This is a genomic window from Nocardia vermiculata NBRC 100427, from assembly GCF_001613265.1.
Lineage (GTDB): Bacteria > Actinomycetota > Actinomycetes > Mycobacteriales > Mycobacteriaceae > Nocardia > Nocardia vermiculata.
This window is the reverse complement of the sequence record NZ_BDCA01000025.1, coordinates 57,672-106,145: the sequence shown is the minus strand read 5'-3', so window position 1 is coordinate 106,145 and position 48,474 is coordinate 57,672. Positions and strand designations below refer to the sequence as shown.

39 protein-coding genes, 1 pseudogene and 1 riboswitch (1 of these 41 cut by a window edge) are annotated in these 48,474 nt (G+C 66.4%); of the genes and pseudogenes, 30 read left to right on the top strand and 10 right to left on the bottom strand.

The window, feature by feature from the left end; all coding sequences use genetic code 11:
- Positions 1–143: 143 nt before the first annotated feature.
- The 3 genes from NV2_RS23380 to NV2_RS23370 are packed head-to-tail and all read left to right on the top strand — an operon-like array spanning position 144 to position 5,118.
- Positions 144–2,606: a transglycosylase domain-containing protein gene (locus NV2_RS23380; RefSeq protein ID WP_067878374.1), complete on the top strand. Its 2,463-nt coding sequence runs from the start codon at positions 144–146 to the stop codon at positions 2,604–2,606.
- A 29-nt stretch (positions 2,607–2,635) separates the two neighbouring features.
- Positions 2,636–4,369, top strand: a complete 1,734-nt coding sequence (locus NV2_RS23375) for a glycosyltransferase family 87 protein (RefSeq protein ID WP_067878425.1) — start codon at positions 2,636–2,638, stop codon at positions 4,367–4,369.
- On the top strand, positions 4,366–5,118 hold the full coding sequence (locus NV2_RS23370) for an isocitrate lyase/PEP mutase family protein (RefSeq protein ID WP_067878372.1): 753 nt from the start codon (positions 4,366–4,368) through the stop codon (positions 5,116–5,118). The genes NV2_RS23375 and NV2_RS23370 overlap by 4 nt, the downstream gene beginning before the upstream one ends.
- A gap of 155 nt (positions 5,119–5,273) precedes the next feature.
- Here the strand turns inward: NV2_RS23370 and NV2_RS23365 are convergent, their stop codons facing one another.
- Positions 5,274–6,590: a glycosyltransferase family protein gene (locus tag NV2_RS23365; RefSeq protein WP_157103039.1), complete on the bottom strand. Its 1,317-nt coding sequence runs from the start codon at positions 6,588–6,590 to the stop codon at positions 5,274–5,276.
- 323 nt (positions 6,591–6,913) lie between these two features.
- On the opposite strand from NV2_RS23365, the gene rpsF reads away from it, so the two are divergent.
- The 5 genes from rpsF (at position 6,914) to dnaB (ending at position 10,901) form a co-directional block, all read left to right on the top strand.
- Positions 6,914–7,204 (top strand): 30S ribosomal protein S6, encoded by a 291-nt coding sequence (gene rpsF, locus NV2_RS23360; protein WP_067878366.1) that lies wholly within the window; start codon positions 6,914–6,916, stop codon positions 7,202–7,204.
- Between the two features lie 147 nt (positions 7,205–7,351).
- Positions 7,352–7,891, top strand: coding sequence for a single-stranded DNA-binding protein (locus tag NV2_RS23355; protein WP_067878363.1), 540 nt, complete (start codon positions 7,352–7,354; stop codon positions 7,889–7,891).
- A gap of 60 nt (positions 7,892–7,951) precedes the next feature.
- A complete protein-coding gene (gene rpsR, locus NV2_RS23350; RefSeq protein ID WP_067878361.1) occupies positions 7,952–8,227 on the top strand; it encodes a 30S ribosomal protein S18 in 276 nt (91 codons plus the stop codon).
- Between the two features lie 16 nt (positions 8,228–8,243).
- Entirely contained in the window at positions 8,244–8,699 is a 456-nt protein-coding gene (rplI, locus tag NV2_RS23345) for a 50S ribosomal protein L9 (RefSeq protein ID WP_067878358.1), read from the top strand.
- 822 nt (positions 8,700–9,521) lie between these two features.
- Entirely contained in the window at positions 9,522–10,901 is a 1,380-nt protein-coding gene (gene dnaB / locus NV2_RS23340; RefSeq protein ID WP_067878356.1) for a replicative DNA helicase, read from the top strand.
- On the opposite strand, the pseudogene NV2_RS23335 reads toward dnaB, so the two are convergent.
- Positions 10,859–11,143 (bottom strand): annotated as a pseudogene (locus NV2_RS23335) (cupin domain-containing protein); the annotation flags it as partial. The gene dnaB and the pseudogene NV2_RS23335 overlap by 43 nt on opposite strands.
- A 242-nt stretch (positions 11,144–11,385) precedes the next feature.
- Here NV2_RS23335 and NV2_RS23330 point away from each other — a divergent pair.
- Positions 11,386–13,119 carry a cutinase family protein gene (locus NV2_RS23330; protein ID WP_067878353.1) on the top strand — a complete coding sequence of 578 codons (1,734 nt, stop codon included), beginning with the start codon at positions 11,386–11,388 and terminating at the stop codon, positions 13,117–13,119.
- A 45-nt stretch (positions 13,120–13,164) separates the two neighbouring features.
- Here the strand turns inward: NV2_RS23330 and NV2_RS23325 are convergent, their stop codons facing one another.
- The 3 genes from NV2_RS23325 to NV2_RS23315 all read right to left on the bottom strand — a co-directional run bounded on the left by NV2_RS23325 (position 13,165) and on the right by NV2_RS23315 (position 16,092).
- Positions 13,165–13,626 carry a hypothetical protein gene (locus NV2_RS23325; RefSeq protein WP_157103037.1) on the bottom strand — a complete coding sequence of 154 codons (462 nt, stop codon included), beginning with the start codon at positions 13,624–13,626 and terminating at the stop codon, positions 13,165–13,167.
- Positions 13,627–13,760: 134 nt separating this feature from the next.
- Positions 13,761–14,774 (bottom strand): LLM class flavin-dependent oxidoreductase, encoded by a 1,014-nt coding sequence (locus NV2_RS23320; protein ID WP_067878348.1) that lies wholly within the window; start codon positions 14,772–14,774, stop codon positions 13,761–13,763.
- An 85-nt stretch (positions 14,775–14,859) separates the two neighbouring features.
- Positions 14,860–16,092 carry an MFS transporter gene (locus tag NV2_RS23315; protein ID WP_067878342.1) on the bottom strand — a complete coding sequence of 411 codons (1,233 nt, stop codon included), beginning with the start codon at positions 16,090–16,092 and terminating at the stop codon, positions 14,860–14,862.
- Positions 16,093–16,293: 201 nt separating this feature from the next.
- Between NV2_RS23315 and NV2_RS23310 the strand changes: the two genes are divergently transcribed.
- Complete coding sequence (locus NV2_RS23310) at positions 16,294–17,829, top strand: FAD-binding protein (RefSeq protein ID WP_067878422.1); 1,536 nt, start codon at positions 16,294–16,296, stop codon at positions 17,827–17,829.
- On the opposite strand, the gene NV2_RS23305 is transcribed toward NV2_RS23310, so the two are convergent.
- Positions 17,826–18,434 carry a helix-turn-helix domain-containing protein gene (locus NV2_RS23305; RefSeq protein WP_067878340.1) on the bottom strand — a complete coding sequence of 203 codons (609 nt, stop codon included), beginning with the start codon at positions 18,432–18,434 and terminating at the stop codon, positions 17,826–17,828. The two genes, NV2_RS23310 and NV2_RS23305, sit on opposite strands and share 4 nt — an antisense overlap.
- Positions 18,435–18,513: 79 nt before the next feature.
- On the opposite strand from NV2_RS23305, the gene NV2_RS23300 reads away from it, so the two are divergent.
- From NV2_RS23300 to NV2_RS23270, 7 genes are all read left to right on the top strand, one after another.
- Positions 18,514–19,533: an NAD(P)/FAD-dependent oxidoreductase gene (locus tag NV2_RS23300; RefSeq protein ID WP_067878419.1), complete on the top strand. Its 1,020-nt coding sequence runs from the start codon at positions 18,514–18,516 to the stop codon at positions 19,531–19,533.
- Positions 19,534–19,556: 23 nt separating this feature from the next.
- Positions 19,557–20,225, top strand: coding sequence for a class I SAM-dependent methyltransferase (locus tag NV2_RS23295; protein ID WP_067878337.1), 669 nt, complete (start codon positions 19,557–19,559; stop codon positions 20,223–20,225).
- Between the two features lie 136 nt (positions 20,226–20,361).
- Positions 20,362–21,000, top strand: a complete 639-nt coding sequence (locus NV2_RS23290; RefSeq protein WP_067878333.1) for a class I SAM-dependent DNA methyltransferase — start codon at positions 20,362–20,364, stop codon at positions 20,998–21,000.
- Between the two features lie 49 nt (positions 21,001–21,049).
- A complete protein-coding gene (locus NV2_RS23285; protein ID WP_067878330.1) occupies positions 21,050–22,594 on the top strand; it encodes a phytoene desaturase family protein in 1,545 nt (514 codons plus the stop codon).
- A gap of 66 nt (positions 22,595–22,660) precedes the next feature.
- A complete protein-coding gene (locus NV2_RS23280; protein WP_067878327.1) occupies positions 22,661–23,434 on the top strand; it encodes a 2OG-Fe(II) oxygenase in 774 nt (257 codons plus the stop codon).
- Positions 23,421–24,203: an SDR family NAD(P)-dependent oxidoreductase gene (locus NV2_RS23275; RefSeq protein ID WP_067878324.1), complete on the top strand. Its 783-nt coding sequence runs from the start codon at positions 23,421–23,423 to the stop codon at positions 24,201–24,203. The genes NV2_RS23280 and NV2_RS23275 overlap by 14 nt, the downstream gene beginning before the upstream one ends.
- Before the next feature lie 177 nt (positions 24,204–24,380).
- Positions 24,381–26,753 (top strand): lysylphosphatidylglycerol synthase transmembrane domain-containing protein, encoded by a 2,373-nt coding sequence (locus tag NV2_RS23270; RefSeq protein ID WP_067878322.1) that lies wholly within the window; start codon positions 24,381–24,383, stop codon positions 26,751–26,753.
- 96 nt (positions 26,754–26,849) lie between these two features.
- On the opposite strand, the gene fadD5 is transcribed toward NV2_RS23270, so the two are convergent.
- Positions 26,850–28,415 (bottom strand): fatty-acid--CoA ligase FadD5, encoded by a 1,566-nt coding sequence (fadD5, locus tag NV2_RS23265; protein ID WP_067878319.1) that lies wholly within the window; start codon positions 28,413–28,415, stop codon positions 26,850–26,852.
- Positions 28,416–28,795: 380 nt separating this feature from the next.
- Between fadD5 and NV2_RS23260 the strand changes: the two genes are divergently transcribed.
- The 4 genes from NV2_RS23260 to NV2_RS23245 all read left to right on the top strand — a co-directional run bounded on the left by NV2_RS23260 (position 28,796) and on the right by NV2_RS23245 (position 36,956).
- On the top strand, positions 28,796–29,767 hold the full coding sequence (locus tag NV2_RS23260) for an NAD(P)H-dependent flavin oxidoreductase (protein WP_174550625.1): 972 nt from the start codon (positions 28,796–28,798) through the stop codon (positions 29,765–29,767).
- 139 nt (positions 29,768–29,906) lie between these two features.
- Positions 29,907–30,152: an acyl carrier protein gene (locus tag NV2_RS23255; RefSeq protein ID WP_067878317.1), complete on the top strand. Its 246-nt coding sequence runs from the start codon at positions 29,907–29,909 to the stop codon at positions 30,150–30,152.
- On the top strand, positions 30,149–35,119 hold the full coding sequence (locus tag NV2_RS23250) for a type I polyketide synthase (protein WP_067878314.1): 4,971 nt from the start codon (positions 30,149–30,151) through the stop codon (positions 35,117–35,119). The genes NV2_RS23255 and NV2_RS23250 overlap by 4 nt, the downstream gene beginning before the upstream one ends.
- Positions 35,120–35,264: 145 nt before the next feature.
- Positions 35,265–36,956 (top strand): fatty acyl-AMP ligase, encoded by a 1,692-nt coding sequence (locus NV2_RS23245; protein ID WP_067878312.1) that lies wholly within the window; start codon positions 35,265–35,267, stop codon positions 36,954–36,956.
- 15 nt (positions 36,957–36,971) lie between these two features.
- Here the strand turns inward: NV2_RS23245 and NV2_RS23240 are convergent, their stop codons facing one another.
- The 3 genes from NV2_RS23240 to NV2_RS23230 form a co-directional block, all read right to left on the bottom strand.
- Entirely contained in the window at positions 36,972–37,358 is a 387-nt protein-coding gene (locus NV2_RS23240; protein ID WP_067878309.1) for an RNA-binding S4 domain-containing protein, read from the bottom strand.
- 63 nt (positions 37,359–37,421) lie between these two features.
- Positions 37,422–38,093: a C40 family peptidase gene (locus NV2_RS23235; protein WP_245662746.1), complete on the bottom strand. Its 672-nt coding sequence runs from the start codon at positions 38,091–38,093 to the stop codon at positions 37,422–37,424.
- Positions 38,094–38,111: 18 nt separating this feature from the next.
- Positions 38,112–38,276, bottom strand: a riboswitch (cyclic di-AMP (ydaO/yuaA leader).
- A 272-nt stretch (positions 38,277–38,548) separates the two neighbouring features.
- Positions 38,549–38,836: a hypothetical protein gene (locus tag NV2_RS23230; RefSeq protein WP_067878303.1), complete on the bottom strand. Its 288-nt coding sequence runs from the start codon at positions 38,834–38,836 to the stop codon at positions 38,549–38,551.
- 153 nt (positions 38,837–38,989) lie between these two features.
- Here NV2_RS23230 and NV2_RS23225 point away from each other — a divergent pair, with 153 nt between their 5' ends.
- The 9 genes from NV2_RS23225 to NV2_RS23180 form a co-directional block, all read left to right on the top strand.
- The gene (locus tag NV2_RS23225) at positions 38,990–40,174 is read left to right on the top strand and encodes an ATP-binding protein (RefSeq protein WP_067878302.1); all 1,185 of its coding nucleotides are present in this window, start codon (positions 38,990–38,992) and stop codon (positions 40,172–40,174) included.
- A 542-nt stretch (positions 40,175–40,716) separates the two neighbouring features.
- A complete protein-coding gene (locus NV2_RS23220) occupies positions 40,717–41,007 on the top strand; it encodes an Rv0250c family protein (protein WP_067878300.1) in 291 nt (96 codons plus the stop codon).
- Between the two features lie 306 nt (positions 41,008–41,313).
- On the top strand, positions 41,314–42,144 hold the full coding sequence (gene sdhC / locus NV2_RS23215) for a succinate dehydrogenase subunit SdhC (RefSeq protein ID WP_067878297.1): 831 nt from the start codon (positions 41,314–41,316) through the stop codon (positions 42,142–42,144).
- A gap of 48 nt (positions 42,145–42,192) precedes the next feature.
- On the top strand, positions 42,193–44,133 hold the full coding sequence (locus tag NV2_RS23210) for a fumarate reductase/succinate dehydrogenase flavoprotein subunit (protein WP_067878294.1): 1,941 nt from the start codon (positions 42,193–42,195) through the stop codon (positions 44,131–44,133).
- A 2-nt stretch (positions 44,134–44,135) separates the two neighbouring features.
- A complete protein-coding gene (locus tag NV2_RS23205) occupies positions 44,136–44,882 on the top strand; it encodes a succinate dehydrogenase/fumarate reductase iron-sulfur subunit (RefSeq protein ID WP_067878290.1) in 747 nt (248 codons plus the stop codon).
- Positions 44,883–45,626: 744 nt separating this feature from the next.
- Positions 45,627–45,830, top strand: coding sequence for a hypothetical protein (locus NV2_RS23200; protein ID WP_067878287.1), 204 nt, complete (start codon positions 45,627–45,629; stop codon positions 45,828–45,830).
- 391 nt (positions 45,831–46,221) lie between these two features.
- Positions 46,222–47,001: a hypothetical protein gene (locus NV2_RS23190; protein WP_067878281.1), complete on the top strand. Its 780-nt coding sequence runs from the start codon at positions 46,222–46,224 to the stop codon at positions 46,999–47,001.
- 18 nt (positions 47,002–47,019) lie between these two features.
- Positions 47,020–47,886 carry a carbohydrate ABC transporter permease gene (locus NV2_RS23185; RefSeq protein ID WP_067878278.1) on the top strand — a complete coding sequence of 289 codons (867 nt, stop codon included), beginning with the start codon at positions 47,020–47,022 and terminating at the stop codon, positions 47,884–47,886.
- On the top strand, positions 47,876–48,474 hold the 5' portion of the coding sequence (locus tag NV2_RS23180; protein WP_067878275.1) for a carbohydrate ABC transporter permease. The gene runs 244 nt beyond the window's last position; only the first 599 of its 843 coding nucleotides appear in the window; the start codon lies at positions 47,876–47,878; its stop codon lies off the right edge, out of view. The genes NV2_RS23185 and NV2_RS23180 overlap by 11 nt, the downstream gene beginning before the upstream one ends.

Sequence of the window (48,474 nt, the reverse complement as noted above, 5' to 3'; positions counted from 1 at the left end):
CGCGTACCGGCGGGCAGCCGACGGTTCGTGGTGGCCGGCCGAATCCGCCCGGTGCCCCGCCGCGTGGCGGCGATCCGACGCAGCGGGCAGGCGGCGCCCAGTCGACGCAGAAAATCTCCAAGCCGGGGTCGCTCGGTGAGGCGATGGCACAGCGCAACCAGCGCTCCAGCGCAGCCACTCGCGCGTCCGGCGGGGCCGGATCCCGGCCGGGATCCGGCCCGAGTACCGGTGCACGACGTGCTGCTGCCAGTGGTAGCGGTAGCGGTAACCCGCCGTCGGGACCGCCGCCACGCAAAGGCAACGGCGGTGGTGACGGACCGAGTGGTCCGGCGGGTAAGGGACCGAAGAAGAAATCCCGGTGGCGCATCGTGCGCCGCGTGCTCTACGTCCTGGTGGCATTGGCCATCGTGGTGCCGAGCGCGGTCTTCCTGGTCGCGTACACGACGGTTTCGATACCCCAACCGGGCGATCTCAAAACCAATCAGGTCGCCACGATCCTCGCGTCGGACAACTCCTCGGTGATCAGCAAGATCGTTCCGCCGCAGGGCAACCGCACCGATGTCACGATCGACCAGATCCCGCCGGATGTGCGCAATGCCGTACTCGCGGCCGAGGACCGCGACTTCTACAGCAACCCCGGCTTCTCCATCTCCGGTTTCGCCCGCGCCGCGCGCGACAACGTCCTCGGCCGAGACAGCGCCGGTGGTGGTTCGACGATCACCCAGCAGTACGTCAAGAACTCGATGGTCGGTAACGAGCATTCACTGAGCCGCAAGATGAAAGAGCTCGTGATCTCGGCCAAGATGGCGCGGCAGTGGAGCAAGAACGACATCCTCACCGCGTATCTGAACACGATCCCGTTCGGACGCGGCACCTTCGGCATCGACGCCGGTGCGCAGGCCTACTTCGGCAAGCCGGTCGAGGAGCTCAGTGTCGAGGAGGGGGCGGTGCTCGCCGCCACCATTCAGCAGCCCTACGGCCTGGACCCGGAGAACAATCCGGAAGGTGCCGAGCAGCGCTGGAACTACGTGCTCGACGGCATGGTGGCCGGTGGCCACCTGGACGCCGCGAAGCGCGCCGGCATGGTGTACCCGAAGGTCCTGTCCTCCGATGACGGCAGCGAAGGCGACCAGCCCCAGGAGCCCGGTGCCAACGGGTTGATCAAACGCCAGGTGCTGCAGGAGCTCGCCGAAGCGGGGATCAGTGATACCCAGCTCAACACCGAGGGCCTGAAGATCACCACGACCATCGATCAGAAGGCACAGCAGGCCGCGGTCGACTCGGTGCACTCGAATATGGAGGGCGAACGCGACGAGACCCGCACCGCGGCCGTCTCCATCGATCCGAAGACCGGCGGGGTGCGCGCGTACTACGGCGGCGACAACGGGGCCGGATACGACCTCGCGAACGCCGGCCTGCAGTCCGGTTCGACGTTCAAGGTGTTCGGCCTGGCCGTGAACCTGGACCGCGGCAAGCCGCTGTCCACGATGTACGACAGCTCCCCGCTCACCGTCAACGGCATCAAGATCACCAATGCCGAGGGTGAAGACTGCGGTACCTGCACCATTGCCGAGGCCCTGAAACGGTCACTGAACACCAGCTTCTACCGGATGGAGCTCGATATTCCGGACGGCCCGAACAAGATCGCCGCAATGGCGCACCGGATGGGTATTCCGGAAAACATTCCGGGTGTCGGTGAGACGCTCACCGAGCCCAACGGCGCCGGCCCCAACAACGGCATCATCCTGGGCCAGTACCAGGTGCGGCCGCTGGACATGGCCTCCGCCTACGCGACCATCGCGGCCTCGGGCATCTATCACAAGCCGCACTTCGTGCAGAAGGTCGTCACCGCCGACGGTCAGGTGCTGCTCGACCGCGGCGAGGTCGCGGGTGAGCGACGCATCTCCGCGGCAGTCGCCGACAACCTCACCGCGGCAATGGAACCGATCGCCGCGAGCTCGCGCAACCACGGCCTCGCGGGCGGCCGCAAATCGGGTGCCAAGACCGGAACCACGCAGCTCGGCGACACCGGTCAGAACCGCGACGCGTGGATGATCGGCTTCACCCCCTCGCTGTCCACCGCGGTATGGGTCGGTACCGAAGAGGGTGGCCCGCTGAAGACGGCCGGCGGATCGATCATGTACGGCTCGGGCCTGCCGTCCGACATCTGGAAGGACATCATGGACGGCGCGCTCGAGGGCACACCGAAGGAAACCTTCCCCAAGCCGACAGCGATCGGCGGGCAGGCCGGTGTGCCGTCCTACTCGGCGCCTTACACCGCACCGTCCACCACCGAACAGGCCTACGAACCGCCCGTGGTCGTGAAGCCCTCGCAGGTCGAGATCCTGCCAGGCATCACCATTCCGGTGCCGGGCCTGCAGCCCAATCCACGGCAACAACAGCCGCAGGGGCAGACCCAACCGCAGTCCGACAACTCCGGGCCGATGCCGGGACAGCCGGTGGCACCGGCCGAGGGCACCGCTCCGAACGCGTCGGAATCACGGCGGGAATCGCAATCGGAGGACTCCAGTGGTAACTCCGGGAACAACCCCGGTGGAACCTACGGTGACGGGACGGACGACAGTTACTCCGACAGCCACCGGTAGCCTCGGGTGGCGTGAGTGATCAACAGCCGGTGGCGGCATCGACGTCCGATAACGACGACGTCGAGACCGCCACCGGTTTCGTTTCCGCGGCACCGGTAGCAGCCGATCGGAGATCGGACGGTCTGCGTGACAGACCCAGCCGCACGGATTCGATGACCGCACACGCGAGCACGGTGATCGGCGGCCCGGTCGGCGACCACGCACTGATCGGGCGCACCCGCTTCTGGACTCCGTTGCGGATCCTGCTGGCCTTCGCCGTGGTGTTCCTCGCCTTCGGCTGGGCGGGTAAGGCCGGCTGCATTCAGCAGACCACCAACTCCGACGGCCGCCTCACCCTCGACTGGAACAACGGCCGCCAGTACGTGGCCATGTGCTACTCGGATACCGTCCCGCTCTACGGCGCCGAACGCCTCGACGAGGGCGCGTTCCCGTACAAGAAGCACTGGGAAGAGACCGGAGCCGACGGCAAGAGCCAAACCAGGTACATGGAGTACCCGGTGCTCTCGGGCCTCTACCAGTACGTCTCCATGGAGGTCGCCAACGTCTGGCGGGCGTTGCCGCTGCCACAGGCGCTGTCGGTCGTGGTGTATTTCAACGTCGTCGCGGTGGGACTGGCGCTGGCCTGGCTGGTGACCGTGTGGGCTTCGGCGATGCTGGCCGGGCGGCGCATCTGGGATTCCGCACTGGTGGCGTTGTCCCCGCTGGTGCTGGTGCACATCTTCACCAATTTCGACGCGCTGGCCACGGCCTGCGCTGCCACCGGCCTGCTGGCGTGGGCGCGCAAGCGACCGGTACTGGCCGGCGTGCTGCTGGGACTGGGTGGCGCGGCCAAGTTGTATCCGCTGCTGCTGCTGGGCCCGATCATTGTGCTGTGCCTGCGTGCCGACAGTCGGCACCAGTTACCGGGCCTGCGAGAACAGCTGCGACGCAACGGTAACGGGCTCGGCGCCGCGCTACGCGACTATCTGGCCGGGGCCCGCATCAGCCCGCTACGTGCGGCGGTGGTCACCACGGTGTCGGCCGTCCTGGCCTGGCTGGCGGCGAATCTGCCGATCGCGGTGCCGTTCACGAAGGGCTGGTGGGAATTCTTCCGCCTCAACAGTGAACGTCACGCCGACCCGGACTCGCTGTACAACGTCATCACCTCGTTCACCGGATGGCAAGGATTCGACGGGCCGCTCGGCGCGACCGAGACACCGTCCACGCTCAACACGGTGTCGCTGCTGCTGTTCGCGACCGCCTGCATCGCGATCGGCTACATCGCGTTGACGGCCGCGCGCCGGCCCCGGGTCGCGCAGCTGGCATTCCTGGTGGTCGCCGCATTCCTGCTGACGAACAAGGTCTGGAGCCCGCAGTACTCGCTGTGGCTGGTTCCGCTCGCCGTCCTCGCCTTACCCCATCGTCGAATTCTGCTGGCCTGGATGACCGTCGACGCACTGGTCTGGTTCCCGCGCATGTACTACTACCTGGGCACCGACGACAAGGGTGTCCCGGAACAGTGGTTCACCGCCACCGTGCTGGTCCGCGATCTCGCGGTGCTGGGCCTGTGTGCACTGGTGATTCGCCAGATCTACCGCCCCGAACTGGATCCGGTGCGGGCCGACGGTACCGACGACCCGGTGGGCGGCATCCTCGACGGCAGCCAGGACCCCGCGCTCCCGTGGCTGCCGAACGTCCTGCAACCGAAAGCTGCCGCGAGAGCACCGGCCGGGGCCCGGCAGTACTGGCGCACGCCGAGATCTCGAGCGAAGATCGATTCATGACCGCACCCAGCGAATCGGCGACCACCCTGCTCGCACTGCATCGTCCCGGTGACCCGGTGATCCTGCCGACGGTGTGGGACGCGTGGTCGGCACATCTGGTGCAGGAGGCCGGATTCGCCGCACTGACGGTAGGCAGTCATCCGCTGGCGGATTCGCTCGGTAAGTCCGATCAGGAGGGGATGACCTATCGCGAATCGATGGCGCGGGTCCGCGAAATCACCGCCGCCGTCGATATTCCCGTCTCGGTGGACATCGAGTCCGGCTATGCCCTGAAGCCCGCCCAGCTGATCGAAGGACTTCTCGAAGCCGGCGCGGTCGGCCTGAATATCGAGGACTCGGTACACAGCGAGGGCGGCCGCCTGCGCGAGCCGCGCGAACATGCCGATTTCGTTGCCGGTCTGCGCCAGGCCGCCGACGCCACCGGTGTACATGTCGTCGTCAACGCACGCACCGATCTTTTCCTGCGCGAAGACCAGAACACCGCGGACCGCGTCGACCGGGTGTTGGAGCGGATGCGGCTGGCCGCCGAATCGGGTGCCGATGTGCTGTATCCGGTGGGCCAACGCGACCCCGATATCCTGCGTCGGCTCTGCACCGAATTGCCGTTGCCCGTCAACGCGATCGGCCTTCCGGATCAGGGCGACCGTGCGTATTTCGCCGAATTGGGTGTGGCCCGAGTCAGTTTCGGCCCATTCCTGCAGCGCGCGTTGAGCATCGAGGCGAATCGGCTGCTGCAACGCTGGCACTGATACGCCCACCTGGCGTCCGCCATTTACCCTCTGTGACAATGGGCCTCGCCGATGCCCGTCGCAACCGCATGCCCTGACGCCCGAGATGAGCGAGCCGAAGGTGTGCGAACGAGACGGTCATCGGCTCTGTTTGCGGTACTGCTCCGGTCGGTGCGTCACCGCGCGGGAACGAGTTCCCGTACGGCGGGTGACAGCACCGGCCGGTATCCGCGGGGGCGCGCACGGATGAATGCGAAGAAGAAGAACACCAGCAGGATCGCCCGGCCCCAGACGCCGAATTCGACCAGCTTCTCGTACAGGTGTGCATCCGAACCGCTGCCCAGTGCATGGAAATAGCGAAATACCCCGATCCCCAATGCCAGATCGGCGAGCAGGTAGGCGCCGACCGCGGACCAGGGCACTTCGAGCAGCACGAAGAACGGCAGCACCCACAGCGTGTATTGCGGCGAATGCACCTTGTGGAACAACAGGAATCCACACAGCATCGCGCCACTCACACCCACCCAGGGGAGATATCCGAGTATCGGAAAACGGCGCCATCCCAACCAGATCGCCAGCGCGAACGCGGCGATCACCAGAACCGGGGACGCCGTCGACACCACATCCTGGAATCGGTGTTCCCCACTGTCGCCCGAATCGAACAACGGGCGCAGGCCCCAGTACCAGATCGAATTGGTGGTGATATCGGCCTGGCGCAACTGCTGGAAGGTGAACGACGCGCGCCAGCCCTCGTATCCGGCGACGGCGAACGGCAGATTGACGGCCACCACCGTCGCGACGGCGGCGCCGGCGACCGCGAGCGCACCCCGCGGGTCGTATCCGCGCGGCGGCGAGGCGGCATCGGCATCCTGGTCGCCGCCGAGATCCGGTTCGCCGAGGAATACGTAGAGCATCAGTGGGAGGACGAAAATCCCCGGATACAACTTCAGGCAGAAGCCGATACCCAGCAGCACCGCGGCGATGATCGCCCGGGTGCGCAGCGAATATCGGGTCAGCACGGTAACGACGTAGACCGCTCCGACGGCGGCGCACACCACCGGAAGTTCCCAGTTGTGAAATGCGTACAGCACCAGCGGTGGGCCCACCGACCAGAGCAGCGCCACCGCCCCCGACATCCGGCCCAGCAGCCATGCCGTCAACAGCGCGAACGGTGCCAGTAACAGCGCCGAGTGGAGTAGGAACGCGGCGTCGTCGTGCGCCCCGGCGGCGCCGAGCCACATCAGCAGGCCGCTGAGTACCGGATATTCCACCGCGCCGCCGGTCAGCGTGCCGTCGGGTGTGATCCCGCCGCTCACGTACGGAAACAGATGTTCGTTGATCCCGCGGCCGAGCCACAGGAACTGAATATCGGAGTAGCAGACCTCGCTGTCCTTGATGCGGTCGAACATCTCGCTGCGGCCGTCGGCGTCGAACGGCGCTCCCGCGCACCGGGCCTTGTTGAGATAGGCGAAGATCAGGGTGACGGCGCACATCAGCACCGCGGATATCGCCGCGACCCGGCCGCCGATGCGTGCCCGGGTTACCGCACCCGCCACGCGGCCCCCTCCGCAGCGATTTCGTCAGGACCGCCGCGGCCGAAACAATCGGCGGGTCGGCTCGGCATGTGCACCACGATAGGTGGACTACCCGGCGGACGCCGATATTCACCGCGAAGGAGACTCTTTTCGCACCCCGTGGCCCGGATTCGGGTGATCGGGGGCCGCTCATGTAGCCTTGTCGGGTTGCTGACGCAACGACCCCTCCTGCCACGGAAAGTCCGTGGCCGTTTCCAGTCCACAGGAGGTGATGGGTTCCCGTGCGTCATTACGAATTGATGGTCATCCTCGATCCGAACCTGGACGAGCGCACTGTCGGTCCGAACCTGGACAAGATGCTCAGTGTGGTCTCGCAGCAGGGCGGCAAGATCGACAAGGTCGACCTCTGGGGCCGCCGTCGGCTGGCCTACGAAATCGAGAAGCGCGCCGAGGGCATCTACGCCGTCGTCGATCTGACCGCCGAGCCGGCCACGGTCAGCGAGCTCGACCGTCAGCTGGGGCTGAACGAGTCGGTTCTGCGCACCAAAGTGCTGCGCAACGACAAGAAGTAATCCCTCCGCTGGCATACAGCTAGCTGTCGAACAGCAAACTGCGCCTGCATTCGGGGGCGTCTCGGGCCGTATCGGCCCGAATTAGTCGGGGCCTGACTCTAGGCTCTACCCCAACAGGCGCAATTGCACCGGAGACCAGGAGGAACCATGGCAGGCGACACCGTAATCACCGTCATCGGCAATTTGACGGCAGATCCGGAACTTCGTTTCACACCCTCGGGCGCGGCGGTGGCCAATTTCACCGTCGCATCCACACCGCGGGTATTCGACCGTAACGCCAACGAATGGAAAGACGGCGAGGCTCTGTTCCTGCGCTGCAACATCTGGCGTGAGGCCGCGGAGAACGTCGCCGAAAGCCTGACCCGAGGCGCTCGTGTCATCGTGAGCGGCCGGCTCAAGCAGCGCTCCTTCGAAACCCGCGAGGGTGAGAAGCGCACGGTCGTGGAACTCGAGGTCGACGAGATCGGCCCCTCGCTGCGCTACGCGACCGCGAAGGTCAACAAGACCTCGCGCGGTGGTGGTTTCAACAGTGGTGGTGGTAATTCCGGCGGCAGCGGCGGGAGCTTCGGCGGCTCCAACGGCGGTGGTCGCGGCGGACAGCAGAACGCCGGCGACGACCCGTGGGGCAGTGCTCCCGCGGCCGGCTCCTTCGGGGGCGGCCACACCGACGACGAACCGCCGTTCTGAGAACGGCTCAATTCCGGGGCCCGCGTGAGCGGTTCCCCACGCATTACGGAGTAAAGACCCATGGGTAAAGCGCCGGCACGCGAAAAGGTGCTGAAGAAGAAGGCCTGCGCCTTCTGCAAGGACGACAAGAAGGCCAAGAAGGACGGCAACGGTGCTATCGGCGCCGTTATCGACTACAAGGACACGGCGTTGCTGCGCAAGTTCGTCAGCGACCGCGGCAAGATCCGCGCCCGCCGCGTCACCGGAAACTGCGTGCAGCATCAGCGCGACGTCGCCGTCGCGGTGAAGAACTCTCGCGAGGTCGCGCTGCTGCCGTACGTGTCCACGGCTCGCTGAGAACGGGAGGCAGACAATGAAGCTGATTCTGACTGCTGATGTGGACAACCTCGGTGCGCCCGGCGACACCGTGGAGGTCAAGGACGGCTACGGCCGCAACTACCTGCTGCCGCGCAGCCTGGCGATCGTCGCCACCAAGGGTGCCGAGAAGCAGGTCGAGGGCATTCGCCGGGCGCAGGACGCCCGCCGCGTGCGCGACCTGGACCACGCCAAGGAACTGAAGGCCGCCATCGAAGGCCTGGAGTCGGTCTCGCTGACGGTGAAGACCGCCGGCACCGGCAAGCTGTTCGGCTCGGTCACCACCGCCGATGTCGCCGGTGCGGTCAAGACCGCCGGTGGCCCGGTGCTCGACAAGCGCAGCATCGAACTGCCGAAGTCGCACATCAAGAGCACCGGCAAGCACAGCATCTCGGTGCACCTGCACCCGGATGTGGTTGCCAAGTTCGACCTGCAGGTTGCTGCCGCGGAGTAATGCTCCGCCCGCTGTTCGGTCGGCACCGCCCGGTTCGTCCGGAAAGTCTGTCCAGGACAACGGTTTCACAGCTTGTCGAAGACCATCCCCGCTCTGACAGCGGGGATGGTCTTCGGCTGCGATTTTTTCACCTCTTCTCCGATGCATTTCACACATTCGGCCGCCGAGTTCCGGCACATCACGCTATGGTTGCGGTAGGTTTGCTATCGAATGTGACGGCGCCCACTTCCTCGTACCGTCACGTTCTTTTGCGCTCACCCCTCCCAGCTCTTGGGGATATGTGGACAACTCGGTAAACCGACCGGCACTTATGTGACCTGAGTCATAAGATGTGGCACGTTTGTCAACTCAACACGCCCGGCTGTTCATGTTCAATGACACGCCGACAGTGTTTTGATCCACATGTGTGAAAACGAAAAAACCAGGTTCCACCTGGTCATAGCCGCTATGCATACACACTTATCCCCAGGTGATACACAGGGCCTACACAACAGCAGGTGAACTGTGCCCAGTTTATCCACAGACTTATCCACAGGTCGGTTTGGTGATCCCCAGTTCGGTCCTTTAGGTTCGTCCCGGCGCCCTGATCGACGCGCCCGCCGCCCGGCCGAACGCCCTGTTCGCGGACCGCTCACATCGGTAACTGCGGTACCGATGTGAGGGGACCAACGTGTCGGTACCGCGGCGTACAACAAGTCATCAATAGGGTCGGGCATACGGCGGGAGATCCGCACCCGGTCGGCACCGATGAGCATCGCGCACTACGCATCCCGTCGGGTCCGCCGACGCAGCGGGGTGCGAGCAGAGAGGACGGTCGAGTCGGTGGCAGTCGTCGACGATCGCGGGCACTCGGAGTACAACGACCAGCCCGGTGAGGATTTCGGCCGGCAGCCGCCCCACGACATGGCCGCCGAACAGTCCGTGCTCGGCGGCATGCTGCTCAGCAAGGACGCCATCGCCGACGTGGTCGAGGTGATCCGCCCCGGCGACTTCTACCGCCCCGCCCACCAGGCCGTCTACGACGCGGTGCTCGACCTCTACGGTCGTGGCGAACCCGCCGACCCGGTCACCGTGGCCGCCACCCTCGACCGCCGCGGCGAACTCAAACGCATCGGTGGCGCCCCGTACCTGGTCACCCTGACCCAAACGGTGCCCACAGCGGCCAATGCCTCGTACTACGCCGAAATCGTCGCGGAGAAGGCGATTCTGCGCCGCCTGGTCGAAGCCGGTACCCGCATCGTGCAATTCGGTTACGCCGGTGCCGACGGCCAGGACGTCGCCGAGGTGGTCGACCGCGCCCAGGCCGAAATCTACGAAGTCACCGAACGTCGCTCCAGCGAAGACTTCATGCCGCTGGAAGAACTGCTCCAGCCCACGATGGACGAAATCGACTCCATCGCCAGCCGCGGCGGCATCTCCCTCGGCGTCCCCACCGGCTTCACCGAACTGGACGAGGTGACCAACGGCCTGCACCCGGGCCAGATGATCATCGTCGCAGCTCGGCCTGGCGTGGGAAAATCCACGCTCGGAATGGATTTCATGCGGAGTTGTTCCGTCAAACACGGACTGGCGAGCGTGATTTTCTCGCTGGAGATGAGCCGGACCGAGATCGTCATGCGTCTGCTGTCGGCGGAGGCGAAGATCAAACTCGGTGATATGCGTGCCGGGCGGATGAGCGACGACGACTGGACCAAGCTGGCACGGCGGATGAGTGAGATCAGTGAGGCGCCGCTGTTCGTGGACGATTCACCGAACCTGACCATGATGGAGATCCGGGCAAAAGCGCGGCGGCTCAAGCAGCGTCACGACCTGCGGCTCGTCATCGTGGACTATCTGCAGCTGATGACCTCCGGCAAGAAGGTCGAATCCCGGCAGCAGGAAGTCTCGGAATTCTCCCGAAGCCTGAAACTGCTCGCCAAGGAATTGGAAGTTCCGGTGGTCGCCATCAGTCAGCTGAATCGTGGTCCGGAGCAGCGAACCGATAAGCGCCCCATGGTCTCCGACCTTCGCGAATCGGGCTCGCTGGAACAGGACGCCGATATGGTCATCCTGTTGCACCGCCCCGACGCATTCGAGCGTGACGATCCCCGCGGCGGTGAAGCGGACCTCATCCTCGGCAAACACCGAAACGGTCCCACAGCAACCATCACTGTCGCCCATCAGCTGCACTTGAGCCGTTTCGTGGATATGGCGCGCGGATAATTCGAGGAATTCTGTTCAGCTGGGGCGGTAGCGGCTCGTAGGTGGATGCGTTCGCCCTGGGGGCCGAGGATGCTGAGAAATTCCACCGGCAGGTCGTCGGCATTGCCGAACCAGTGTGGGAGGTTGGTGTCGTACTCGGCGACCTCACCGGTGCTGAACACGAGATCCCGGTCGCCGAGTACGACACGCAGGCGGCCACTGAGCACGTAGAGCCAGTGGTAGCCCTCGTGGGAGCGCGGGGCCGATGGCGGCCAGGACCGGGCCGAATTCTTCACTCACCGACCCACCCTGCCTGCGGTTTTATCGCCTACGCAACTTCTGTTGCCAGATTGTCGAAACTGCCGGCCGGCTCGTGGTGTGGGTCACCGTTCGTTCCGGTCGGTAACACTCTGCTGCTGTTTCACGACACCTTCCGTGACATATACATGGCCCGTCGGGGGGCCTGTCCGCCTTCTCTTGTCGGATTCGGAATGGGGATCAGGACATGGCTCTTCGTGAGTTCTTCGCGCGGCACCGGATTGCTTCGGCCGCGGCTGCGCCGGCCGCTCTGGGGGTGGCGGCCATTGTCGCGGCATCCTGGGGTCTGATGGCGACGCCGGAACATCGGGATACCCGGCTGACCTCGTCGGTCACCGAATGCCACGACATGGTGACGATCTCGGTGGCCGGGCGTAACGACAGTCCGGACCCGAACACTACGGCGATGCTGGTCGACGCGAACGGCAACGCGCTTCCGGCCGCATTGTCGAGCGATTACAGCAGCCACTGGGTGGATCCGGTGGTGAACGCACCGGCCGACGACGTCGATCCGGGATCGTATGCCGCGGTGTACATCGCCTATCCAGCGGATATGCGTACCTACGAGGATGCGGTGAACACCGGCGTGACCAATACCGAGAAGGTCATGCACGATATCGCCGCGGCCTGCCCGGACACCAAGTTCTCGATCGTCGGTTACAGCGAGGGCGCCGACGTCGCCCGCCGGGTCGCGATGGGAGTCGGCCACGACGAACCCGACGCCAATGGCAAGTACGACGTCGTCGATCCGAAAAATGTGCTGGGCGTGGTGATTCTGGCCGACAACGGTCGTACCGCAGGGGACGGCCCCTTCCCCGGCGCCAAGGATCCCAACCATCCCGACAACTTCGATACCTCGTACCAGGACGGCAACAAGCCGATCTCCGGGCAGGGCGCGATGACCGACAACGCCGGCGATTTCGGCGCGCTGGACGGTAAGGTCGCCTCCTTCTGCTCCGAGGGAGATCTGACTTGTGCTGCACCGCAGAATATTTCGTTGCTGCAGCTGGCGGCGAACGTCGGGCGGCAGCTGAACGTCGACGATCTGCAGAACGAGGGCCTCACCCCCGCCACGGGACAGGATGTGGCGGTGACGCTCGGTCGCATCGCGATGAACGCCTTCTCCTACATCGCGGCCCGGCCGGACTGGATGGCCAGTGATCAGACCTTCCTGGACGTCCTGCTGAAGGTGTCCGAGCCCAGCTACGACCCGGCGAAGGATGTCGCGGAAACCCCTCCGGCCGACTCGATTTCGACCGGGCAGTTGGCGCCGCTCGCCTATCTGCCGCAGAAGGTTCTCAACGAGATCATCGGTCTGATCGTGACCAATCAGAACACCATCCCGGTGGTCATGAGCGATCCGTACCAGCTGACTCTCGGCCCGAACGGTACCGGTCACCATTTCGACTACTGGCGTGATTCCGATGCTGCCAACGGTAAGCCGCTGACCTCGGCCGAATACGCCGCGGCCTGGCTCACCCACCTGGCCAAGCAGGCTCAGGCCGGCGAGACGGTGGACACCAAGTCGAAGCCCACCGACGCGGATGTCCAGGCGGCACACCAGGCGGTCGTGGAATCGCAAGCGGCACCGACCACCTCGGCTGCTTCCTCGACCACTTCGGCTCCCACGACCACGAAGGCGCCCGCTACTACGCAGACCTCGACCACGAAGGCCGAACCGACGACAACGACGCAGTCGGCACCGGAGCCGACGACACAGCAGCCGACGACCTCGGACCCGGCCACCAGCACGCCGGCGGACCCGCCGCGCAAGGAAGTCGCCGCCACGGTGGACAAGCCGGTGGAGACCAACGAGCCGCCGGTCACCACGGAACCGGAGGCCACCGCGTCGACTACCGCACGGCCGACCACCACCGAGCCGGCACCGGAGCCGACCACCACGCCGTCGGCGGCGAAGTAACCGAATCGAACGCAGCTGACCTGCCGGAACCAGTGTTCCGGCAGGTCAGCTGCCGTCTCCCGGAAGCTGCGGCATGATCCACTCACCATGAGCGGGGGCGGGCACCGAGACGGCATCCGTGGTGAAGGTGACGGTGACATGGCCGGGCCCCGGGTAGAACGGCGGCTCGGCTCCGTAATGGTGATAGCCGGGCCCGGTGATTTCCTGACCGACCGACCCGGTGCGACCGTTGTCGGTATTGGTCCAGTGGGCGGTGATACGCATCGCGCAGTCACCGACGCCCCAGAGCGTGGCCCGGAAGTTGAACAGCCCGGCGCCGCCGGACAGCCCGCCGTACCCCACGCTGGGGTCGATCCGGCCGACACACAGTCCCGAGCGCGAGGTGGTGTAGATCGTGTCCCACGACTGCCCGTCCGGTGCGGCGGCGGCCGGTGCCGCACCGGTGACGAACGCCGCAGCGGTCAGTGCCCCCACACCGAGCAGCCGGCCGGTGATAGTGCGTCGCATGAAGCTCCCCTCATCGCGCGAATCGGCGGGCACCGCGATCCGCTGTTCGGACCGATCACCAGGTGATGATCGTCCGATCGATGCCGCGGCGCAGGGAATCGGGGAATCAGGTGCGTCCTCAGCGCCTTTCGACGTCAGACGGCGGAGCGGTCGTCCTGCTTCGCGAGGGCGGCAGCTGCGGTCAGTTCCACCGAGCGGAGGCGGTCGGCGATGCCGGTGGCCTGATGGGTGGTGATCAGTTCGTGGGCGCCGATGGTGGTGGCGAATTCCTCGAGGTGGTCACGGACTTCTTCGGCGGTACCGGCGGCGGTGTAACGGGTCATCGCCGAGAGCTGGGCTCCCTGCGGGGAGTCCAGGAGCAGGTCGATCTCCTCGTCGGTGAAGCTGGGGGTGTTGGGGCCGCGGGTGATCATCATGCGGGCGCGGGCACGGTAGGCGACCATCTTCTGGTCGAGTGCCTCGTCGTGGGTGTCGGCAGCGAAGACGTTGATACCGGCCATCACGTACGGTTCGGCCAATTGTTCGGACGGCTGGAACTTCTCGCGGTACACCTCGATCGCTTGACGCAGTGCGTCGGGTGCGAAGTGTGAGGCGAAGGCGTAGGGCAGGCCGAGGTGTGCGGCGAGTTGTGCGCCGAACAGGGACGAGCCGAGAATGTAGAGCGGCACACCGTTTTCCGCGCGCGGCACGGCTTCCACCCCGGGGATGCGCGACTGTCCGTTGAGGTAGCCCTGCAGTTCCAGGACGTCCTGCGGGAAGGTGTCGGCGGAGTGGTGGTCGCGGCGCAGTGCGCGCATGGTCTTCTGATCACTGCCGGGTGCGCGGCCCAGGCCCAGGTCGATGCGGCCGGGGTACAACGTTTCCAGGGTGCCGAACTGCTCGGCGATCACCAGCGGCGAATGGTTGGGCAACATGATGCCGCCGGCCCCGAGGCGGATGGTTTCGGTATGCGCGGCGACATGACCGATCAGCACGCTGGTGGCGCTGGACGCGATCGAGGCCATGTTGTGGTGTTCGGCATACCAGACGCGGCGATAGCCGCTGCTTTCCGCGGTGCGAGCGAGGGCGACGCTGTTGGCGAAGCTGTCGCGCGCGGTCGCGCCGGGAGCCACCGACGCCAGATCGAGAATGGACAATGCGGTGGGCATATGTCGTTGCCTTTCGTGTTCGGGGCGCGGCGATCGGGCACGCGGGATCGGAACCCTGGCGGATCCACTGTCCGGTTCGAACACATCACCGGCCTCCGCTGTTCCCGACCGGAACAACCGCGCGGGTGGGGACCCGGGTCCGCAGCAGCAGCGGCGTCGCCAGGAGCAGCACCCCGGCGCCTGCCAGGGCGGTGCGTGGGCCGGCGAGCTGTGCCAGTACACCCCACAGACCGGTGAGAACGGCGATGGTGGCTTTGGCCGTGATCGACCATGCGGTGAGCACGCGCGCCACCCGGCTCGGATCGGTCTGTTGCAGGCGGTAGGTCGCCATGATGGGGTTGAAGATCCCGATACTCGCGATCAGGCCCGCTTCGACCACCATCACCAGGAGCAGGCCGGGTAGGCCGGGTCCGATGCAGGCCAGACCCAGTGGCCAGCAGGCACGCACGGTGCCGGCGACGAGCAGGATGCGGCGCTGTCCGTAGCGCCGGCCCAGCGGCGCCGACAGGCGTGCTCCGGCCAGGCCCGCGAGACAGGGGACGCCGAACGCGAGGCCGTACTGCCAGGTGGGGAAATGCAGTGGGCCGAGCATCAGTACGGCGAGGACCGGTGCGGTTGCCATGATCAGTCCGTTGACGGCTACGGCGTTGAGGAACAGCGGCCGCAGGCCGGGATGGGTGAACAGATAACGCCAGCCTTCGGACAGATCCGAGAGCCGGACACGTCCGGTGGCGGTACGTTCTGGTTCGGGTTCACGAGCTCGTATGGCGCCGAGCGTCGCAGCCGAGATCAGGTAACTGCAGGCATCGGCGAGGACTGTCACCACCGGCCCGAACAGCCCGATCGCGGTCCCGCCGAGTGGGGGCCCGAGCGCGGTCGCGGTCCAGGTGGTCGACTCGAATCGAGCGTTGGCGGCGAGCAGTTCCTCCTGCGGGACAACAATTTTCAGGTAGGCACCACTGGCGGCACGAAACGCGATGTCGGCGGCGGCCACCACGATCGACACGATCAGTAGTTGTGCGTAGCCGAGCAGCCCGAGTGCGAAGGCGATCGGGACGCTGAGCATCGCCACACACCGCACCAGATCCGTCGTGACCAGCACCGGCCGCTTGCGACGGAACTCCATCCACGGCCCGAGCGGCACCGCGAGCAGTACTCCGACCGCCGATCCCGCCGCGCTGAGCGCCGAGACCGCGCCGGGCCCGGCATCCAGGACGCGGATGGCGATCAGCGCGAAAGCGTCGAGAGCCAGGTAGGTGCCGAACGTGCTCGCCGCGTATGCGGACCAGAGCAGGGCGAACGGTGAGCGCTTGCGCATGGGTGGGTGCCACCTCGTTCAGTGTGCGGATCGGGTGATCGAAACAAGGTCGCGAGGCGCGATCAAACAACCGGGGCCCTGTCGTGCACAACCCGCGGTTGTCGGACCGGATCTGCGGTTTCCTGCCCAGCGGGATCGTCGGCCCCACCTCCGGAACCAGCGGGATACCGTCGAACCAGACGAGTACTGGGAGTGTGTGCGGTGACGGACTGGAACGAAGAAGTCGATGTGCTGGTCGCAGGGGCCGGAGCGGGGCTGGCCGGGGCCTATACCGCCGCCCGTGAGGGGCTTCGGGTCGCGGTGGTCGAGGCCACCGAGAAGTTCGGCGGCACCACGTCGTACTCCGGTGGCGGCGGCGTGTGGTTCCCGTGCAATCCGGTGCTGCGTCGCGCCGGTGTCGAGGACAGTTTCGACGATGCGCTGACCTATTTCCGCGCCGTGGTCGGCGACCGCACCCCGGCCGATCTGCAGGAGACCTTCGTCCGCGGTGGGGCGAAACTGATCGAATACCTCGAGGCCGACGAGAACTTCGTCTTCCAGCAGTTGCCGTGGCCGGACTACTTCGGTTCCGAACCGAAGGCCAGTAACGAGGGAAACCGCCACGTCATTCCGAAACCGTTGCGCGCCTCCGCACTCGGCGAGCTGTCGGAGTCGGTGCGAGGGCCGCTGGAGACGGATCGGCGCGGTGATCCGCAGCCGAAATATCTGGTCGGCGGCCGCGCCCTGATCGGCCGGCTGTTGCTCGGTATCTCCCAATACCCGAATGCCACACTGCATCTGAATTCCCCGCTGGTCGAACTGGTCGTCGAGGACGGTGCCGTGACCGGCGCGATCGTGGAGCGCGACGGGCAGCGGGTGGCGATTCGCACCCGCAAGGGGGTGGTGCTGTCGGCCGGTGGCTTCGAGCAGAGCGATGCACTGCGTACCCGGTTCGGTGTTCCCGGGCAGGCTCGGGACACCATGGGCCCCTGGGGAAATCAAGGCCGCGCGCATGAAGCGGCGATCGCTGCCGGGGCCGATACGGATCTGATGGATCAGGCGTGGTGGTCACCGGGCATGATCCATCCCGACGGCCGGGCAGCGTTCGCACTGTGGTTCACCGGCGGGATCTTCGTGGACGGTCACGGACAGCGGTTCGTCAACGAATCCGCGGCCTACGACCGGATCGGCCGCCGCGTCATCGAGCGTCTGAACGAGGACGCCATGTCGCTGCCGTACTGGATGATCTACGACGACAGCGAGGGCCTGGTGCCGCCGGTGAAGGCCAGTAATGTGCCGATGGCCGAATCGGAGGAATACGAGAAGGCGGGTTTGCTGCACAGTGCCGCCACGCTCGCCGAGCTCGCGGAGCTGATCGGGGTGCCGGCGCAGGCTCTGATCGACACGGTGGACCGGTTCAACGGCTTCGCCGACCGCGGTGTGGACGAGGACTTCGGACGCGGCGACGAAGCCTATGATCGCTCTTTCAGCAATGGGGAATCACCGCTGGTCCCGATTCGGAAGGGCCCCTTCCACGCGGCCGCATTCGGCATCTCGGATCTGGGCACCAAGGGCGGCTTGCGCACCGACACCGCCGCTCGGGTGCTCGACGCGAACGGATCTCCGATTCCCGGGCTCTACGCGGCGGGCAACACCATGGCCGCGGTGAGCGGCACCACCTATCCCGGTGGTGGCAATCCGATCGGTGCGTCGATGTTGTTCAGTCACCTGGCGGTGCTGCACATCCTCGGCCGCTAAGCACCGGTTTCCGGCCGCTGGTCGCCGGATTTCGGGCTCGCCCGCAGGTGCGCGCGTTCCCCCTGTTTGCCGAACAGGCTGAGGAATTCCACGGGGTGGTCGTCGGCGGGGCCGAACCAGTGCGGGACGCGGGTGTCGAATTCCGCGGCTTCGCCGGGCGTCATCACGATGTCGTGTTCACCGAGTATCACGCGCAGCCGGCCGTTGAGGACGTACAACCATTCGTAGCCGTCGTGGGTCCGTGGGTCGGGCTCGCCGCGCCGGTGTTCGGGATGGACGATCATCTTGTAGGCCTGGATGCCGCCCGCGCGACGCGTCAGCGGCAGCATCGTCATACCGTTCTGGGTGATGGGGCGCAGATGGATGCGCGGGTCCCCGGTCGGTGGGGCGTCGACCAGTTCGTCGAGGGTGACACCGTGTGCGCGGGCCAGCGGGAGCAGCAGCTCGAGGGTCGGTTTTCGGGTTCCGGATTCGAGCCGCGACAGGGTGCTGACCGAAATGCCGGTGGTGGTGGCCAGGTCGGTGAGGGTGGTCCGGCGCTGTTGGCGCAGCGCCCGTAGCCGCGGGCCCACGGCGTCCAGCGCGCGATCCAGGTTCTCGTCCATCCTTTCAGTTTGCCATTACAGCAAATATGTTTGCCACTGCGTGGGTGCTCGGGCACAGTAGCCGCAGGAGGTGGTCACGGTGGCCGATGAACTGAACAACAGCTATGACGTCGTGGTCGTCGGCGGCGGCGCCGCCGGGTTGAACGGCGCGCTGATGCTGGCGCGGGCGCGCCGCTCGGTGGTGGTGATCGACGCCGGGCGGCCGCGCAACGCGCCGGCCGAAGGCGTGCACGGTCTGCTCGCACGGGAAGGGATGCCGCCGGGCGAACTGCTCGAACACGGGCGCGCCGAGGTACGCGGATACGGCGGGCAGGTGGTGAGCGGAGAGGTCACCGGCGCGGTACGCGAGGACGACGGTTTCACCCTCGAACTGGCCGACGGACGCACCGTGCGCTCACGCCGCTTGCTGGTGACCACCGGCCTGGCCGACAAAATCCCGGATATCGCGGGGCTGCGCGAACGGTGGGGACACGACGTCGTGCACTGCCCGTACTGCCACGGCTGGGAGGTGCGTGATCAGCCGATCGGGGTGATCGCCAACGGACCGATGGCGGTACACGGCGCACTGTTGTTCCGCCAGTGGAGTTCCGATGTGACACTGTTCCTGCACACCATGGACGCCCCCAGCGCGGATGATGCGGAAAGGCTTGCCGCGCGCGGTATTACGGTTGTCACGGGCGCCGTCGACGCGCTCGAGATCACCGCGGACCGGATCTCCGGGGTACGGATGGCCGACGGTACGGTCCTACCCCGCACCGTGATCGCGGTGGGCCCGCAGATGGTGGCCAATTCCGACCTGCTCGGCAAGCTCGGTGTGCAGACTGCCGAACATCCGTCGGGTGCAGGGTATTACGTCCCGACCGATGCGATGGGCCGGACGGAGGCACCGGGTGTGTGGGCAGCCGGAAACGTCACCGATCTTTCCGCGCAGGTGGGGGCCGCGGCAGCGGCAGGTGCCTTCGCCGCCGCTCAGATCAATGCCGATCTGGTCGAGGAGGAGACCCTCGACGCGGTCGAGCAGTACCGCCGCGGATTCGGCAGCGCCGAGGAGGCCGCGGTGAGCGAGCGAGTGCTCGGCGACCGCCGCCACGGACTGTGACAACCGGAGCCCGAGGAGCAGAGATGAGCGACAACCACGAGCACCACGCGCACGCCGAAGGCACCGAGTTCGATCAGCGGTACTGGGAACACCGTTACGGCACCGGGCATTCGGCGTCCGAAAGTAACGCCAACCCGTATGTCGTCGAGCAGGCCGCCGCGCTACCTCCGGGCACCGCATTGGACGCCGGCTGCGGTGAGGGAGCGACCGCGATATGGCTCGCCGAGCAGGGCTGGCAGGTCACAGCGGTGGATATCGCCGCCGCGGCCGTGAAGCGAGGGCGGGCGGGCGCACAGCAGGCGGGCACCGAGGTCGCGAGCAGAATCGACTGGGCCACTGCGGATCTGACACAGTGGGACGCGGGCACCGAACGGTTCGACCTGGTGTGCGCGTGCTATGTCCATCCGGCGGAATCCAACGATGCCCTGTTCGAGCGGCTGGCCGCCGCGGTGGCACCGGGTGGGTCCCTGTTGATCGTCGGCCACGCCCCCGGCGACGAGCACTCCGGCGCCCATACCGAATCGGCTCATACGCAGGTCACGGCGGAGCAGATCGCCGCAAGCCTGGATTCGTCGCACTGGGAGGTTCAGCTCGCCGACCGGCGCACCCGGACCGCCACCCGATCGGACGGCTTCTCGACCACCATGCAGGACAGCGTGTTCCGTGCACGGAAGGTGCCGAGCGGGCGCTGAGGTGGGGGCACTGCGAGCGGCGGGACAGCGCAACGCAATCCCGGGTGGCCACCGGCCCCCGGGGGAGCTGCGTCCTCGCCGCCCGTCCGGCGGCAGATCCGCTCCGGTGCAGCCCGAGCCGAACTAGCCTGGGCGGGTGAATACAGCGAATACCGATGCCGTGGCCGCCGCCTATGACGAAGTAGCCGAGCTGTATACCGATATGTTCCGCAACGCGATGGACGATCTGCACTGGGACCGTGCGATGCTCGCCGTATTCGCGGAACTGCTGACCAGGGATGGTCCGGACGGTCCGGTCGCGGACCTCGGCTGCGGTCCCGGGCGGGTCACCGGTCATCTGGACAGTCTGGGCTTGAACGTATTCGGGATCGACGCCTCGGCCGAGATGATCCGCATGGCCGAGCAGGTCCATCCGCAGCTCCGGTTCGACCGGGCGCCCATGGAGCAGCTGACCGTTGCGGACGGCGAGCTGGCGGCAATCGTGGCCTGGTACAGCATCATTCATATGCCGCCGGAGCAGCTGCCGGATGTTTTCGCCGAATTCGCCCGCGCGGTTCGCCCGGAGGGACTGCTGCTGTTGGGTTTCCAGGCAGCCGACGAGGGTTTCGATTTGCAGCCCTACGACCACAAGGTCGCCCCGGTGACCCGGTGGTCACCGAGCCGCCTCATGGAGCTGCTGCGCCCGCACGGCTTCGCACCGATCACGCGGATGGTGCGCGAGCCGGCCGCGGACGAGCGGTGCCGGCACGGCTATCTGCTGGCGCGCCGGGTGTAGATACACGACGAACGAGCACATCGACCCGCAATCGTGGTATTCAGGGCTGATGCGCGACTTCTACGATGTCGTCATCGTCGGCGGCGGTCACAACGGGTTGGTGGCGGCCGCCTATCTGGCCCGCGCCGGGTTGTCGGTACAGGTGCTGGAGCGACAGCACCATACCGGCGGTGCGGCCGTCTCCGAACGGATATTTCCGGGGTTCGAGGCCCGCGTATCGCGCTACTCGTACCTGGTGAGTCTGCTGCCGGACCAGATCGTCCGGGATCTGGAGCTGCGCTTCCGGACGCTGCCGCGGCGCATCTCGTCCTACACCCCCGTGGGCGATACCGGATTGCTGATCGATACCGCCGATGCCGCACGGACCGGTGCGAGCTTCCGGGAGGTGACCGGATCGGATTCCGATCATGCTGCCTGGCAACAGTTCTACGAGCTGACCGGACGAGCCGCAGCACGCATCTTCCCCACCATGCTCGAACCGCTACCGTCTCGCGCGCAGCTGCAACGAATCCTCGGCGATTCCGATGCGTGGGAGGTGCTGTTCGAACGTCCCCTCGGGGAAACCATCGAGGCGCGCTTCGCCGACGACACCGTGCGCGGGATAGTCCTGACCGATGCCCTGATCGGCACCTTCACCCACGCACACGATCCGGAACTGCGGCAGAATCGCTGCTTCCTCTACCACGTGATCGGCGGTGGATCGGGGGAGTGGAACGTGCCGGTCGGGGGGATGGGAGCGCTGACCGATGCGCTCGCCGACAGCGCACGTGGCGCCGGCGCCCGGTTGCGCACCGGCTGCACGGTGACGGCGATCGACACCGACGGGCACACCGCACAGGTTCGTTTCGATATCGAGGATGCCGCGGCCGTGGTGGACGCCCGCCATGTCCTCGTGAACGCCGCGCCGTCGACACTGGCGCGACTGCTCGGTGCACCGGCGCCCCCGATGCCCGAGGGCAGCCAGCTCAAGGTGAATATGCTGTTGAACCGGCTGCCGCAGCTGCGTTCCGGACTCGATCCGGCCGCGGCGTTCTCCGGGACCTTCCACATCGCCGAAGGCTACGGGCAACTGGAGCGGGCCTATCGCGAAGCCGACAGCGGCCGGCTGCCCACCGCCCCGCCCTCGGAAATCTACTGCCACACCCTGACCGACCCGTCGATTCTCGGCGCGGCCGCAGACACCGGACTGCACACCCTCACGCTGTTCGGCCTGCACACTCCCGCACGGCTTTTCGACAGCTCCACAGCACGTGCGCAGCTCCTCGAGTCCACGCTGAACCAACTCGACGCCGTGCTGGCCGAACCGATCCGGAACTGCTTGGCCCACGATGAACACGGCAGTCCGTGTCTGGAAGCGAAAACCCCGGTCGAGCTCGAATCCGAGCTGGGGCTGCCGCGCGGCCATATCTTCCACCGGGACTTGACGTTCCCGTACCGGTCACCCGAGGACGACGGTCCCGCCGGACGCTGGGGCGTGGGTACCGCACACCCCAATATTCTGCTGTGCGGCGCCGGCGCCGTGCGTGCCGGCGGCGTGAGCGGTATCGGTGGTCACAATGCGGCGATGGCGGTACTCGAGTCGGTCGACCGCTGACCACGCACTCGGCGCCGACCGGGCGACACAATAGGATCGATTGTGTTGAACCGGGAGGGAGCTCATATGTTGTCCGAGGCACCGCTGCCGCGGTGGTTCACCGATCTGCTCGCACACCGCCGCTGGGTCCGGCGAACTCGTCCCTTTCCGCACGTCTACGTACGAGACGTGTTCGTCGAGGAGTTCCATCAGCGGCTCGTCGCGGAATTCGAGCGGGTGCGTACCGCGCAACCCGCGGTGCTCACACCCGTCGCGGACGGCTACAGCGCGTCCGGGGTGGCCTTGACCAAGGTCCGCAACGGACCGTTGGAGGTATTCCTGTCGCGGGCCTGGCACGACCTGATCGAACGAGTTGCGGGCGTCCCGGGAACCGGCGACGTGGAGGGGTCGCTCCATCACCACGAGGCCGGAAGTCCACGCGGCTGGCCACATCACGATCTGACCCCCGCGTACTTCCCGGCTCCGGCGCCGGCCCCGGGCACGGTGGGGTTGCCCGGCGCCGGTATCGATCTGAAGACCGGCGCTCGCAGTGCCGGAACCCCGGCCCGCGAGCTGGTTCGCGCGGTCGCGGTGCTGTACTACCTGGCCAACGACGAGTGGAAGGCCGGCGACGGCGGTGAAACCGGCCTGTTCGCCGATCTCGCTGCCACCACACCGGTACCGGCGGTGACGGTGCCACCGCTGAACAACTCGATGATCGTGTTCGAATGCACGCCGCGCTCCTGGCACACCTTCCTGGGCAACAACACCGCCGCTCGCAACTGTGTGGTGATGTGGCTGCACCGGCCGAAGCAGGAGGCGGTACAGCGTTGGGGAGGAGACCGCATTGTCCACTGGTGAGACCGGCGCGCCGCGGCGCGTCTGCCTACTGACCGGCGCCGGCGGACGGCTCGGCGACGCCTTCTGCCGCGCGTACTACACCAACTACGACATCGTGGCGGTGTGCCGCAACCGGGTTCCGGCAGTGCCGTCGCAGGAGGAGTGGTTCATCGATCCGCTGGAGCCGTGGACCCCGGTTCCGGAGAACGACTCCCGCATCTTCGTCATCCGCGCCGATCTGAGCCGGCCGGAGGAGGTGGAGCGGGTGGTGGAGCTGACGCTGGCCAAGTACGGGTCGGTGGACCTGTTGGTCAACAATGCCGCCGCACTGGATCTGCATCCGAACGGACTCGTGGACGGCGACCGAGCGCTCGACGCGCTGGCGCCGCAGCTCGCGCTGAATGTAGAGGTACCGCTGCGGCTGGCCACCCGGCTCGCGCAGCGCAGCTGGCTGCATGCCGGTACGGAGAACCGGCTGCGTAACCGCAATATCGTCAATATATCGAGCCTGTCCGGCTCGCGGGTCTACCCCGGCGGGCAAGCGATCTACGCGGCATCGAAGGCCGCGCTGGACCATCTGACCAGGCATATCGCGAACGAGTTCGCCGAATTCGGGGTGCGGGCCAATGCCGTCGCTCCTGACTCCTTCCCTGCCCGGGTGCCGACCGAACTGGTGGCGGCCGCGATCGCCGAACTCGATACCGGCACCATGACCGGCGGCGTATTCGGCATCGGCGATACCGAACCGGTCGGTCTTCCCGACCAGCCGGCGGCGCTGTCCGGTTCGTAGTCGGCGACTCGCGCTCGACGCCCCGGCAGTGGCTCGGCCCTGAGCTCATGCCTGCTACCTGGGGAAACCCTCGGAACGGCGTGTTGCCGGTCGGCGTCCGAACCGGCTCCTGCATACTCACACCCGAGCCGAACCAGGGACCGAAGCAGCTCCCTCGATCCGAAAGTTCCGATAGACATGCGAGTAGACGGGCGGGAGATTCCCGTCTCCGGCAGTCTGCTGCAGCCGCGGGTCCGGCGGACCAGCGATATCATTCGCGTGGTGCTGTCCGCGCTGCTCGTGGCGCTGGTAGTAGCGGGATCGCTGATCACCCGCTCCCGCTGGGAGGCGCTGGAGCGATCGGCCTCCGATATCGTCGGCTTCCTCACCCCCGAACAGTCGAATCTGGTCTACCTGATCTACGGCATCGCAATCCTGGCCCTGCCGTTCGCGATCCTGGTACGCCTGATCTTCCGCTGGCAATGGAAACTGCTGGGTGGCTACCTCGCCGCCGGCCTGATCGCGGTACTACTGCTCTCGATCACCGAGACCGGGATTTCGGCACCACGCTGGCATCTGACCGTCCCCGGCCAGCTCGAGACGTTCCTGTCGCAATTCCTCGACGATCCGCGCTGGATCGGCATGCTCGCCGCCGGGCTGACCGTGGCCGGGCCGTGGCTGCAGGTCGCCTGGCGCCGCTGGTGGTGGGCGTTGCTCGGCGCGTTCGTCCCGCTGCATCTTTTCGTCAGCCTGGTGGTGCCCTCGCGGGCCATGCTCGGACTGGCGGTGGGCTGGCTGGTGGGTGCGGTGATCGTGCTCGTAGTCGGCACCCCCGCGCTGGAGGTGCCCCTGGATGCGGCCGTGCGCGTGCTGGCGGGCCGCGGATACACGGTCACCGGCTTCACCGTGCTGCGCCCGGGCGGTCCGGGACCACTGTTGCTGACCGCCGACACCGGACCGCACCGGCAACTGGTGGTAGAGCTGTACGGGCAGAATCAACGCAGTTCGGGTGCGTTGCGCCAGCTCCGGCGCTGGCTCGCCTTTCGCAGTAGTGAACGCACGCCGGCCTTCGCATCGATGCGGCGTGCGGTCGAACATCGGGCGCTGATGGGGATCGCGATCAGCGATCTGGGCCTGGCGAGCAACAAACCGCTGACCGTCGCCGAGCTGAGCCGCGGGTGGATGCTCTACGCGCACACCGCGCCACGGGGCAGGCCGCTGGCGGCCACCGACAGCGAAGTGGTGCTGGCCAATGTGTGGCGGTCGCTGCAGAGCATGCACCGCTCCCAGATCTCGCACGGCGATCTGCGGGCCGGGGAGATCCGCATCGCCGACGGCCGGGTGCTGTTCGGCGGTTTCATGTCCGCGGAATTCGGCGCCTACGATTCGCGCTTCTCCTCCGATATCGCACAGCTGCTGCTCACCGCGAGCGCCCTGTTCGGCCCCGAACCGGCGGTCCGCACCGCGATACAAGCCCTCGGCGCGGAGTCCGTGGTCGACGCCTCTCGGCGGATCACCAAGACCGGCCTGGGCAACCACATCCGGAAATCGGTTCCCGATTCCGGGAATCTGATGAAGGCGCTGCGCGAACAGGTACTCGAGCAGACCGACGAGGAACGCATCGAGAAGGCGCGCATCACCCGGTACTCGCGCAACCAGATCATCCAGCTGGTGCTGCTGATCGGCCTGGTCTACGTGGCGTATCCGTACATCAGCCAGGTGCCGACCTTCTTCACCGAGCTGCGCACTGCCAACTGGTGGTGGGCACTGCTGGGCCTGGCGATCTCGGCGTCCACCTATCTGGGTGCCGCGATGGCGCTGTGGGGATGCGCCGGGGAGTCGATCAATTTCCGCAATATGCTCGGGATGCAGGTGGCCAACACCTTCGCCGCGACCACCACACCCGCCGGGGTGGGTGGGCTCGCGTTGAGCGTGCGGTTCCTGCAGAAGAGCGGGCTGGGCACGGTCAAGGCGACCGCCGCGGTGGCGCTGCAGCAGGCAGTGCAGGTGATCACCCATGTGGTGCTGTTGATCTTCTTCAGTGTGGCGGCCGGGGTCTCGGCCAATCTCTCCCATTTCGTGCCCAGCGCGACCGTGCTGTATCTGCTCGCCGGTGGACTGCTCGGTGCGATCGGCGTGGCCATGTTCGTGCCGACGGTGCGGCGCTGGCTGCGCAACGAGGTCCGTCCACAGCTGGCCGAGGTGGTCTCGGAGCTGCGCACCCTGGCGCATCAACCGACGCGGCTGCTGATGATCGTCGGCGGCTGTGCGGCAACCACCCTCGGCGCGGCCGGGGCACTGTGGGCCGGCATCGAGGCGTTCGGCGGCACGGCCACATTCGTGACGGTCACCGTGGTGACCATGATCGGCGGGACGCTCGCCTCGGCCGCACCCACCCCCGGCGGGGTCGGTGCCGTGGAGGCCGCGCTGATCGGTGGTCTGGCGGCTTTCGGCGTGCCGGCCGGAATCGGTGTTCCCGCGGTGCTGTTGTACCGCGTCCTCACCTGCTGGCTACCGGTGTTCTGTGGCTGGCCGCTGATGCAGTGGCTCACCAAACGCGATCTGATCTGAGGGCACGGGTCCGGATACGGCAATGGGCCGCCGGGCGACGCCCCGCACAGCCCATTGCACGACCCCTCGGCAGGCGATGCCTGCACCCGGCCGGACTCAGCCTGCGTAGTCCTTACGCAGTTGCACCTTCACGACCTTGCCGCTGGCGTTACGGGGCAGCTCCGCAACGATCACCAGCTCCTTCGGATGCTTGTAGCGCGCGAGATTGTCGTTGAGGAATGTGCCCAGCTCCTCCAGGGTGAGTGTTTCGCCTTCGAGCAGCGCGACGACGGCCACCGGCACCTCGCCCCACTTCTCGTGGTTGCGGCCGACCACGGCGGCCTCGTGAATCTTCGGATGCGCGAACAGCACGTTCTCCACTTCGGCACAGTAGATGTTCTCGCCACCGGAGATGATCATGTCCTTCTTGCGATCCACGACCCAGACGAAACCCTCCTCGTCCTGGCGGACCAGATCACCGGAGTGGAACCAGCCGCCGGCGAATGCTTCCGCGGTGGCTTCGGGCTTGTTCCAGTAGCCGGCCATCATGGTGGGGCCGCGGTAGATGATCTCGCCGATCTCACCCGGCGCCACATCGTTCATCTCGTCGTCGACGACGCGGGTCTGGATGGTCGGAATCGGCTTACCGACCGAGCCGAGTTTGCGCAGCGCGTCCCGGCCCTCCAGGACACAGGTGATCGGCGACATCTCGGTCTGACCGAAGACGGCGACATTCTGTGCGTCCGGGAAACATTCGTCCATCGCCCGCAAGACCGTCTCCGAGGCCGGCGCGGCGCCCCAGCTCAGCACCTCGAGCGCCAGTTTGCGCTGCTTGACGGTCGGTTCCTCGCAGATCAGCTGCCACTGCGCCGGTACACAGAACGCGGTGGTGGCCTGTTCGGCCTCGATGGCATCGAGGAATTCGGTGGCGTCGAAAGCGCCCAGGGGATGCAGCACGGTCTTCGAGCCGAGCAGGAATGCCGGCGCCAGGCTGCCCAAGCCGGCGATGTGGAACAGCGGGGAGGTGCAGAAGCCGATGCTGTCGGGAGTGGAGTTCATCGCCCGAATGCAGGTCAGCGCCTGGGAATTGAGATTCGCGTACGACAGGACCGCCCCTTTCGGGCTCCCCGTGGTGCCCGAGGTGTACATGATCAGCGACGGCGTGTCCTCCGGAATATCCAGCGGTACATGCGCTTCCCCCTCCTCCGCGAGGAAGTCGTCGTAACCGATCACACCCTCACCGGTGGTGCCGTTGATCACGACACAGGTCTGCAGCTGTTCACTCTGCGCCATCACACCGGTGGCCAGCGGCTGCAGCAGCGAATCGGTGACGACCGCGGAGGCGCCGGAATCGGCCACGATGTAGGCGACTTCGGGCGGCGTGAGCCGGAAGTTGATCGGCACCGCGATCGCGCCGAGGGCATTGATCCCGAAGACGGCCTCGAGATATTCGGTGTAGTTGAGCGCCAGGATCAGCACGCGGTCGCCGAATCCGACACCGCGACGGGCCAGACCGTCGGCAAATTTCAGCGACCGCTCGTGCAGCTGCTTCCAGGTGGTGTCCTGACCGCGGAATCGGATCGCCACCGCATCCGGACGTGTCTGCGCGTGCGTGGCGATCTGGTTGTTCCAGTGATTGCGACGCGACCGGATCGGCTCGTCGGTCTGGACACCGGTGGTCATGCAGGAACTCCTCTCGACCCGTCGTAACTCGCCCGCCGAACTGCCCGGCGGCGGCGACGGCTGCCAACTGCGAGAATAGCAACTAACTTTTTGCCGTGACAAGGGTTACACACGAGAATCACCGTTCACCAACCGGTCGACATTATTCCGACAAGAGAGCCCACTGCCAGGCAGTTTCTAGTGCATGTGCCTCTCGAAGCCGCTCCGGATACTTTCCGATACGAAGCAAACTCCCGCTCACATCCTGTTGTCTCGGGTGGTACCGGCATGTCACTATCGACCACAACCGGGCATGCCTGGCCCGCCCGCGGGCCCGGTCACCCGAGGAAGCGGGGGTCTGTCACCGCTACCGAGTCGTACCGCGGGCAGGAGGACAACAGATGTTGCGCACCAGATTCACCGAGACATTCGGGATCGAACATCCGATCGTGCAGGGTGGCATGATGCACGTCGGCCGGGCCCAGCTGGTGGCGGCCGTCGCCAACGCGGGTGGACTCGGCTTCATCACCGCGCTCACCCAGCCCACGCCCGATGATCTGCGGCGCGAGATCGAACGCACCCGCGAGCTCACCGACAAGCCGTTCGGTGTGAACGTGACGATCCTGCCCTCGATCAACCCGCCGCCGTACGAGGAGTACGCCCAGGCGATCATCGAGTCCGGCGTGAAGATCGTCGAGACCGCCGGCAGCAACCCGGAGCCCTTCCTGCCGCACTACAAGGCGGCGGGAATCAAGGTGCTGCACAAGTGCACCAGCGTCCGCCACGCCGTCAAGGCACAGAAGATCGGCGTCGACGGCGTCAGCATCGACGGCTTCGAATGCGCGGGACATCCCGGTGAGGACGACGTTCCGGGCCTGGTCCTGATCCCGGCGGCCACCAAGGTGCTCGACATCCCGGTCATCGCCTCCGGCGGCTTCGCCGACGCCCGCGGCCTGGTCGCCGCGCTGGCGCTGGGCGCGGACGGGGTCAACATGGGCACCCGCTTCCTGTGCACCCAGGAGTCGCAGATCCATCAGAAGGTGAAGGAGCAGATCGTCGCGCACACCGAGCGCGACACCCAGCTGATCTTCCGCACCATGAACAACACCGCCCGTGTGGCGAACAACGAGATCAGCCGCAAGGTCGTCGAGATCGAGGCCGCCGGTGGCGTTTTCGAGGACGTCAAGGATCTGGTCGCCGGTGCGCGCGGGCGACGGGTCTTCGACGAGGGCGATCTGGACGCCGGCATCTGGTCGGCCGGACAGGTTCAGGGGCTGATCGACGACATCCCCAGCTGCGGCGAGCTGATCTCGCGCATCGTGAACGAGGCAGAGACACTGATCAATTCGCGGCTCGGCTCGATGGTCGCCTGATCCCCGAAATATGTCGACCCGCGGTCGTTGAAGAAGGTCCGCTGCCGGTCGCCTCTTCACCGAGCCTCCCGGACTCGGCATAATTGCCGGAGAACCCTGCCCCTCGTGCGGGCGGTGCCGACGCGGGGAGGACAGTTCGATGGTGCAGCGCAAGCGGATCGACACCATGGTGGAGGCGGCGGTGCACGCTGTCGCCGAACTGCTGGGCAGCGCACCGGACACCGTGTCGACCACCGTGCCCTTCTCCGATCTCGGCCTGTCGTCGGTGCAACTTGCCCGGCTCACCGCGGTGCTGGAAGATGCCCTGGGCGTGGATATCTCGCTGACCGAGCTCTACGACCACCCCGACATCGAACAGCTCGTCGACTATCTCGAGGTGCGATGACAGCGTCCGGAGACCGCACGCCACCGATCTCGATCATCGGCATCGGCTGCCGGGTGCCCGGCGCGAGCGGGCCCGATCGACTGTGGGAGCTACTGGTCGCGGGGAACGACGGCATCGGTGCCCCGCCGCCCGGCCGGGAGGGCACCGCACGCGGCGGCTATCTCCCCGCGGTGGCCGAGTTCGACAACGACTGGTTCTCGATCTCCGATCGTGAAGCGGCACTCATGGATCCGCAACAGCGGCTGGCCCTGGAAGTGGCCGTCGAGGCGATCGACGACGCCGGTATCGGCTACCGCCTGGGCGGTTCGAACACCGCGGTGTTGTTCGGCGCCTGCGGATTCGACCATGGCGCGGTCGTGCTGGGTGGTGGCGGGCAGGACGCACCCTACGCCGTCACCGGATCGGCACTGAGCATCATCGCCAACCGGGTGTCGTACTCCCTGGACCTGCACGGTCCCAGCGTGGTTCTCGACAGCGCCTGTTCCTCGTCGCTGGCCGCAGTGGATCTCGCGCTGCGGTTGCTGGCCGACGAATCCGTCCCGTTGGCCATCGTCGGTGGCGTGAATCTGGCGCTGCTGCCGCATACCTCGCGCTATCTCGACGACGGCGGCTTCCTCGCCCCGGACGGCAGATGCAAACCGTTCGACGCCGACGCCGACGGCTATGTCCGCGGTGACGGCGCCACCGTGCTGATCCTGCAGCGCACCGCCGACGCCCTGCGCGAAGGCAACCGGAGCTATGCCGAAATTCTCGGCGCCGCAGTAGGTTCGGACGGCCGTTCCAACGGCCTCTACGCCCCCAGCGGCCGAGCCCAGCAACAGGTGATCCGCACCGCCTGGCAACGCGCCGACCTGGATATCGGGTCTGCGGGCTACTTCGAATGCCACGGCACCGGCACACCCGTCGGCGACGCCGTCGAAATCGAGGCGCTCGCGGCGGTACTGGGCACCGGGTCCGGCGCGGTGAAACCGTACATCGGCTCGATCAAATCGAATATCGGCCATCTGGAAGCGGCAGCAGGGGTGACCGGCCTGACGAAGGTCGCATTGTCACTGCATCACGGAATGATCGCCCCCACCATCAATTTCCAGCGCGCCAACCCGATGCTGCGACTGGGCGAACGCGGGCTCCGGGTCCCGGCGGAACCGGTGGTGTGGGCGGACGAACCGGGCTCGAGTCGTACCGCGGGGATCAGTTCGTTCGGGTTCGGTGGCACCAATGCGCATGTGGTCGTGCGCTCCGCACCACCCGCACCTCGGGAGCATCGTCCACCGGTCCTGATCGGCTTGACCGGGCGGGACGAATCGGAACTACGCGACACCGCCGACCGGTGGGCGAGCGCGCTGACCGAGCGACAGCTGTCCCTGTCGGACCTGGCCGCCGCCGGACGGTGCCTGCCCCAGCCGGTGCGCGGCGCCGTGCTCGCACACGATCCGCAGCAGGCCGCCACCGCGCTGCGCGCCGTCGCCACGGGTGGACAACACCCCAGCCCCGCAGTACTCGGCGTCGGTACCCGCCGCCGGGGCCGGGTGTTGTTCCTGTTCTCCGGGCAGGGCGGGCAGCACGCGCGGATGGGCCGCGAACTGGCGGCGCGATATCCGGAATTCGCGCAGGCACTGGCCGAGGCCACCGATGCGGTCGCCGCCGCCGGGGGACCGCGGGTGTGGACACCACGGCACGGCTTCGCCGACGTCACGGCCACCGAATCGGTCCAGCCGGCCCTGTTCGTCCACCAGGTGGCTCTGGCCCGATTGCTGGCGGTGTGGGGTATCGAACCCGATGCGGTGGCCGGGCACAGCCTGGGTGAAATCGCCGCGGCCGTGGTCGCCGGGGCACTCACCCTCGACGACGCCGCCCGCCTGGTCACCGTACGGTCGCGCCTGCTGAGCCGGTTGGCCGGCCGGGGCACCATGGCACTGCTCGAGGCCACCCCGGAACAGGCCCGGCAGCTGGTCGAACCGCTGCGGGCCGAAGTGGCGGTGGCGGCGGTGAACGGGCCTCGCGCCGTGGTCGTCTCGGGCAGCACCCGCTATATGGACACCTTGATCCGCCGCGCCCGGCGACGCAAGTACTACGTGCGCCCGGTACCGGTCGACTTCGCCGGCCACAGTCCACAGGTCCGCGGGCTGGTCACCGAGTTCATTCAGGACCTGCGCCCGCTCACGGCGCGCACACCACGCCTGCCGGTGTTCTCCGCGACCCGTGCGGGCACCGTCATCGACAGTGACTCGATGAATACCGCCTACTGGGTCGACAACCTCTGCGACACCGTCGAATTGGATGCCGCGATGGAGTCCGCACTGGCACGGGGATACACCGCGGTGGTGGAGATCTCACCGCATCCGGTGCTCGCGCCCGCGGTCCGCGAGCACGCGCAACTGGCCGATGCGGTCTTTCCCGCCGGCGATCGCACCGGGGAAGCCGAGGCACTGCTTCGCCTGGTGGGCGAGATGTATGTTCGCGGGCGCCGGGTCGACTGGTCGGCACAGGGCCCCATGACTCGGCGTGTTCACGAACGTCGGTGGCGCAAAAGGTCTTTTCCACTGCTCACCAGGACGGCCGCCGAGCCTGCCGTCGAGAATCTCGACGATCACGTCGTGGCCGGCGTTCCCACGGTCCCGGCCGTGTACTGGGTGCGCCGACTCCTGGCCGCGGCATCCGGTCCGGTCCGGCTGACCGATTTCGAGGTGCACGAACGCACCGATATCTCCGACCTGCCGTCGATCGGCTTGCACATCGGGGCCGAGCTGCGCGTGGTGCTGGGACCGCTCACCGTCGCAACCGCGCGTACCGCTCCAGCCGCCACCCCCGCCGAAATCCTCGCCTGGATGCGCCAGGTCGACGACCATCGCGCCCGCAACACGGCAACCGAAACCGTCGAACCGGGCACGTTCTATGCGGGCATGCGTGCGCGCGGACTCGAATACGGTCCCGGCTTCCGCCCACTGACCCGGATTCGGGCCGGCGAGCATGCCGCCGTGGGCACCTTCGATTCCATCCCGGTCACCACCGGTGCACTCGACGGATGCTTACAGCTCGTCGCCGCCGCGGCCCGCGGGGTGCTGGAAGCGGACCGTCTTCCGCTACCGGTCGGGATCGGCTCGGTATGGATTTCCGACGCCCGCAGGCTCCTGCTCACCGAGGCGCATGCCTTCGTCCGGGAACACTCGCCCGACGAGTTGTGGTGCGATGTGATCGCGTTGGATCAGCACGATGCCCCGGCAGTGGCACTGCTGGGCATCCGCATCCGATGCGCCGATACCTCCTCCGGTTTCGGGCCGAGCTCGGCCGGCACCGTACCGGACCGGGACCGATCCGGGCCGCGAACGCGCCGTGCACCCGGCTACGACCCCACCGTCGCCACCGACGCCGGATGGGCGGCGTCGATGCTCCGCGAGGAACACTGGGCGCCCTCCGAACATGTGCCCGGGCCACGTTCTGCCGCGGCCACCCGCACCTTCGTGGTGGGGGAATCGGCACTGGCCACCGCGATCACTCGGGAGCTCGACCGCCATCTCCCGGCGCAGCGAGTGGCTCGCGAGCCCGGCGCGGCCGCCGCCGTGCTCGCGGCCGCCGGCACCGGAACCACCGACACCGCGATCGTGCTGGTGTGGCCCGATTCGGGTGCCGAGCTCTACTCCGGCACCGGCGCGGCGGCCACGCCCGGACTGACCATCCTGCAGCAGGTGGTGTCGGCACCGGCCACCACGTCGGTGACCGTGGTGCTGCGCGACCGGGATTCGGTGACGCAGTCCTCGGTGGCCGGCCTGGTCCGCACCCTGCAACTGGAGTCGGGGCGCCCTACCCGGCTGATCTGGTCCGATGGCACCGGGGCCGGGACGATCCGGGATCTGGTACTCGACCCCACCGGGCCCGGCGAGGTCCTGATCGAGAATTCCGTCCTGCACACTCGTCATTTCCGTCCGCTCGGCGGCGAACCGGCAACCATCCCGATCTCGGCGGAGGGCACCTACGTCGTCACCGGCGGGCTGGGCGCACTGGGTGCCGCCGCGGTGCGCTGGCTTCTCGACCGGGGTGCACACGATGTCGTGGTACTCACGCGCACGCCACGTTCGCTGCCCCCGCTGCTCGACGGCGCCGAAGACCGCGTCGTGGTGGTGCGCTGCGATGTCGCCGACCGTGCCGACCTCGCCAACGCACTGGGCGATATCCGCGCCTGCGGGTCCACCATACGCGGCCTGGTACACGCGGCCGGCGTGCTGCACGATGCCGAATTCGAGTCCGTCACACCGGAACTGCTCGCCGAACAGTTCGCGTCGAAGGTCGACGCCGCGCAGTCGCTGCTCGACTCGACGACCGCGGACCCCCTCGACTTCGCCCTGCTGTTCTCCTCGGCCACCGGCCTGTTCGGTGCCCCGGGACAGGCCGGCTACAGTGCCGCCAACGCCGCACTGGATGCCGTCGCTCGCGCTCATGGTGACCGTGTGGTGTGCAGCATCGCCTGGGGCAGCTGGGATTCCGGACTGGCACGCGCTGCCGGGGATGCGACGCATCTGCGCGCCGCCGGGGTGACACCGTTCGACGTCGCGCGCGGTATGGCCGTGCTGTCGGCGATCGCCGACCGGCCGCGTCCGGTCGTGCTCGCACTCGACTACACGCCCACCGACGACCCGTCGGCGGTCGCGCAGCGACTGCGAACATCACTGACGCCCGCATCACCGGACCGGCGGTCCGGCACTCCCGTCACAGCCCCCGAACCACCCGGGGCCGACCTGCACCGGATCATTCGGGCGACCGTGGCGAGCACTCTCGGCCGTCCCGCCGAATCCATCGACCCGGAGGCGGATTTCGCCGCATTGGAGTTGTCGTCACTGCTGGCCATCGATCTGCGCCGCCGCCTGGAGAGCCGCCTCGGAATCCGCATCGCAACCGCCGAACTGTTCGAAAACCCCTCGGTGGGCGCACTGACGGCAGCGCTGACCATACGGGTTGCCCCACAGGAGTAGCGATGACCGACAATCGCGCAGCGGGGCATCGATGCGACCGGGTGCGGGTGTCCCGCAAGACTCAGCAGCAGCGATGACCGACAATCGCATAGCGGGGCCATCGGTGCGACCGGGTGCAGGTGTCCCGCCGGAAACAGGAGCAGCGATGATGAATCCTCTGGCGGCCGCGGTTGCCGATCGTGCGGTGCTCGACCCGGACGCTGCGGCCTGCACCGCCCTGTCCTATCCGGCCGGCCGGTGCACCGCGGCGACACTGACCTACGCGGAACTGCACAGCGCCACCGGCGATCTCGCACAGGCGCTGCGGGAGCGCACCGCGCCCGGCGACCGGGTGGCGATCTTCTGTGAGCACGGCTTGGACTACGTCATCGCATTCCTTGCCTGTCTCTACAGTGCCCGCACTGCCGTACCACTGTTTCCGGTCTCGGCGCGGCGCAACAGCGAACGCCTGCGGGCTGTGCTGGACGATGCGCGGCCACGACTGGGCTTGGTCTCGGCCGGCGCGGACATCCCGGACGCGCAGTGGTTGTCGATGCTCGACTATCTTCCGGTCGACGTGCACGGCCGGTGCGAGAACGTGTTGCTCGACCGGACCGGCACCGCACCGGCATACCTGCAGTACACCTCGGGTTCGACCACATCGCCTGCCGGCGTGGACATCTCGCACGAGAATCTGGGTGCGGCGCTGGACCAGTTGCGCGGTGCGCTGACGGTGGCCACCCGCCGGCCGATGGTGAATTGGCTGCCCTATTTTCACGATATGGGGCTGGTCTTCGCGCTGTCGTTGCCGCTCTACACCGGCGTGCATTCGGTCACGTTGTCCGCAGCGGAGTTCGCGAAGCGGCCGATTCGATGGTTACGTGCTTGCAGCGACTACGGCGCGGGTATCACGGCCAGTCCGAATTTCGGTCTCACCCTCGCAGTGTCGGCAACCACCGCGACCGAACGCGACGATCTCGACCTGTCTGCACTCGAAGTATTGCTCAACGGTGCGGAACCGATTCGCCCGGCCACCCTGGCTGCGTTCACCGATGCCTTCGCCCCGCACGGTTTCGACCATCGCGCGCACACCCCGGGTTACGGTCTGGCAGAGGCGACCTTGCCGGTGACGATCTCCGCAGTGGACGCGGCACCGGTCGCCGTCGAATTCGATCGGGCGGCCTTGACCCGGGGCCGCGCGGCGGTCGCGCCGTCCCCATCCGACGGTAGTTGTCTGGTGGACTGCGGCCTGCCGGTCGGCCAGGCCGTCCGTATCGTCGATCCGGCACGGGACATACCACTCGAGGACGGCTCGGTCGGGGAGATATGGGTGCAGGGGCCCAACGTCGCCGGCGGATACTCGGGGCAGGACGAGCGCACCGCGGCCACTTTCGGCGCGCTCCTGGCCGGCACGCCGGGCACCTGGCTGCGGACCGGAGACCTCGGATTCGTGCACAACGGCGGGTTGTTCATCGCCGGACGGATGCACGACACGATCATCATCGACGGCCGCAATCACTTCCCGGCCGATATCGAGGCGACCGCAGCGAATTCGGCGGCGGAACTACGCACCGAGCACATCGCCGCATTCGGCACCGACTCGGGCGAGCGTGAGGAGGTGGTGATCGTCGCGGAAGTAGGCAGCACCACGGTCGACACCACCGCGGTCGCCCGTCGCGTCCGGGCCGCGATCGCCGACATCCACGGCATCACACCGCGAGTCCTCACGGTGTCGCGTGGCACCATCCCGAAGACCTCGAGCGGAAAGGTGCGGCGCGGCGAATGCCGCACGCACTACCACGCCGGATATTTCGACCCCGGCGGAGTGGGCTCCCGCCGGGGTCGGAATATCGGATGAGGTCGAACTCGAGGCTCAGGACGAGTCCCGGCCGAGTAGCCGGTCCGTCTCGCGCCGTTCACGTTTGGTAGGTCGCCCGGTACCTCGATCGCGCCGGGGCATGGCAGCGGCGATCTCCGGTGGGGGTGGCGCCGGGCTCTTGTCGATATAGCACTGAGTGGCGATCGAGGCACCCACGCGCTTCACGACCAAGCGGACGACGACGACGATTCGCTCGATTCCGGCATTGCGCACTCGTACCTCGTCACCAGGCTTGACCTGATGCGCAGGTTTGACGGCAGTGCCGTTCACGCGCACATGGCCTCCGCGACATGCGGTGGCCGCGGCGGACCGTGTCTTGAACAGCCGAACAGCCCAGACCCAGGAATCGACCCGAGCTGTTGCTGGTTGTGCCTGTTCCAGTTTCGCTCCTCACACTAGGCCCGGTCGGTCACCCGCCGGGCCGTGCTGTGAAGCGTGAACGACTCAGGCGACGCGGCGCGCGGTGACGACCGAATCGGGATCCAGATGCGCGTAGCTGACGGTCTCACCCGACTGCGGCGCCTGCAGAATCTTGCCATCTCCGGCGTACATGGCCACGTGGCCGCCGCCGTTCTGAATGACGAGGTCGCCGGGCATCAGTTCCTGGAAGGCTACCGGCTTGCCGACGTGCGACTGTTCGAAGCTGGTGCGCGGCAGTTCGACACCGGCCTGCTTGTAGGCCCACTGCACCAGACCGGAGCAGTCGAAGTTGGCCGGCCCGGATGCGCCCCAGACGTAGTCGGCACCGATCTTGCTGGAGGCCGCGTTGAGCGCGACATCACCGGCGGTGTCGTGGTGGGTGAACATTCCGGACATCGGGTTCTGCGCGGCACCGGGAAGGCCCGGCCCGGGCTGACCGGGTGCATTCAGCGACTGCTGGAAGCCCTCGATCTCCTGAGCGTGATCGGCGAGCGCCTGGTTCGCCTGGCTGACCTGCTGATCGAACTGCGGGCCGAGCGGCACGTCGATGTCGCCGAATCCCGGAACGTTGATGGTCGATGCCAACGCCGGAATCGCCGGCATCGCACCGGTTGTGGCCGCTACCGCGCCGCAGACCAGCGCGCCCTTGACGGAATTCGGCAGCCGAGATTCCCGTTGCAGACTGTGTTTACCCACCGAGCTAAGTCTCCTGTTTCTTCCTTTGCCCACGCGCCGACCGGGTTAGCTGACGGGTTCGGACCGGGAAGATCGGTCCTACCCCATCGACCTTGCGACCGAAGAGGATTCACCCCAGATACCTGGGTCCCCGGTTCAGCGACCGAGCTGCCCACTCGATTGCTGATTAGGCGGTGACCAAGCGGGCCACTCCCTATTGAAGCGACATACTCCGCGAAGTCACGAAGAGATTACGACGGCTGAGACGTGTTGTCCACCCCACGGCATGGCGAGCATTTCGGCGTGTCGCCGGACAGCCCGGAATAACCTCGATTACCGGCCCGCACATCGCGTCTGCCAGGGCAGATCACGGTTCGGTATCCGTGGTTCAGCCTTGTTATCGAAACGAATCCGCAGCCCGTTACATCGGCCGGAATCCAGCGGAACCGTGCGCGACGGCGGGGACCGAGGACCAACTAGTCCGATTCGCCGGTATCGAGCACCACTCGCTCCAGATTCGCGATCCGCCGATGAGCCTCGGTCAGTTCGACTTCCAGCCGGCCCAGCGCGATCACCAGCGGACCGACCGCAAGGTCGGCCACCAGCTGTGGGTCGTCGTACCCCTGGCCGATGGCCTGCAGGATTCCGTCTCGGATCTGCACCGCGACGGTCGCCTCGGCAGGTAACTCCCAGGCTCCGACCACCTCGGCCACGGTGGGATTCATCGAATCCCCGGAATCACGATCTCCCGAACCGGCGGACATAACCCTCCTACGGACATTTCAGACCCGGAACCTCATCAGCGTAGGTCGCGTGCGCCACCAGGTCGATATCGTTCCATTCGGTTGGATAGGCCTGTCTAGGACATCTCGTATATATCCCCAGATTTCGCAGACAACGGGCTACGGTGTGAGGGCATGGACCCCGTGCGTAATCCGTATGCCCCGGGCGCGGGGCAGCGCCCACCCGAACTCGCCGGGCGCGACAAGCAGCTCGACGCCTTCGATATCGTGCTCGAACGCATTTCCCGGGGCCGCCCCGAACGCAGTGTGATGCTCACCGGGCTGCGCGGCGTCGGAAAGACGGTGCTGCTCAATCAGCTTCGTTCCACCGCACGCACCCGGGGCTGGGGTACCGGCAAGCTGGAGGCCCGCCCCGATCAAGAGCTGCGCCGGCCGCTGGCCTCGGCGCTGCACATGGCTGTACGCCAGATCGCCGTGGCACACCGCAATCCGGAGATGGTCGACGATTTCCTGGGGATTCTCAAGGCCTTCGCGCTACGCGCTACCGCCGACAAGGGGATGCGTGATCGATGGCAGCCCGGCATCGACGTGCCCGCACTGACCGGTCGCGCGGATTCGGGCGATATCGAGATCGATCTGGTGGAGCTGTTGCTGGAGGCCGGGCAGCTGGCCGGCGACATCGGGATCGGCATCGCCGTATTCATCGACGAAATGCAGGATCTGGGCCCGGCCGATGTCTCGGCCATCTGCGGCGCCTGCCACGAATTGAGCCAGGAGACATTGCCTCTGATCGTGGTCGGAGCCGGTCTGCCCCACCTGCCTGCCGTACTCTCGGCCTCCAAAAGTTACTCGGAGCGACTGTTCAGCTATCACCGCATCGACCGGTTGGATCGCGATGCCGCGGACCACGCGCTGCTCGCACCGGCCGAACGCGAAGGAGTGGAGTTCACCGAGGAAGCCCTGAAAGCGTTGTACGACAAGGCAGATGGTTACCCCTATTTCGTCCAGGCCTACGGCAAGGCGACCTGGGACGTCGCGGCGGGGAGCCCGATCGTGCCCGAGGATGTCGAACTGGCGGCACCGGCGGCCGAGGATGAGCTGGCAGTCGGATTCTTCGGGTCTCGCTACGAACGAGCTACGCCCGCCGAGCGGGAGTACATGCGCGCAATGGCAGACCTGGCCGGTGACGACGGACCGGTCCCCACCGCCTCGGTCGCCAAGGAACTGGGCCGCAAGCCGGCCTCGCTCTCACCGGCGCGGGACGGCCTGATCAAGAAGGGGCTGATCTACTCCGCCGAACGCGGCACGATCGGATTCACCGTGCCGCACTTCGGCCGGTATCTACGGAGCGTGCAGTAGGGCTTCGACACCGAAGTACCGCCGGAGCCCCCACGGTCTCGACAGAAATCTAGCGGTATCTAGCACCAGCACTCGATGCATCCAGATTTCTCGATCGAAGCGATGCACACAGCCCCGACGAGCGGATCACCGCAGGCCCGCGAGCTACAGCAGGCGCCGAGATGCCGACGCCAACGGCGTATCTCTTCGATGGATGCCTGACGATCGGAATTTCTATCTATATCTAGACCAATTGCTAGAACTTTGTATAAATCCGATACTCCACGCGACCACACTCCCGGCCGGGCCCCTCCGCAGCCGGTCCCCGCCCGTCCCGGTTCGCTCACGCCACCACCTCGGCGCGACATCCGCACAGCCCGCGCAGCAGTCGGCGGACCGGGCCGAAGCACTCCCGGTGAGGAACCTTTTTCCACCTGCGACGTGCCGAAAGACAAATGATCACGTAATGTGTTGTAGATCACGATGTGCGGTCCATCACACGTTTGATCTTGTCCAGCGACAGGTCGTCGACGGCGTGGTCGGCCCGGAGGTAGGAGGTTTCGATGACACGCAGCGAGATCGAAGAACTGCGCTACGCGGTCGGACAGCTCCGGCATTGCGTCGGCACGTTGCGCTCTCACTACGGAGACGCCAACTCGATCCGCCGGCTGGAGAACGATCTCGACCGGCTCGCCATCGATGCCGACGAGTTCGAGCACACACCCCCTCCCGAGGTCGGCGCCAAGCGGCAGCAGGAGGTCATCTACGTGCCGGACAGCAAGTCCGACGAAGCAGCGTGGATGGGCGCACAGGACGAGGGCCTGGGTTTTCACTCACGCCCACGCACCAAGTAAGTAACCCCGTATTCACCGGCAAAACAGCGCCGCCCCGATCGGCTCCCAGCCGTCCCGGTGGCGCTGCCGTTGTGCGGTCCTCAGCGCGGTGATTCGCGAAGAAGGTCCGAAGTAGCTCGTCATTCACCCCGTATGCCGCCGCAGGAACGGCACCGAAATGTGGCGCAAATCATAGGTCGCCGCTGCAGACGATCTTGGCGGGACACCCCTCGAGTCATAGCCCCCTTGTCGTATGGTGCTCAGCATCACATTCGACGCCGGAGGAACGATGACGTACCACGGGGTAGACCAGCGAGGCAGCTTGCAGTGAGCGCAGCACCGACACGCGCCCCCGAGCAGGGCACGGGAGTTTTCAGCAAAGGCCGCGCGGCAATTTCGACGCGCACGCTTCGAACCGACACCTGGTGGGTCCCACCACTTGTCACGGTGATCGGGCTGGCCGCATTCATCATCTACGCAACCATCAGGGCCTTTGTGCGCACCGCATATTGGGTCGACGACTATCACTATCTGACGCCGTTCTACTCACCGTGCGTGAGTACCTCGTGTGTCGAAGGTTCGAGCCACTTCGGGCACTGGGTCGGCGATCTGCCGATGTGGATTCCGCTCGGTTTCCTGGTGTTGCCGTTCCTCCTGCTGTTCCGATTGACCTGCTACTACTACCGCAAGGCCTACTATCGCGCGTTCTGGCTCTCGCCGCCCGCATGTGCGGTCGCCGAACCGCATGCGAAATACACCGGCGAGACCAAACTTCCGTTGATCATCCAGAACGTGCACCGCTACTTCTTCTACATCGCGGTCATCGTTTCGCTGGTCAACACCTATGACGCGATCGTCGCCTTCCACGGTGCCGACGGCGGGTTCGGATTCGGTCTGGGCAACATCGTGCTGGTCGTGAACGTCCTACTGCTCTGGGCGTATACGGTGTCCTGCCATTCCTGCCGGCACATCACCGGCGGCCGGCTCAAGCACTTCTCCGCACATCCGGTCCGCTACTGGATGTGGACGCAGGTATCGAAGCTGAACACCCGGCACATGCAGCTGGCGTGGACCACACTCGCCACCCTCGCGATCACCGATTTCTACATCATGCTGGTCGCCAGCGGCACCATCTCCGATCCGCGATTCATCGGCTGACACGCAGGCCCTCACCCAATTTCTCAGTCTCTCGGGAGTATTCGTTTCATGGTGGAAGTCGAACGGCACAAGTACGACGTCGTCGTGATCGGTGCCGGTGGCGCCGGGCTGCGTGCGGTGATCGAGGCCCGCGAACACGGTTTGTCGGTGGCGGTGGTGTGCAAATCGCTGTTCGGCAAGGCACATACCGTCATGGCCGAGGGCGGATGCGCCGCGTCGATGGGAAACGCCAATGAAAAGGACAGCTGGCAGACCCATTTCCGCGACACCATGCGGGGCGGCAAATTCCTCAACAACTGGCGCATGGCCGAACTGCATGCGCAGGAAGCTCCCGATCGCGTTTGGGAGCTGGAAACCTATGGTGCGCTGTTCGACCGGACTCCGGACGGACGGATCAGCCAGCGCAACTTCGGTGGACATACCTATCCGCGCCTGGCACATGTGGGTGACCGCACCGGGCTGGAGCTGATCCGCACGATGCAGCAGAAGATCGTCTCGCTGCAGCAGGAGGATTACGCCGAATCCGGTGACTACGAAGCCCGGATCAAGGTGTTCGCGGAATGCACGATCACCGATCTGCTGAAGGACGGCAACGCCATCGCCGGTGCTTTCGGGTACTGGCGCGAATCCGGGCGGTTCGTGCTGTTCGAGTCGCCGGCGGTCGTCCTCGCCACCGGTGGTGTGGGCAAGTCCTACAAGGTGACCTCGAATTCGTGGGAGTACACCGGCGACGGGCATGCGCTGGCGCTGCGCGCGGGCGCATCACTGATCAACATGGAATTTCTGCAGTTCCATCCGACAGGGATGGTCTGGCCGCCCAGTGTGAAGGGCATTCTCGTCACCGAGGGCGTGCGTGGTGACGGCGGGGTGCTCAAGAACACCGAGGGCAAGCGCTTCATGTTCGACTACATCCCCGCGGTGTTCAAGGGCCAGTACGCCGAGACAGAGGATGAGGCCGATCAGTGGTTGCGGGACAACGATTCCGCCCGCCGCACCCCGGACCTGCTACCGCGCGACGAAGTGGCTCGGGCCATCAACGAGGAGGTCAAGGCCGGCCGCGGTACCGAACACGGTGGCGTCTACCTCGATATCGCCTCCCGGCTGCCGAAGGCGGAGATCCTGCGCCGGTTGCCGTCGATGCATCACCAGTTCAAGGAACTGGCGGATGTGGATATCACCGCCGAACCGATGGAGGTGGGCCCGACCTGCCACTACGTCATGGGTGGGATCGAGGTCGATCCCGACACCGGCGCAGCCACGGTGCCCGGACTGTTCGCCGCCGGCGAATGCTCCGGCGGCATGCACGGATCCAACCGCCTGGGTGGTAACTCCCTGTCGGATCTGCTGGTCTTCGGCCGGCGAGCCGGATTGGGCGCGGCAACCTACGTGGAGCAGCTGCCACAGCGCCCGGCGGTATCGGATGCCGATATCTCGACAGCGTCGAAAACCGCGCTGGCCCCGTTCGATCCACCGGCCGAGGGGACCGGTGAGAATCCGTACACACTGCACACCGATCTGCAGCAGACCATGAACGACCTGGTCGGGATCATTCGTAAAGAACACGAGCTCGAACAGGCTCTGGTCCGGCTGCGGGAACTGCGGGAACGCTACGACAGCGTCGTCGTCGAGGGGCATCGGCAGTTCAATCCGGGCTGGCATCTGGCCATCGATATGCGCAACATGCTCCTCGTCAGCGAATGTGTGGCCCAGGCCGCGCTGCAACGCACCGAGAGCCGCGGCGGTCACACCCGCGACGATCATCCGAAGATGGATGCGGAGTGGCGGAACCGACTGCTGGTATGCCGCACCGCCCCCGACGGCACCGACAGGTCGGTCCCCCCGGTGGTGGTCACCTCGGAGGATCAGAAGCCGATGCGTGAGGATCTGCTCGCCCTGTTCGAGGTGGGCGAGCTGGAGAAGTATTACACCCCGGCGGAAATCGCCGCTCATCCCGCGGCCGCCGAATCATCCGCGAAAGGGGATGAGTAGCAATGGGTTATGATGCCCACTTCCGCGTCTGGCGCGGTGACGACCACTCGGGCGAACTGCAGGATTTCACGGTCGAGGTGAACGAGGGCGAAGTGGTCCTCGACATCATCCATCGTCTGCAAGCCACGCAGGCACCGGATCTCGCGGTGCGCTGGAACTGCAAGGCGGGCAAATGCGGCTCGTGCTCGGCAGAGGTCAACGGGCGTCCGCGCCTGATGTGTATGACCCGGATGTCGACCTTCACCACCGATGAAGTGGTGACGGTCACACCGATGCGCACCTTCCCGGTCATCCGCGACCTGGTCACCGATGTGTCGTTCAACTACCAGAAGGCCCGGGAGATACCGTCTTTCACCCCACCCGCGGACCTCAAACCGGGCGAATACCGCATGCAGCAGCGCGATGTGGAGCGTTCCCAGGAGTTCCGCAAGTGCATCGAGTGCTTCCTGTGCCAGGACGTCTGTCACGTGGTGCGCGACCACGAGGACAACAAGAACGCATTCGCCGGACCGCGGTTCCTGATGCGAGTGGCCGAACTGGAGATGCATCCCCTCGATGCGGCCGATCGACGCGACATGGCGCAGGACGAGTTCGGGCTCGGCTACTGCAATATCACAAAATGCTGCACCGAGGTCTGCCCGGAAAATATCAAGATCACCGATAATGCGCTCATTCCGATGAAGGAACGAGTAGCGGATCGGAAATACGACCCCGTTGTTTGGCTGGGTAATAAATTGTTCCGCCGCTGAAAAGTAGGGAATGAAGAGAAACAAATCCGTAGCCGGTCGGTTCGCCGACCGGCTACAGCATTGTCACGACACCGAGGGCGACAACTGCAACCAGTACTCCTACCAGCACAGATGATAGTAGGGCTCCGGTCAGTATGTACACCCCGGCTGCCGATACCGCGAACAGCAAACCTACGATGAGCCGCTCGACCCAGTCGCCCGGAAGCAGTTTGCGGTATCGAGGAGAGGTACTTCTCACGCCGCGATCCACATCGTTCTGATTACCCGCCCGTACTGTCGGTAAACATATGTTCGTTGCGAAACGGGTGCGGTTTCGTGATCTGCCACAAAAGCAGCCCGAAAAACACGGCGCGAGACGCCGAGTCGCATCCCGCTCCGGAGACCCGGCACGCCGTACACCGAGACACGCCGGGGCGTGTCGGCACGCACCGGCAGAACACCCTTCCCACAAGGTGTTTCGACGCTGTGGATTCGCCGATTTTCGATCAGATCGGTGAATCTGCCCCACGCAGCACCGATCTGATGGATGCTGAGAGTGTGCTCGCAGCGGGGCCCCGACGACGGCTCGCCGGGCACTGTCGGGTATCGCATGCAGGAACGAGGAGTCATGGCTGTTCATGTCATCGGGTCGTCGTTGGTAACCAGCGACCTTTCGTCCACACCGACCGGCCGCACCACGGCCGGTCACCACCGCCCACCGGTACCACCACGGGCACCGGCGCGGCACCGGGCGGAGGTGGCGGTATGCAACTGACGAATCTGCACACACCCGTCGCCGGCCTGCTGCGGTGCGGCTCCGATCCGGGTGTAATGACCGCCGAACAGGCCCACGCCGCAATGCAACTGCACCTGGACTGCACCGTCGACACCTGCGTGGTGCGGCGCCGTGCCCGGGCGGTGCTGGTCGAACAGGGCCGCTGCGTACTCGACGATCGGGCCATCCCGTGACCGCCCTACCGGCGGGCCCCCGGCACGCCGCACACCACCGGACCCGCAGCGGCTCCACTTATCTACCGGCCGGGCGGCCGCGTCCGGCAAGCCGTGGCGCACATCGGGCACAGCCCCTCCGCACCCCCGGCCCGACGCGATACGACCAGGCCATCCTGGCGGTTGCCGGATGGCTGCTGGCAGCCCGTATCGCGCTGGTCGGAAAGCACGTGATCGAAGAGATATAGCGGTAGCTGCGCCGGACGCTCGGGGATGACGTCCGGCGCAACGACCGTGAATCACCATCCGCCCTGCCCAGACAGGTTGCGGGTCGCGCTGAGCCACCTATCCTTCTTCGTTGATGGGCGGGTACACAGCGTGAAGGTTCCTGCACGAACGTGAGAGGAACCGAATGGCCCGCAGAAATCGCGCGGAGTCCGACGGCTGGTCCGACTATCCCGACGAGGATCTCGACGACCGCTGGGATACCACCACTCAGAACGGCCGCTGGCCGGTGGCCGACACCGACGAGGACCGCCGGGACAACGGCGCGAGCCGTCGCCGCACCGGCAGGCTGCGGGTCGAGGTTCCGCCCATCGTGAATCCGTACGCCATCGTGGCGCTGGTCGCGGCTCTCCTCGGCCTCTTCCCGGTCGCGGTCGTCTTCGGTCTGATCTCCTTCACCCATCCACGCGGTCGGATGATGGGCATGTCGGCCCTGCTGCTGGGCCTGGTCGAGGCGGTGGTCGCCACGGCGGTGGTGCTGGTTCTCGGTTTCGGCTCGTCGACCGGTCCCTTCGAGGATCTCCCCGGGGCCCTCCGCCAGACCAGCGCGACCGTCACCCAGACCACCACGGCCACGAGTACCGACGCGGGCGGCACCGACGTATCGACCACAGCCTCCGCACCTTCCACGACCGCCACCAGCACGGACGCCGAACCAATCGCTGCGGCAGCAGGGGAGTCGTGCACCAGGTCGGACGCCGCGCTGATCGGCGCAGCCGCTGACGGAAGCCTGCTGCTGTGTTTGCGCACCGCCGGCGGATACCAGTGGTCCGGGCCCTATTCGGTGTCCACGGCCGTATTCACCGAGGGCGCCACCTGCGATCCGGCGCTGGACAAGACCGCGCGCACTCCGGACGGGCGTGCGTTGGTCTGCGAGAAGCACGCCTGGACGACTTGGACCGAATAGCCGGTACGGTGGCGTGCTGTGAACCGACGTGCGGTTCGTCGTGTCGCGACGAGTTGGGTGCTGCTGACGCCGAGTCTGATCGGGATCGGGATCTTCCTGGTCCTGCCCGTTGCGCTGGTCGCCTGGCTGAGTCTGCACAGTTGGAATCTGGTGGGGCCCACGGAGTTCGTGGGGCTGCGGAACTGGCGATCGGTACTGACCGACGGTGATTTCGGCCATGCCCTGCTGGTGACCGGGGCCTTGACCCTGCTGGTGGTGCCCGTGCAGACGATCCTGGGATTCCTGGTGGCCGCACTGCTGGTGCGCCGGCGCGCGGCGGACGGATTCCGGGTGCTGTTCGCGCTACCCTGGATGTGCGCGCCGGTGGTAGTCGGTGTGATCTGGCGCTGGCTGTTCGCACCGGCCGACGGAGCGTTGAATGCGTTGCTCGGCACCCGCATCGAATGGCTGACCGAGCCCGCGCTGGTCCTCCCCTCCGTAGCGGCGGTGAGTATCTGGGCGAATTTCGGCTATGTCGCGCTGTTCTTCGTCGCGGGCCTGCGCGCGATTCCGCCGGAGATCCACGAGGCGGGGGCGCTGGACGGTGCGACCGGCTGGCGGCGCATTCGCTGGCTCACCGTGCCGCTGCTGCGCCCGACCCTGTTCTTCGTACTGGTCACCGGGACGATCACCGCCTTTCAGACCTTCGACACCGTGTACGCGCTGACCGGAGGCGGTCCCGGCGACCGCACGAATGTGGTGGCGATGCAGATCTTTTCCGAGGCGTTCGATGCCGCCCGGCCCGGGCGCGCAGCCGTCATGGCGCTGGTGGTCTGCGTGATCATGCTGGTGATCACCGTGCTCCAGCACCGCCTGTTCCGTAACAGAGCAGGCCATGAGTTCTGATAAGCGCCGCGCTCGTCCGGGCACTGCTGTGCGGTCCGGCCTCGCGTATGCGTTGCTGCTCGCGGGTGCGCTGTGCACCATCGCACCGTTGCTGCTGGGCGCGCTCACCGCAGTGCGGACACCGGAACAGTTCGCGACCGAATCTCCGCTGACCTGGCCGAATCCGCTGACCTGGGACAACTTCCACGCCGTGTTCGAACACGGCATCGGTCGCGCGATCGCGGTGACGGCACTGATGACCGTCTGCATCACCGCCGGTCAGTTGATCACCTCGATTCTGGCCGCCTACGCCTTCGGTTGCACCGAGTTCCGCGGCCGGGATCTGCTGTTCTGGATCTATCTCGCGACCATGATGGTGCCGCCGATCGTGACGTTGATACCGCTGTATCTGATGTTCGCCCGGCTCGGGCTGCTCAATACCTTCTGGGCGCTGGTGCTGCCGTTCGTGTTCGGTTCGCCGTATGCGATCTTCCTGCTGCGCCAGTATTTTCGGCAGATCCCGGCGGAACTGATCGGTGCCGCCAGGCTGGACGGAGCTACTACGCTCGATGTGATCGTGCACGTGGTGGTTCCGATGAGCCGGCCGAT

What these genes read in the sequence shown, in the direction of transcription:
- NV2_RS23270 (WP_067878322.1), top strand. Translation starts at nt 24,381, where the DNA reads ATGCGAGTAGACGGGCGGGAGATTCCCGTCTCCGGCAGTCTGCTGCAG.
- NV2_RS23200 (WP_067878287.1), top strand. Translation starts at nt 45,627, where the DNA reads ATGCAACTGACGAATCTGCACACACCCGTCGCCGGCCTGCTGCGGTGC.
- NV2_RS23220 (WP_067878300.1), top strand. Translation starts at nt 40,717, where the DNA reads ATGACACGCAGCGAGATCGAAGAACTGCGCTACGCGGTCGGACAGCTC.
- NV2_RS23255 (WP_067878317.1), top strand. Translation starts at nt 29,907, where the DNA reads ATGGTGCAGCGCAAGCGGATCGACACCATGGTGGAGGCGGCGGTGCAC.
- NV2_RS23190 (WP_067878281.1), top strand. Translation starts at nt 46,222, where the DNA reads ATGGCCCGCAGAAATCGCGCGGAGTCCGACGGCTGGTCCGACTATCCC.
- NV2_RS23230 (WP_067878303.1), bottom strand. Translation starts at nt 38,836, where the DNA reads ATGTCCGCCGGTTCGGGAGATCGTGATTCCGGGGATTCGATGAATCCC.
- NV2_RS23260 (WP_174550625.1), top strand. Translation starts at nt 28,796, where the DNA reads ATGTTGCGCACCAGATTCACCGAGACATTCGGGATCGAACATCCGATC.
- NV2_RS23355 (WP_067878363.1), top strand. Translation starts at nt 7,352, where the DNA reads ATGGCAGGCGACACCGTAATCACCGTCATCGGCAATTTGACGGCAGAT.
- NV2_RS23295 (WP_067878337.1), top strand. Translation starts at nt 19,557, where the DNA reads ATGAGCGACAACCACGAGCACCACGCGCACGCCGAAGGCACCGAGTTC.
- NV2_RS23285 (WP_067878330.1), top strand. Translation starts at nt 21,050, where the DNA reads ATGCGCGACTTCTACGATGTCGTCATCGTCGGCGGCGGTCACAACGGG.
- rplI (WP_067878358.1), top strand. Translation starts at nt 8,244, where the DNA reads ATGAAGCTGATTCTGACTGCTGATGTGGACAACCTCGGTGCGCCCGGC.
- NV2_RS23365 (WP_157103039.1), bottom strand. Translation starts at nt 6,590, where the DNA reads ATGTGCGCCGTCACCCTGATCTTCGCCTATCTCAACAAGGCCCGGTGC.
- NV2_RS23245 (WP_067878312.1), top strand. Translation starts at nt 35,265, where the DNA reads ATGATGAATCCTCTGGCGGCCGCGGTTGCCGATCGTGCGGTGCTCGAC.
- NV2_RS23380 (WP_067878374.1), top strand. Translation starts at nt 144, where the DNA reads ATGGCACAGCGCAACCAGCGCTCCAGCGCAGCCACTCGCGCGTCCGGC.
- NV2_RS23225 (WP_067878302.1), top strand. Translation starts at nt 38,990, where the DNA reads ATGGACCCCGTGCGTAATCCGTATGCCCCGGGCGCGGGGCAGCGCCCA.
- NV2_RS23205 (WP_067878290.1), top strand. Translation starts at nt 44,136, where the DNA reads ATGGGTTATGATGCCCACTTCCGCGTCTGGCGCGGTGACGACCACTCG.
- NV2_RS23315 (WP_067878342.1), bottom strand. Translation starts at nt 16,092, where the DNA reads ATGCGCAAGCGCTCACCGTTCGCCCTGCTCTGGTCCGCATACGCGGCG.
- fadD5 (WP_067878319.1), bottom strand. Translation starts at nt 28,415, where the DNA reads ATGACCACCGGTGTCCAGACCGACGAGCCGATCCGGTCGCGTCGCAAT.
- NV2_RS23210 (WP_067878294.1), top strand. Translation starts at nt 42,193, where the DNA reads ATGGTGGAAGTCGAACGGCACAAGTACGACGTCGTCGTGATCGGTGCC.
- NV2_RS23280 (WP_067878327.1), top strand. Translation starts at nt 22,661, where the DNA reads ATGTTGTCCGAGGCACCGCTGCCGCGGTGGTTCACCGATCTGCTCGCA.
- NV2_RS23370 (WP_067878372.1), top strand. Translation starts at nt 4,366, where the DNA reads ATGACCGCACCCAGCGAATCGGCGACCACCCTGCTCGCACTGCATCGT.
- NV2_RS23325 (WP_157103037.1), bottom strand. Translation starts at nt 13,626, where the DNA reads ATGCGACGCACTATCACCGGCCGGCTGCTCGGTGTGGGGGCACTGACC.
- NV2_RS23330 (WP_067878353.1), top strand. Translation starts at nt 11,386, where the DNA reads ATGGCTCTTCGTGAGTTCTTCGCGCGGCACCGGATTGCTTCGGCCGCG.
- NV2_RS23305 (WP_067878340.1), bottom strand. Translation starts at nt 18,434, where the DNA reads ATGGACGAGAACCTGGATCGCGCGCTGGACGCCGTGGGCCCGCGGCTA.
- NV2_RS23250 (WP_067878314.1), top strand. Translation starts at nt 30,149, where the DNA reads ATGACAGCGTCCGGAGACCGCACGCCACCGATCTCGATCATCGGCATC.
- NV2_RS23320 (WP_067878348.1), bottom strand. Translation starts at nt 14,774, where the DNA reads ATGCCCACCGCATTGTCCATTCTCGATCTGGCGTCGGTGGCTCCCGGC.
- rpsR (WP_067878361.1), top strand. Translation starts at nt 7,952, where the DNA reads ATGGGTAAAGCGCCGGCACGCGAAAAGGTGCTGAAGAAGAAGGCCTGC.